The sequence below is a fragment of the Stenotrophomonas sp. YJH_SMC_48-3 genome (genome assembly GCF_059369375.1).
In genome coordinates this window covers 393,654-450,018 of record NZ_JCAFSQ010000001.1, presented here as the reverse complement: position 1 = coordinate 450,018, position 56,365 = coordinate 393,654, and the positions used below count along the sequence as shown (strand labels likewise).

52 protein-coding genes and 2 riboswitches (2 of these 54 only partly in view) are annotated in these 56,365 nt (G+C 67.7%); of the genes, 26 read left to right on the top strand and 26 right to left on the bottom strand.

Features of this window, described 5'->3' with window-relative positions; all coding sequences use genetic code 11:
* Positions 1-505, bottom strand: partial view of an RNA polymerase sigma factor RpoD gene (rpoD, locus tag AC5P65_RS02075; protein WP_019660768.1) — the start only. It extends 1,349 nt beyond the left edge of the window; only the first 505 of its 1,854 coding nucleotides appear in the window; its start codon is at positions 503-505; its stop codon lies beyond the left edge, outside the window.
* Positions 506-596: 91 nt separating this feature from the next.
* Positions 597-1,037, bottom strand: a complete 441-nt coding sequence (gene dtd / locus AC5P65_RS02070; RefSeq protein WP_019660769.1) for a D-aminoacyl-tRNA deacylase — start codon at positions 1,035-1,037, stop codon at positions 597-599.
* Positions 1,038-1,097: 60 nt separating this feature from the next.
* Here dtd and AC5P65_RS02065 point away from each other — a divergent pair, with 60 nt between their 5' ends.
* The 4 genes from AC5P65_RS02065 (at position 1,098) to AC5P65_RS02050 (ending at position 5,331) form a co-directional block, all read left to right on the top strand.
* On the top strand, positions 1,098-2,018 hold the full coding sequence (locus tag AC5P65_RS02065; protein ID WP_019660770.1) for a lauroyl acyltransferase: 921 nt from the start codon (positions 1,098-1,100) through the stop codon (positions 2,016-2,018).
* A gap of 65 nt (positions 2,019-2,083) precedes the next feature.
* Entirely contained in the window at positions 2,084-3,220 is a 1,137-nt protein-coding gene (gene ribA, locus AC5P65_RS02060) for a GTP cyclohydrolase II RibA (protein ID WP_019660771.1), read from the top strand.
* A 75-nt stretch (positions 3,221-3,295) separates the two neighbouring features.
* Positions 3,296-3,796, top strand: coding sequence for a PH domain-containing protein (locus AC5P65_RS02055; RefSeq protein WP_021203244.1), 501 nt, complete (start codon positions 3,296-3,298; stop codon positions 3,794-3,796).
* The gene (locus AC5P65_RS02050; protein WP_111098727.1) at positions 3,793-5,331 is read left to right on the top strand and encodes a PH domain-containing protein; all 1,539 of its coding nucleotides are present in this window, start codon (positions 3,793-3,795) and stop codon (positions 5,329-5,331) included. The genes AC5P65_RS02055 and AC5P65_RS02050 overlap by 4 nt, the downstream gene beginning before the upstream one ends.
* Before the next feature lie 130 nt (positions 5,332-5,461).
* On the opposite strand, the gene AC5P65_RS02045 is transcribed toward AC5P65_RS02050, so the two are convergent.
* Positions 5,462-6,520 carry a CDP-glycerol glycerophosphotransferase family protein gene (locus AC5P65_RS02045; protein WP_111098728.1) on the bottom strand — a complete coding sequence of 353 codons (1,059 nt, stop codon included), beginning with the start codon at positions 6,518-6,520 and terminating at the stop codon, positions 5,462-5,464.
* Between AC5P65_RS02045 and AC5P65_RS02040 the strand changes: the two genes are divergently transcribed.
* Entirely contained in the window at positions 6,519-7,325 is an 807-nt protein-coding gene (locus AC5P65_RS02040) for a glycosyltransferase family 2 protein (RefSeq protein WP_021203241.1), read from the top strand. The genes AC5P65_RS02045 and AC5P65_RS02040 overlap by 2 nt on opposite strands.
* Before the next feature lie 30 nt (positions 7,326-7,355).
* On the opposite strand, the gene AC5P65_RS02035 is transcribed toward AC5P65_RS02040, so the two are convergent.
* From AC5P65_RS02035 to def, 5 genes are all read right to left on the bottom strand, one after another.
* Positions 7,356-8,612, bottom strand: a complete 1,257-nt coding sequence (locus AC5P65_RS02035; RefSeq protein WP_021203240.1) for an O-antigen ligase family protein — start codon at positions 8,610-8,612, stop codon at positions 7,356-7,358.
* A 152-nt stretch (positions 8,613-8,764) separates the two neighbouring features.
* Complete coding sequence (locus tag AC5P65_RS02030) at positions 8,765-10,474, bottom strand: ArnT family glycosyltransferase (protein ID WP_111098729.1); 1,710 nt, start codon at positions 10,472-10,474, stop codon at positions 8,765-8,767.
* Positions 10,475-10,497: 23 nt separating this feature from the next.
* Positions 10,498-11,829 (bottom strand): 16S rRNA (cytosine(967)-C(5))-methyltransferase RsmB, encoded by a 1,332-nt coding sequence (gene rsmB, locus AC5P65_RS02025; protein ID WP_021203239.1) that lies wholly within the window; start codon positions 11,827-11,829, stop codon positions 10,498-10,500.
* A gap of 3 nt (positions 11,830-11,832) precedes the next feature.
* On the bottom strand, positions 11,833-12,756 hold the full coding sequence (fmt, locus tag AC5P65_RS02020) for a methionyl-tRNA formyltransferase (RefSeq protein ID WP_111113035.1): 924 nt from the start codon (positions 12,754-12,756) through the stop codon (positions 11,833-11,835).
* Positions 12,757-12,876: 120 nt separating this feature from the next.
* Positions 12,877-13,389, bottom strand: coding sequence for a peptide deformylase (gene def, locus AC5P65_RS02015; protein WP_111101735.1), 513 nt, complete (start codon positions 13,387-13,389; stop codon positions 12,877-12,879).
* A 126-nt stretch (positions 13,390-13,515) separates the two neighbouring features.
* Between def and AC5P65_RS02010 the strand changes: the two genes are divergently transcribed.
* The 9 genes from AC5P65_RS02010 (at position 13,516) to AC5P65_RS01970 (ending at position 23,101) form a co-directional block, all read left to right on the top strand.
* Positions 13,516-14,649: a LysM peptidoglycan-binding domain-containing protein gene (locus AC5P65_RS02010; protein ID WP_111101734.1), complete on the top strand. Its 1,134-nt coding sequence runs from the start codon at positions 13,516-13,518 to the stop codon at positions 14,647-14,649.
* Positions 14,650-14,815: 166 nt separating this feature from the next.
* Positions 14,816-15,943, top strand: coding sequence for a DNA-processing protein DprA (gene dprA, locus AC5P65_RS02005; RefSeq protein ID WP_134735064.1), 1,128 nt, complete (start codon positions 14,816-14,818; stop codon positions 15,941-15,943).
* A 43-nt stretch (positions 15,944-15,986) separates the two neighbouring features.
* Entirely contained in the window at positions 15,987-16,460 is a 474-nt protein-coding gene (locus AC5P65_RS02000) for a DUF494 family protein (protein WP_005411195.1), read from the top strand.
* 39 nt (positions 16,461-16,499) lie between these two features.
* The gene (locus AC5P65_RS01995) at positions 16,500-17,252 is read left to right on the top strand and encodes a pilin (RefSeq protein WP_021203235.1); all 753 of its coding nucleotides are present in this window, start codon (positions 16,500-16,502) and stop codon (positions 17,250-17,252) included.
* Positions 17,253-17,301: 49 nt separating this feature from the next.
* Positions 17,302-18,234: an RDD family protein gene (locus AC5P65_RS01990; protein WP_019660784.1), complete on the top strand. Its 933-nt coding sequence runs from the start codon at positions 17,302-17,304 to the stop codon at positions 18,232-18,234.
* A gap of 192 nt (positions 18,235-18,426) precedes the next feature.
* On the top strand, positions 18,427-20,910 hold the full coding sequence (locus tag AC5P65_RS01985; RefSeq protein ID WP_111097654.1) for a DNA topoisomerase I: 2,484 nt from the start codon (positions 18,427-18,429) through the stop codon (positions 20,908-20,910).
* Between the two features lie 97 nt (positions 20,911-21,007).
* Complete coding sequence (gene tsaC / locus AC5P65_RS01980) at positions 21,008-21,598, top strand: L-threonylcarbamoyladenylate synthase type 1 TsaC (RefSeq protein WP_019660786.1); 591 nt, start codon at positions 21,008-21,010, stop codon at positions 21,596-21,598.
* Positions 21,599-21,641: 43 nt separating this feature from the next.
* Positions 21,642-22,319: a DUF4124 domain-containing protein gene (locus AC5P65_RS01975; RefSeq protein ID WP_111097653.1), complete on the top strand. Its 678-nt coding sequence runs from the start codon at positions 21,642-21,644 to the stop codon at positions 22,317-22,319.
* A gap of 35 nt (positions 22,320-22,354) precedes the next feature.
* Complete coding sequence (locus AC5P65_RS01970) at positions 22,355-23,101, top strand: hypothetical protein (protein WP_111097652.1); 747 nt, start codon at positions 22,355-22,357, stop codon at positions 23,099-23,101.
* 94 nt (positions 23,102-23,195) lie between these two features.
* On the opposite strand, the gene AC5P65_RS01965 is transcribed toward AC5P65_RS01970, so the two are convergent.
* Positions 23,196-23,972, bottom strand: a complete 777-nt coding sequence (locus AC5P65_RS01965) for an SDR family oxidoreductase (RefSeq protein ID WP_021203230.1) — start codon at positions 23,970-23,972, stop codon at positions 23,196-23,198.
* Positions 23,973-24,083: 111 nt separating this feature from the next.
* On the opposite strand from AC5P65_RS01965, the gene AC5P65_RS01960 reads away from it, so the two are divergent.
* A complete protein-coding gene (locus AC5P65_RS01960; protein ID WP_111097651.1) occupies positions 24,084-24,296 on the top strand; it encodes a hypothetical protein in 213 nt (70 codons plus the stop codon).
* A gap of 112 nt (positions 24,297-24,408) precedes the next feature.
* Here AC5P65_RS01960 and sppA read toward each other — a convergent pair whose 3' ends face one another.
* The 4 genes from sppA to AC5P65_RS01940 form a co-directional block, all read right to left on the bottom strand.
* A complete protein-coding gene (sppA, locus tag AC5P65_RS01955; protein ID WP_021203228.1) occupies positions 24,409-26,331 on the bottom strand; it encodes a signal peptide peptidase SppA in 1,923 nt (640 codons plus the stop codon).
* A 114-nt stretch (positions 26,332-26,445) separates the two neighbouring features.
* Positions 26,446-27,810 carry an MATE family efflux transporter gene (locus AC5P65_RS01950; protein WP_021203227.1) on the bottom strand — a complete coding sequence of 455 codons (1,365 nt, stop codon included), beginning with the start codon at positions 27,808-27,810 and terminating at the stop codon, positions 26,446-26,448.
* Between the two features lie 207 nt (positions 27,811-28,017).
* Positions 28,018-28,593: a DUF3106 domain-containing protein gene (locus tag AC5P65_RS01945; protein ID WP_111097649.1), complete on the bottom strand. Its 576-nt coding sequence runs from the start codon at positions 28,591-28,593 to the stop codon at positions 28,018-28,020.
* Complete coding sequence (locus tag AC5P65_RS01940) at positions 28,586-29,590, bottom strand: hypothetical protein (protein WP_111097648.1); 1,005 nt, start codon at positions 29,588-29,590, stop codon at positions 28,586-28,588. The genes AC5P65_RS01945 and AC5P65_RS01940 overlap by 8 nt, the downstream gene beginning before the upstream one ends.
* Positions 29,591-30,002: 412 nt before the next feature.
* Between AC5P65_RS01940 and AC5P65_RS01935 the strand changes: the two genes are divergently transcribed.
* Positions 30,003-32,180 (top strand): primosomal protein N', encoded by a 2,178-nt coding sequence (locus AC5P65_RS01935; protein WP_111097647.1) that lies wholly within the window; start codon positions 30,003-30,005, stop codon positions 32,178-32,180.
* An 82-nt stretch (positions 32,181-32,262) separates the two neighbouring features.
* Here AC5P65_RS01935 and AC5P65_RS01930 read toward each other — a convergent pair whose 3' ends face one another.
* On the bottom strand, positions 32,263-32,883 hold the full coding sequence (locus tag AC5P65_RS01930) for a glutathione S-transferase family protein (protein ID WP_019660796.1): 621 nt from the start codon (positions 32,881-32,883) through the stop codon (positions 32,263-32,265).
* A gap of 79 nt (positions 32,884-32,962) precedes the next feature.
* Here AC5P65_RS01930 and AC5P65_RS01925 point away from each other — a divergent pair, with 79 nt between their 5' ends.
* Positions 32,963-33,154, top strand: a complete 192-nt coding sequence (locus tag AC5P65_RS01925) for a hypothetical protein (RefSeq protein WP_146256769.1) — start codon at positions 32,963-32,965, stop codon at positions 33,152-33,154.
* A gap of 34 nt (positions 33,155-33,188) precedes the next feature.
* On the opposite strand, the gene AC5P65_RS01920 is transcribed toward AC5P65_RS01925, so the two are convergent.
* Positions 33,189-33,968 (bottom strand): NYN domain-containing protein, encoded by a 780-nt coding sequence (locus AC5P65_RS01920; RefSeq protein ID WP_010481148.1) that lies wholly within the window; start codon positions 33,966-33,968, stop codon positions 33,189-33,191.
* A gap of 123 nt (positions 33,969-34,091) precedes the next feature.
* On the opposite strand from AC5P65_RS01920, the gene AC5P65_RS01915 reads away from it, so the two are divergent.
* Positions 34,092-35,372 (top strand): NAD(P)/FAD-dependent oxidoreductase, encoded by a 1,281-nt coding sequence (locus tag AC5P65_RS01915; RefSeq protein ID WP_180832207.1) that lies wholly within the window; start codon positions 34,092-34,094, stop codon positions 35,370-35,372.
* Positions 35,373-35,453: 81 nt separating this feature from the next.
* Here AC5P65_RS01915 and AC5P65_RS01910 read toward each other — a convergent pair whose 3' ends face one another.
* Positions 35,454-35,906, bottom strand: coding sequence for a hypothetical protein (locus AC5P65_RS01910; protein WP_180832206.1), 453 nt, complete (start codon positions 35,904-35,906; stop codon positions 35,454-35,456).
* A gap of 181 nt (positions 35,907-36,087) precedes the next feature.
* Positions 36,088-36,363, bottom strand: a complete 276-nt coding sequence (locus tag AC5P65_RS01905; RefSeq protein ID WP_021203220.1) for a GIY-YIG nuclease family protein — start codon at positions 36,361-36,363, stop codon at positions 36,088-36,090.
* A 40-nt stretch (positions 36,364-36,403) separates the two neighbouring features.
* Positions 36,404-36,493: riboswitch (glycine riboswitch) on the top strand.
* Between the two features lie 13 nt (positions 36,494-36,506).
* Positions 36,507-36,612, top strand: a riboswitch (glycine riboswitch).
* Between the two features lie 82 nt (positions 36,613-36,694).
* On the opposite strand from AC5P65_RS01905, the gene AC5P65_RS01900 reads away from it, so the two are divergent.
* Positions 36,695-37,312, top strand: a complete 618-nt coding sequence (locus tag AC5P65_RS01900) for a trimeric intracellular cation channel family protein (RefSeq protein WP_019338935.1) — start codon at positions 36,695-36,697, stop codon at positions 37,310-37,312.
* A gap of 85 nt (positions 37,313-37,397) precedes the next feature.
* Here AC5P65_RS01900 and AC5P65_RS01895 read toward each other — a convergent pair whose 3' ends face one another.
* From AC5P65_RS01895 to AC5P65_RS01870, 6 genes are all read right to left on the bottom strand, one after another.
* Positions 37,398-37,709, bottom strand: coding sequence for a DUF5076 domain-containing protein (locus tag AC5P65_RS01895; protein WP_010481144.1), 312 nt, complete (start codon positions 37,707-37,709; stop codon positions 37,398-37,400).
* A gap of 285 nt (positions 37,710-37,994) precedes the next feature.
* A complete protein-coding gene (locus tag AC5P65_RS01890; RefSeq protein ID WP_495215395.1) occupies positions 37,995-39,068 on the bottom strand; it encodes a 3-deoxy-7-phosphoheptulonate synthase in 1,074 nt (357 codons plus the stop codon).
* A 294-nt stretch (positions 39,069-39,362) separates the two neighbouring features.
* Positions 39,363-39,620, bottom strand: a complete 258-nt coding sequence (locus AC5P65_RS01885) for a hypothetical protein (RefSeq protein WP_111097643.1) — start codon at positions 39,618-39,620, stop codon at positions 39,363-39,365.
* Positions 39,621-39,732: 112 nt separating this feature from the next.
* Entirely contained in the window at positions 39,733-40,071 is a 339-nt protein-coding gene (locus tag AC5P65_RS01880; RefSeq protein WP_010481139.1) for a DUF6616 family protein, read from the bottom strand.
* A gap of 55 nt (positions 40,072-40,126) precedes the next feature.
* On the bottom strand, positions 40,127-40,867 hold the full coding sequence (locus tag AC5P65_RS01875) for a DNA alkylation repair protein (RefSeq protein WP_021203218.1): 741 nt from the start codon (positions 40,865-40,867) through the stop codon (positions 40,127-40,129).
* A complete protein-coding gene (locus tag AC5P65_RS01870) occupies positions 40,864-41,364 on the bottom strand; it encodes a MarR family winged helix-turn-helix transcriptional regulator (RefSeq protein WP_021203217.1) in 501 nt (166 codons plus the stop codon). The genes AC5P65_RS01875 and AC5P65_RS01870 overlap by 4 nt, the downstream gene beginning before the upstream one ends.
* A 165-nt stretch (positions 41,365-41,529) precedes the next feature.
* Here AC5P65_RS01870 and AC5P65_RS01865 point away from each other — a divergent pair, with 165 nt between their 5' ends.
* Both AC5P65_RS01865 and AC5P65_RS01860 read left to right on the top strand, forming a co-directional pair.
* The gene (locus tag AC5P65_RS01865) at positions 41,530-42,693 is read left to right on the top strand and encodes a serine hydrolase domain-containing protein (protein WP_111097642.1); all 1,164 of its coding nucleotides are present in this window, start codon (positions 41,530-41,532) and stop codon (positions 42,691-42,693) included.
* A gap of 73 nt (positions 42,694-42,766) precedes the next feature.
* Positions 42,767-43,033, top strand: a complete 267-nt coding sequence (locus AC5P65_RS01860) for a hypothetical protein (RefSeq protein WP_021203215.1) — start codon at positions 42,767-42,769, stop codon at positions 43,031-43,033.
* 114 nt (positions 43,034-43,147) lie between these two features.
* On the opposite strand, the gene groL is transcribed toward AC5P65_RS01860, so the two are convergent.
* The gene (gene groL, locus AC5P65_RS01855) at positions 43,148-44,797 is read right to left on the bottom strand and encodes a chaperonin GroEL (RefSeq protein ID WP_005411226.1); all 1,650 of its coding nucleotides are present in this window, start codon (positions 44,795-44,797) and stop codon (positions 43,148-43,150) included.
* 84 nt (positions 44,798-44,881) lie between these two features.
* On the bottom strand, positions 44,882-45,169 hold the full coding sequence (locus AC5P65_RS01850; RefSeq protein ID WP_005411227.1) for a co-chaperone GroES: 288 nt from the start codon (positions 45,167-45,169) through the stop codon (positions 44,882-44,884).
* A 312-nt stretch (positions 45,170-45,481) separates the two neighbouring features.
* Here AC5P65_RS01850 and AC5P65_RS01845 point away from each other — a divergent pair, with 312 nt between their 5' ends.
* The 5 genes from AC5P65_RS01845 to AC5P65_RS01825 all read left to right on the top strand — a co-directional run bounded on the left by AC5P65_RS01845 (position 45,482) and on the right by AC5P65_RS01825 (position 53,932).
* Positions 45,482-47,272, top strand: a complete 1,791-nt coding sequence (locus AC5P65_RS01845) for an endonuclease (RefSeq protein WP_111097641.1) — start codon at positions 45,482-45,484, stop codon at positions 47,270-47,272.
* 68 nt (positions 47,273-47,340) lie between these two features.
* Positions 47,341-47,679, top strand: coding sequence for a divalent-cation tolerance protein CutA (gene cutA, locus AC5P65_RS01840; RefSeq protein ID WP_010481118.1), 339 nt, complete (start codon positions 47,341-47,343; stop codon positions 47,677-47,679).
* Positions 47,676-50,060, top strand: a complete 2,385-nt coding sequence (locus AC5P65_RS01835; RefSeq protein ID WP_021203212.1) for a protein-disulfide reductase DsbD family protein — start codon at positions 47,676-47,678, stop codon at positions 50,058-50,060. Before cutA ends, AC5P65_RS01835 begins: the two co-directional genes overlap by 4 nt.
* Entirely contained in the window at positions 50,057-50,620 is a 564-nt protein-coding gene (locus tag AC5P65_RS01830; protein ID WP_111104312.1) for a TlpA family protein disulfide reductase, read from the top strand. The genes AC5P65_RS01835 and AC5P65_RS01830 overlap by 4 nt, the downstream gene beginning before the upstream one ends.
* A 789-nt stretch (positions 50,621-51,409) precedes the next feature.
* Positions 51,410-53,932, top strand: a complete 2,523-nt coding sequence (locus tag AC5P65_RS01825) for a PepSY domain-containing protein (protein WP_180832205.1) — start codon at positions 51,410-51,412, stop codon at positions 53,930-53,932.
* Positions 53,933-54,053: 121 nt separating this feature from the next.
* On the opposite strand, the gene AC5P65_RS01820 is transcribed toward AC5P65_RS01825, so the two are convergent.
* On the bottom strand, positions 54,054-56,365 hold the 3' portion of the coding sequence (locus AC5P65_RS01820) for a methyl-accepting chemotaxis protein (RefSeq protein WP_111097638.1). It continues 229 nt past the right edge of the window; 2,312 of the gene's 2,541 nt are visible here — the last part of the coding sequence; its start codon lies beyond the right edge, outside the window; its stop codon occupies positions 54,054-54,056.

The following is a 56,365-nucleotide window of genomic DNA, read 5'->3' as shown; positions in this document are numbered from 1 at the left end:
TCACTTCGGCCAGGCGCTTCTTGCCTTCCTTGTGGGCTTCGTAGTCGTTCAGCAGCGACTCGACCGACACCGGGAACTGGCCGAGCGCGGCCTGGACCTGGGAGAGGCCTTCCTCGATGCGCTTGGCAATGGCGATTTCGCCTTCGCGGGTCAGCAGCTCGACGGTGCCCATTTCGCGCATGTACATGCGCACCGGGTCGGTGGTACGGCCACCTTCGGTGTCGAGCGCGCTCAGCGCGGCGGCAGCTTCTTCGGCCGCGGTGTCATCGACTTCGCGGTTGCCGGTGTTGCCGTCGTTGAGAAGCAGGGTTTCCACATCCGGCGCAACTTCATGGACATCGATGCCCATGCCGTTGATCATGCCGATGATGTCTTCGATCTGTTCCGGGTCGACCATGTCGTCCGGCAGATGGTCATTGACTTCGGCGTAGGTCAGGTAGCCCTGTTCCAGGCCCTTGCTGATCAGTTGCTTGATTTCGGATTGGGCAGGACGTTCGTTGGCCATGTAGTGCTCGCGCCACCGGCTGGGTAGGAAATAGGGAACGTAGCATTATACCAGCCCGGGGCCCCGCCTGCCGGGCGGTGGTCCCGCAGGCTCAGGGCCGGAGAAGGAAGGTCACAGGACCGTCATTGACCAGGCTGACGACCATATGGGCACCAAACCGGCCTGTTTCCACCCCTGGCGCGTGATTTTCACGGCAGATCTCAACAAATTGATTGAACCCGCGTTCAGCCTCCTCCGGCGCTGCGGCGCTGGTGAAGCTCGGCCGCATGCCCGAACGGGTGTCAGCGGCCAGGGTGAACTGGCTGACCAGCAACAGGCCGCCGCCGGTGTCACGCAGCGACCGGTTCATTTTCCCGGCCTCGTCGGCGAACACCCGGTAGCCCAGCAGGCGCTCGGCCATCCGTCGCAGCTGGGCCTCGGTATCGCCCGGCTCCATGCCCACCAGCGCCAGCAGGCCTGGTCCGATCTGGCCCACGGTTTCATCATCTACATGGACAGCAGCCTGGCTGACACGCTGGATCAGGACGAGCATCTGGGCTTCCAATGAACAGGGCCGGCCACGATAGCAGCGCCCTTGGCTAAACTGGCGCCAATGAATCCGCAACGCAAAGCCCGGCTGGTCCACCGCGCCACCACCCTGTTCGCCCGCCTGCCCTGGCCGCTGCTGCGGGCGTTCGCGCGCACCCTGGCGTGGGCCTGGATCCGTCTCAATGCCCGTGAGAGCCGTGTCACCCGGCGCAACCTCGAACTGGCCTACCCCGACCTGGACAGTGCCGCGCGGGACCGCCTGCACCGCGATCTGCTGCGCTCGACCGCCCTGCAGGCCATCGAGACCCTGCGGCTGTGGAGCCAGAGGCCGGCCGACAACCTGCGCCTGCATCTGAAGCAGCGCCACGGCGAGGCCCTGTACGACGCAGCCCTGGCCAGCGGCAAGGGCGTGATCGTGGCCGCGCCGCACTTCGGCAACTGGGAGCTGCTGAACCAGTGGCTGGCCTCGCGCGGGCAGATCGCCATCGTCTACAAGCCGCCGGAGGACGAGGCCAGCGATGCCTTCCTGCAGCTGGTGCGCGGCGGCCAGAACGTGCAGCAGGTGCGCGCCGAGGGTCCGGCCGTGCGCCAGCTGTTCAAGGTGCTCAAGGACGGCGGTGCCACCGGCATCCTGCCCGACCAGCAGCCCAAGGCCGGCGACGGCGTGTTCGTGCCGTTCTTCGGCGTGCAGGCGCTGACCATGACCCTGGTCAACCGGCTGGCCGAGCGCACCGGCGCCACCGTGCTGTACGGCTGGTGCGAGCGCATCGGGCCGGACATGCAATTCGCCCTGCACATCGAACCGACCGACCCGGCCGTGGCCGACCCGGACCCGCAGGTGGCCGCCACCGCACTCAACGCCGGCATCGAGCGCATCGCCCGCCGCGACCCGGCGCAGTACCAGTGGACCTACAAGCGCTATACGTTGCGGCCGCCGGGCAGCGGCGAGGAAGACCCGTACGCAACTGAGGAACACCCCCACTGACGGCCGCCTGCGACCACTGGCCGCACCACGTTGAATACGACGCCGTCGCCCCCATAGAGACTGCGATGTCCGCCTCCCCCGGTCCTGCCATGCCTGCTGCTTCTTCCCTGTTCGGCGATCCGGCCGCGATCCGCTGTGAGCGCGCGGTGGCCGAACTGCGCGCCGGTCGCCCGGTGCTGCTCCACGATGGCCACGGCCAGCGCCTGGCGGTGATCGCGCTGGACAGCGCCACGGCCAGCAGCTTCGCTGCCTTCGCCAATGCCGCCCGCGAGCGGCATTACCTGTTCCTGACCGCCACCCGCGCCCGCGTGCTCGGCGTGGAGGCCCCGCAAGGCGCACGCCTGCCGCTGGCCGGCGTTGCCTTCGATGCCCTCCCCTCGCTGGGCTACCTGCGCGAGCCGGGCCCGATGCCCGACGGCTGGACGGCGGGCGATGCCTTCGATGCCGGCGCGGTGGAACTGGCCCGCCTGGGCCTGTTGCTGCCGGCGATGGTGGCGGTACGCCTGGACGTTGATGACCGCACCTTCGAGGGTGCCGCCGAGGTGGCCCTGTGCGACCTGGCCGAAGGCGCAGCACATGCAGCCCACGACTACGAACTGGTGGCGCGTTCGCCGGTGCCGCTGCGCGACGTCGGCATGACCACCTTCGCGGTGTTCCGCGGCGGCGTGGCCCAGCGCGACCAGGTCGCGATCATCGTCGGCGAACCGGACCTGTCGGCGGTGGTGCCGGTGCGCGTGCACTCCTCATGCCTGACCGGCGACCTGTTCGGTTCGCTCAAGTGCGACTGTGGTGACCAGCTGCGGCGCGGCCTGCGCAAGCTGAAGGAGCTGGGCGGCGGCGTGTTGCTGTACCTGGACCAGGAAGGCCGTGGCACCGGCATCGCAGCCAAGATGCGTGCCTACGGCTACCAGCACGACGGCCTGGACACCATCGACGCCGATGCGCAGCTCGGCTTCGGCGCCGACGAGCGCCGCTACGGCAGTGCGGTGGCCATGCTGCACGGCCTTGGCATTTCGCGCGTGGCGCTGCTCAGCAACAACCCGACCAAGGCACAGCGCCTGCGCAATGCCGGCATCGAGGTACTGGACTGCATTCCGGTCACCGGCGAGATCACCGCCGAGAACGAGCACTACCTGCGCACCAAGGCCGATCGCGCAGGACATCTGCTGGACGTGGATGCGCTGATCCAGGCTGCCCAGTAACGCAGCCGACCTGCTACCGTCTGCGCGGTGCGGCTACCGCCGCCACCGCTCGCCCTGCCACCTGACGGAGCCCGCGTGACCGACATCTCCCTGACCGCTCCGCCCGCCGACGCGTGGCAGTCGCTGCCGCGCCGCGCCGCGCGGCTGGCGGCATTGGAAGGCGCTTTCGGCGGCCTGTTTGTGCCAGGCCTGCCGCTGGCGGCTGCATGGTGGTTCTTCGATCTACCCGGCGGCGCGTGGGTCGCCGCCCTCGGGCTGCTGGCAGGGGCTGCATGTGGCGCATGGCTCAGCCACCGCCGCCTGGTCCGCACCCGTTGGCGGCTGGACGCACAGGGCCTGGGCCTGCGGCGAGACCTGATGTGGCAGCTGGAAACCCGTATTCCCATTTCGCGCGTACAACACCTGGACCTGCGCAGGGGCCCGCTGGAACGCCGTGCAGGACTTGCCACGCTGATCGTGCATACCGCCGGCACCCGCATGAGCGCGGTAACCGTGAGCGGCCTGGATGAAACCGACGCCGAGCGTCTGCGCGACACCCTTTCGCACCAGCTCGACCAGGACGCTGACGCCCTGTGAGCCTGCCACCGCCTCTGCCTGCAGCACTGCGCGCCGGTGGCGAGGACCACCGCCTGCACCCGTGGTCATGGCTGTTCGTGCTGCTGATGCAGCTGCGCCACTACTTCCTGCCGCTGGTCGCACTGCTGGTATTCGGTCAGCGCGGCGCCCACGATCCGATGTGGGCGCAGTTGATCCCACTGTCGGCGATCGCCGCGCTGGTCCTGGTCTCGGTGCTGCAGTACCTCAGCTACCGTTACCGCATCGGCAGCGATGCGATCACCGTGCGCAGCGGTCTGCTTGCGCGCAACCGGCGCGAGATTCCGTTCGCCCGCATCCACAACGTGGAAGTGCGGCAGAATCCGCTGCACCGGCTGTTCGGCGTGGCCGAGCTGCGCCTGGAGTCGGCCGGCGGCGTGCGCCCCGAAGCGGAAATGCGAGTGCTGAAGCTGGACCAGGCGCTGGCGCTGGAACGTCTCGTGCGCCAGCGCGGGCAGGCACCACAGGCCGCCGACGCTGTCCCCGCGCCTGCGGTCACCGTGGCCGACACCGAACACGTCCTGCTGCGCCTGTCCAGCTGGGACGTGATGCGCATGGGCCTGCTCTCCAATCGGGGCTGGGCACTGGCGGTTGCCGCCTTCGGCGTGCTGTTCCAGACCGTGCCGCGGCCGGTGATGGACGAAGCCATCCAACGTGGTGGCCGCGAGGCTTTCGGTTACGCCAGCCACCTGCACCCCGGCGTAGCAGGCGCTTTCCTGCTGCTGGCCGCCGCACTGCTGCTGGGCTGGCTGGCGCTGCGCGTGCTGTCGGTGGTACTGACCCTGCTGCGCTATCACGGCTTTACCCTCAGCGAGCAGGATCGCCGCCTGACCGTCTCCGCCGGTCTGCTCAGCCGCACCCGCAGCAGTGTCGCGCGTCGCCGCATCCAGGCCTGGACGCTGCGCGAAACCACCCTGCATCGCTGGTTCGGCCTGCGCCAGCTGCGCATCGACAGCGCTGCCGGTGGCCCTGCGCGCGATGAGGACCGCGCCCTGCGCGAGCTGGCACCACTGGCCCAGGCGACGCGCTGCGAGCAGCTGGTGCAGCACCTGTTGCCTCAGCTGCAGTGGCCGCCGACGCAATGGCACTCCATTCCGCAGCGTGGCTGGTGGCGGCTGTGCCTGGGAACGCTGCTGCTGGTACCCCTGCTGGCCGCAGCCGCGTACTGGCGCTGGGGGCCATGGGGCCTGCTGGTGCTGGCGTGGCTGCCGGTGGCGCTGCTGGTCGCTCATCGGCAGATGGCACGCATGGCCTGGCACCTGGACGAGCACTACGTGGCAGTGCGTGGCGGTTGGTGGAAGCGCTGGTGGCGCTGGGCCGAACTGGACAAGGTGCAGGGCCTGCGCCTGCTGCGTTCGCCGCTGGACAAGCTGTTGGGCACCAGCAGCCTGCAGCTGGATACTGCCGGCGCGCATGGCGATGTGGCATTGACCCTGCACCATCTGCCGCAGGCACAGGCGCAGCAGGTGATGGATCAGCTGGCTGCGGCGCTGGCGCGGCGCAAGCTGCGCTGGTAGGTAGTGCCGGCCGCTGGCCGGCAACCGCAGACATCCCCGAGCTTGCCGGCCAGCGGCCGGCATTACCGCGAGCGGGGGCGCGCATCCACGCACGGCATGGATCTACTCTAGAGCCGAGCCAATGCTCGGCTTACCGCTGCGACGGGCCCCAATAGCCCAGGTCCCTGCGGATCTGCAGATCACGCATCCAGCTGCCGAACGGCTTGCGCCGCAGCGCGCCCATTTCACCGGACAGGAAATCCTCGGTGGCCGCGATTACCCGCTCGCTGGACAGGCCGTCGCGGTACGGATGGATGGCATCGGCATAGCGCACGATCTCCGCCTGCAGCGCCGCGTCCGGGTGCAGCGCACGCGTCAGCATCGCCTCCAGCTGCGCAGGATCATTGAAGTCGATCATGTGTGGCTTGGGCACGCGGTTGCGGAAGGTCACCACCGGCTTGTGCTGCACGATGAACTCCGAAACGATCGACGAGGTATCCGACACCAGCACGTCAGCGGCGCGCTGCGCGGCCATCACCTGCTCCGGCTCGATGAAGCGGGCATTGGCACCGGCCAGCGCGCGGTAGCGTTCGAACAGGTCCTGCGGGCACTTCGGGTGCAGGGTGAGAAGCCAGTAATGGTCACCGGCGGCGATATCGGCGGCGATCTGCGGGTGCAGGTGCGGCGCTGCGCTCAGGCGCTCGGTGAAGGTCGAACCGAACAGGATCACCGGGCGTCCTCCAGCGGCGGCGCGCAGCGCGGCGCTCTCGCCACCATCGTCGCGGAACAGCGGATCCAGCTTCGGCCAGCCCGTCTCGGCCACCGCGAAGTGGCCCTGCAGGGCCGCGATCTCACGAAACGGCGCGGTGGTGGCCGGCCCCTGCGTGCAGTACAGGTCGAACATGCCGCGCACCCGGAAGTGGCCGCGCGCGCTGTCCCGCTTCTCCACGTTGAAGCCATGGAACAGCTGCACCTTGGCGCCCGAAAGGAACGTCGGCACCCAGTTGGCCGCGCTGAACACCGCCCGCGGACGCAGGGCCAGGGCCTGCTTCAGGCCCACGTTGGGCACCCCCGGCAGGCTGCTGCCGGCCGCGCCGTCCTCGAACCAGGCCGCTACCTCCTGCCCGGATGCGTGCAAGGCCTGCGCCAACGGGGCGAGAATAGGCAGCGCATAGCGCTCCGTCGCAAACAACAGGTACCCGGCCATCATGTCCTCCACGACCGCTCCCATCGAACGGCCTCGCATCTCGGCGTGCATTATCGCGTTCAACGAGGCCGGGCGCATCGGCGACTGCCTGGCCTCGCTGGCGTTCTGCGATGAGATCGTGGTGGTGGACTCGTACTCCACCGATGCCACCGTCGCCATCGCCGAAGCTGCCGGCGCCCGTGTTCTGCAGCGCCGGTTCGACGGTTTCCGCAGCCAGAAGGCATTCTGCGTCGAGCAGGCCCGCCACGACTGGGTACTGTGCCTGGATGCCGACGAACGGATCAGTCCGGAACTGCGCGCGGCCATCGAACAGGCCCGCGACAGTGGCTTCAGCGGCCATGCCGGCTACCGTTTCGCCCGCCTGTCGGAGTATTTCGGCAGGTTCCTGCGCCATGGCAACGCCTACCCGGACCGAGTGTTGCGCCTGTTCGACCGCCGCCAGGGCGGCTGGCGCGGCAAGCGCGAGATCCACGAGGCTGCCAGCGTCGACGGCAGCGTCGGTACCCTGCGTGGCGACCTGGTCCACTATCCGTACCGCTCATTGCAGCAGCAGCTGGCCAAGACCGAGAAATACGCGCGGATGATGGCCGAGCACGAGTTCGCACGCGGCAAGCGGGCCACGCTGGGCAAGCTGGTGCTGGCGCCGGCCTGGCGGTTCTGGCGCGGCTTCCTGTTCCGTGGCGGCTTCCGCGACGGCTGGCATGGACTGGTCTATGCCTACGTACGCGCCAACTACGTGCGGCAGAAAACCATCATGCTGTGGATGCTGGGCAACGGCCAGGCCGTGGCTGACCCGCCGAACCCCTGATCGCCCGGCCCTGTCCGGGGCGCCGCTGGATCACGCCCCGGTGATTGCCCGGTGGCGCGCGCCCTCGACGATCGACAGGCCGGTCAGCAGGCCGACCAGGGTCACGTAGAAACTGGCTGTCATCTGGTGCGCGAACATCGACTGGGTCAGGCCGCACAGTGCGTAGGTGATCACCAGCATGATGCCGGCTGCGGCCGGCCCCCGGAAGGTCGACCGTCCGCTGCGGCGATGCAGGCGCACGAACAACCAGAGCGGGATGCCATACACCGCCAGCAACAGCAGCAGGCCCGGTACGCCCTGGGTCGCTGCCCATTCGGCAACATCGTTGTGCGCATGCCCCAGGTGGCAACGCAACTCTTCCGGGTTCTCACGGCAGACCGGCACGCGCAGCATCGCGCTGTCGAAATGACCGATGCCAACACCCACCAGCGGGTGGTCGAGGAAGGTCTCCCAGGCCACCTGCAGGCGTTCCACGCGGGCACCGGCGGAAGAATCACTGTCGCCCAACTCCATCCGCTGCACGTCACTGTGCAGCTCGCTCAGGCGGACCTGGTGGCGCAGTTCCGGTACCGACAGCAGCAGGGTCGCACCGATCGCCAGCATGCCTGCCAGCACCGACAGGCGCGCCGCGCCAGTGCGCCAGCGCAGGCTCAACGTCAGCACCACCAGCAGCGCCAGCAAGGCGGCGAACACACCGCGGCTGCCGGTCAGCACGATGGTGCCGCAGCCGGCCGCCATGCCGAGGATCACCAGCGACCAGCGCCGCGACGGGCGACAGAACACCAGCAGCACCATCAAAACCATCACGATGTCGGCCAGCACGATGGCGTTGGTGAACAACTCTGCGCGCGGGGCGCCACCCAGCACCTGCCACAGTGACATCGCGAAGGCGGCGAGCAGGCCGGTCAATGATCCGTACCAGAGCCACCGCACGTCGGGACGCAGCGCGCAGACCCACAGCGCGATCCACGGGATCACCACGAACCGCGACCGGTTGTCGACGTCACGCAGGCCCTGCTCGAACAACACTACCGACATTAGGCCGAGCGCCAGCACCGCCAGCATCAGCCAGGCCAGCACTTTCACCGGCTGGCCGGCCATCCCGCGCGCGCGCCACAGCAGCTCCGGCGCCAGCAGCGTGCTCAGCAGCAGCAGCAGGCCATACGGCAACAGGTTGATGGGCACGGTCAGCACCAGTGCCGGCAGGCAGAACAGGCCCAGTTGGGCCAGCCCATGCGCCACCCGCTGACGTCCGCCGGCGGGAACGCCCAGCGGATCGCCGGCCATGAGGTTCAGGTTGTCCGGTGAAGCTGGCACGTCGGGAAGTATCGCTGCAATCGGCTGGAAAGAACGGGAAGGGGCGGTGCAGGCCATCCCGGCCTGCTGTTTTACTGCCTTTGACCCCGCTTGGGCAGACTGGACAAGCAGGAAGGGGGGGACTAGTCATGTTCCTGCAGACGCCGTTCACGTTCCCGCTCCTCTGCGGTGACCACGCAGGGCACCTTCACCGCCGTCGCCGGCACCAGCCACCAGCGCCGCCGGTTGGCTACGCCGGCCAGTTCAGAGCGGCTGCGGTCGACGCACGACAGCATTGCGTACTCGTGGACCAGCAACCAACGGCGTTCGGGCGCAAGCCGCTGCCAGCGCGTGGCCGCAATCAGCTGCTCGTCCCAGTCCGACTCGAAACCGAAGGTCGCTGCGGGGCGGTCGGCCAGCAGCAGATGCTGCTCCTTCCAGGCCACCAGCCCAAGCTCGGCATCCGGGCCCAGCCGTGTACCAACCGTGCGCATCAGGCCGCGGGCGGAACTGGAATCGTTCAGCAGCGGGTAGCCGACCAGGCTGTACAGCACCCAGACCATCGCCAGGGTCGACACCAGCGCCAGATGCCGGCGACGACCGCAGGCCAGCAGGCTCAATGCGCCCCACACGCCCATCGCCAGGATCGTCCAGGCCAGCGCGTCGACGGCGCCGGGCGCCAGTCCGCGGCTGTGGGTCAGGCGCAGCTCGAAGGCCGGGTCGCCCAGCACCGCCATCGCGCCAGCCAGGACCAGGCCCAGTGACAGCAGGCCGGTGAACACTCCCACCACGGCCTGCACATCGCGCCGCTTCAGCAGCCCCGGCAGCAACGGCGCCAGCGCCAGGCAGAACATCGGCAGCGCCGGCAGGATGTAGACATCGCGCTTGCCGTCGGGGATCGAGAAGAACAGCACCACCATCAACCACCAGGACAGCGGCAGCAGATAGCGCGGATCGCGCCGGCGCAGCCGCCGCAACCAAGCCGGAAGCGCCCACGGCAGCAGCAGGAACGCGGGGATCCACATCGACGGCATGATCGCCAGGAAGTACCACCAGGGCTGGTGGTGGTCCCACGAGTGCGTATAGCGACGCGCCGTCTGCTGGAACAGGATGTCGTCCATGTACGCGCGGTATTCGTCCGAACCGGTGGCAAAACCGGCCAGCAGCATCGGCGCCAGCCACAACGACACCGCCAGCAGGAAGGCCAGCGGCGCCAGCCAGAAGCGGGCATCGCGCGCGTGCAGTGCCACCCGTGGCCATTGCAGTACCGCAGCGGTCACCGCCGGCACGATCATCAGCAGCGCCAGCATGCCCACGCCCTTGGTGATCACGCCGATGCCAGCGAAGAACCAGCCCAGCCACCACCAGCGCCAGCCTGGTCCCAGCAACAGGTGGCGCAGCAGGCCGTAGTTGGCCAGGGTGATGAACAGCAGCAGCAGTGGATCGATCTGCGCCTTCTTCGCCTGGAACGTGAACTGCAGCGCGAACAGCAGCGCCCAGCCGGCGTAAAGCCCCACCCGCCGTGTCCACAGCCGCCGCCCGAGGTCGACCACGCACCACAGCGTACCCAGTGCCGCCAGCAGCGACGGCAGCAGGAAGGCCACGCGCCACTGCCCGACCAAGCCGTACAGCGTAGCCTGCCACCACATCAGCATCGGCGGCTTGTCCGAATACAACTCGGTACCGCGGTGCGGGAACAGCCAGTGGCCGCTGTCGACCATCTGCTTGGCCACCAGCGCAAAGCGCGGCTCGTCCGATGGCCACGGATCACGAAGGCCCAGCCCGGCCCCCAGCAGCAGCAGGGCCATCGCCACGAACAACCACGTCTCGCGCGACGCGCGGGAATTCAGCATGGGACTCGGAACGTCAGCGGGGGTCAGGCTGTTTTTAGCAGACGCGCGTAAAAGAATCCGTCAGCATCGCTGTCACCCGGCAGTCGCTGGCGCGCGATTCCCTCGCAGTCCAGGCCGAATCGGTCATCCAGCGGCTCTGCCACCGCGTCCGGGTGCCATTTCAGGAACGCCCGCACCTGGTCGATGTTCTCCGCACGCAGGATCGAGCAGGTGGCATACAGCAGCACGCCGCCCGGACGCAGCATCGACCAGCAGGCCTCCAGCAGGCGGGCCTGCACACCGACCAGCGCATCGATATCCTCGGCACGTCGGTGGAACATCACATCCGGCTGCCGCCGGATCACGCCGGTGGCCGAGCACGGGGCATCGAGCAGGATCGCGTCGAACGGCACGCCATCCCACCAGGCACCCGGATCACTGGCATCGGCAGCCAGGGTCTGCGCATGCTCGCCCACGCCAGTGCGAACGTAGGTGTCACGTGCACGGGCCAGGCGGCGCGCGTCGATATCCAGCGCCAGCAGGCGCAGGCCGGGGTCGCGCTCCAGCAGGTGCGCCGACTTGCCACCGGGGGCCGCACAGGCGTCCAGCACGCGGGCACCGGCCGCCGGGGCCAGCGCGTCGGCCGCACACTGCGCCGACAGGTCCTGCACCGAGATGGCGCCTTCGGCGAAGCCGGGCAGCTGATTCACGGCAACCGGCGAGGCCAGGCGCAACGCGTCGGCGCTGAGCGGACTGGCTTGCGCGGTAATGCCAGCTTCGGCCAGCGTCGCCAGTGCCTTGTCGCGGCCGCCCTGCTGGCGGTTGGCGCGCAACCACAACGGCGCCGGCTGCAGGCTGGCGGCAAAGATCGCCTCGGCCTGGGCCGGCCAGTCGCGCTCGACGGCATCGGCCAGCCACGCCGGGAAGGCATCGCGCGCAGGCTGTTCCGGGAAACCTTCGCGCTGCGCGCGGCGCAGGATCGCATTGACCAGGCCCGCCTGGCGCTCACGACCCAGGGCACGCGCGGCATCGACCGTGGCCGACAACGCCGCGTGCGCCGGCAACGCCAGCACGTCCAGTTGGGCGAACCCGACCATCAGCAGCGTGCGCAGGTCGGCATCACGCGCCGACAGCGGCTTCTGCATCCACGACTGCAGCGCCGCGTCATAGGTACTGCGGCGGCGCAGGACGGCGAAGCACAGCGCTTCCAGCAGCGCGCGGTCGCGGCTGTCGGCCAGCTTCGGCAGCGCCCAGGCCAGTTCGGCCTTCAGCGACCGGCCACGGGTGAACACCTGTGCCAGCACGCGTGCGGCCAGCATGCGCGTGGCCGCTCCCGGCGCCGCCTTGGCGACGGAGAAATCGTTCTGCTTCGACACCGCTTATGCTCCCACGCGCAGATCGCGGCGGGCGTTGAGGTAGTCGGCCGCAGTAATCGCCTTGCCACCTTCCCGCTGCAGTACACGCAGGCGCAGTGCGCCCTGGCCACAGGCGATGTCGATGCCATCACGGCCGGCGGCCAGCACCGTGCCCGGCGCCTGGCCGTGGTCTGCCTCCAGTGCCACCGCGCCATGGATGCGCACGCGTTCGCCGGCCAGCGTTGCCTCGGCGATCGGCCACGGATTGAACGCGCGCACGGTACGCGCCAGCGCGCCGGCGTCCTGCGCCCAGTCCAGCCTGGCTTCGGCCTTGTCCAGCTTGTGCGCATACGTCACGCCCTGTTCCGGCTGCGGCCGCGCGATCGGCTTGATGCCCGCGCGCAGCAGGCCCAGGCCATCGGACAACACCTGGGCACCAAGCTCGGCCAGCTTGTCATGCAGCTGGCCGCCGGTATCGGTGGCCGCGATCGGCAGTTCCTGGTGCAGCAGCACCGGGCCGGTGTCCAGGCCGGCCTCCATCTGCATGAGGCAGACGCCGGTCTTCGCATCGCCGGCCTGGATCGCACGCTGGATCGGCGCGGCACCGCGCCAGCGCGGCAGCAGCGAGGCATGCACGTTCCAGCAGCCATGGGTCGGAATGGCCAGCACCGCCTTGGGCAGGATCAGGCCATAGGCCACTACCACCATCAGATCCGGCTGCAGGTCGCGCAGCTGCTGCTGGGCGGCCGCGTCCTTCAGCGACTCCGGCTGGTAGACCGGAATGCCACGGGCCACGGCTTCCAGCTTGACCGGCGACGGCGCCAGGCCACGGCCACGGCCGGCCGGACGATCAGGCTGGGTGTAGACGGCCACGACCTCATGATGGCGCGCAGCCGCGCGCAGCGATGACACCGCGAATTCCGGCGTACCGGCAAAGACAATCCTCATGGCTACCCCACTTGCAGGATGGATTCGTGCAGGAAAGAAAACGGCGCCGTCGGCCGGCGCCGTACAGCCCGCGCTTGCCGCGCAGGCGCGGGCCACCCGAAGGGTGGCCCGGATTGGCGATCACGCCACGTGCTTGCGCTGCTTGGCCAGCTTCTTGCGCACCATCTCGCGCTTGAGCGGCGACAGATAGTCGATGAACAGCTTGCCGTCCAGGTGATCCATCTCATGCTGGATGCAGGTGGCCAGCACTTCGCCGGCTTCCATCTGCTGTTCCTGGCCGTTGCGGTCCAGGTATTTCACGGTGATGGTATCGGCACGGGTGACGTCAGCGAAGATGCCCGGAACCGACAGGCAGCCTTCCTGGTACACCCGGCCCCCGTCCTTGGCGACGATCTCCGGGTTGATGAACACCTGCGGTTCATTCTTTTCTTCGCTGACGTCGATGACCATGAAGCGCTTGTGCACGTCCACCTGGGTGGCAGCCAGGCCGATGCCCGGCGCGTCGTACATGGTCTGGAACATGTTGTCGATCAGTTCCTGGAAGGCCGGCGTGGTGACTTCAGCAGCGTCGATCAACGCGGCCTTGGTACGCAGGCGCGGATCGGGGAACTCGAGAATGGGGAGAAGGGCCATGGCTGTTTCCGGGTAATGGGCCGGCACGCCGGCATACGTCGCAGATTCTAGCTCCAACGCTTGCCTTGCGCCCCGGTTTCTGGACTATAGTGCGCGGACCTGTTGGGGAATCAGGGCTTCACACCTATGTTGCTTCGTTTTCGTACGGTCGTCGCCGCGGCGATGCTGACCGTGGCTGCCTATGCTACCGCCGTGGAAGTGAATGGCGGGCACCCGGACACCTATGTGGTCCGAAAAGGGGATACGTTGTGGGATATCGCCGCACGTTTCCTGCAGAAGCCCTGGCTGTGGCCGGAGATCTGGCAGGCCAATCCACAGATCGCCAATCCGCACCTGATCTATCCCGGTGACGTGCTCAGCCTGGCCTACCTGGACCGGGTGACCGTCGCTGCCAAGCCCGGCCCGCGCCAGGAAGCCCCGATCGATGCCATTCCGCTGGCCCAGGTCGAGCCGTTCCTGAAGCAGCTGAGCGTGGTCGACAGCATCGACCAGCTGCCCTACGTGGCCGGCCTGGAAGAAGAGCGCCTGCGCGTCACCAGCGGCAGCGCGGTGTACGTGCGCCTGGCCGACGCCCAGCTGGGCCAGCGCTGGGCCGTGGTCCGCCCGACCGTGCGCTACGCCCAGCCCAAGCCGACCGAGGACCTGACCGCCAACGGCGACGTCACCCCGGGCAGCGGCAACCTGTGGCGGGCCTACAACGCCCCCAACCACCGCCGCGGCGTGCTTGGCTATGAGCTGGCCCAGGTCGCCACCGGCACCATCACCCACGTCGCCGGCGGCAAGGTCGAGGTGTCCACCCTGGTGCTGGACAAGAACGAGGGCGGCCGCGAGGTACGTGCGGGCGACCGCCTGGTCCCGGTCGAGGCCAGGCCCTACGACCTGCAGTTCATCCCCCATGTCCCGGCCGCCGGTGTCGAGGGCGTCGACGTGCGCGTGCTGGCCGTTGCCGACATGTTCACCGCTGGTGGGCCGCGCGACGTGATCGCGATCTCCGCAGGCCGCGCGCAGGGCGTGGACAACGGCACCGTGTTCTCGCTGTGGCGCCCGGGCCGCCACGTGGCGCACCGCATGAAGTACCCGAACTCCTCGCGCATGGATGATTCGCTCAGCACCGGCGCCGGCCGCGTCTCGCTGCCGGACGAATACGCCGCACACGCCATGGTGTTCCGTACCTTCGACAACGTCAGCTACGCACTGGTGATGCAGGGCGTGAAGCCGGTGCGCGTGGGATACAACGCACTGCACCCGGATGCGCGGTAGAGTCGACTGTTAGTCGACTGCTCTTCACCGCCCCCCGAAAGCGCCCGCGCTGCGCGCGGTAGTCGACTGACAGTCGACTCTACAGGGGCGGTCTCCGGCAAAGTCTGACAGCCACATGCGAAGGCGCCCTAGGGCGCCTTTGTTGCATGCGCTCGATAGTGGGGGGATGACCAACCAAGCTGACGAGGCGCTGCTGCGCCTGTTGATGGCAGGCGGCGCGCTGGCACCACGGCGGGCCCTGCTGCAGGCCGCAGGCAGGGCGGAAATCGCGATCGCGCAGGGTGCCGCGAACTGGCGCGCGCACGGTTGCACGCCAGAGCAGTGCGCCGCACTGGACCGCCCCGACGCCCGGGCCTTGGCCGTGGCACGGCGCTGGCTGGAAGACGACAACCAGCACCTGCTGGCCTTCACCGATCCGACCTTCCCCCCGCCCCTGCTGGATGTCCCCAATCCCCCCCTTGCGCTGTTCATCGCCGGCGACCCCAGCCGGGCCTGGCGCCCATCGGTTGCGCTGGTCGGCAGCCGCTCGCCAACGCCGGGCGGACGCGCGCTGGCAGCCCGGTTTGCCGGCTGCTTCGTCGACGCCGGGCTGGCGGTGACCAGCGGCCTGGCGGCGGGCATCGATGCCGCCGCCCACCAGGCCACGCTGGACGCGGGGGGCTGCACCGTGGCGGTGATCGGCACCGGACCGGACCGCGCCTATCCGGACAGCCACGCCCGGCTGCAGGCGCGCATCGCCGCCGAAGGCGTGGTGCTCAGCGAGTACCTGCCCGGCACGCCCGCACGCCCCGGCCACTTTCCTGCCCGCAACCGGCTGGTAGCCGGGCTGGCCCTGGCCACGGTGGTGGTCGAGGCCGCCCAACGCTCGGGTGCCCTGATCACCGCACGCCTGGCCGCCGAGGCCGGCCGCGAGGTCTGCGCCCTGCCCGGCTCGGTGCTCAATCCGCGCGCTGCGGGCTGCCACAGGCTGATCCGCGAGGGTGCCGCACTGGTCGAGCGCCCGGAGGAGGTCCTCGAACTGCTGGCCCCCGCCCTCCGCCAGCAGCTGCCGGGCTTGCAATCACGGCTGGCCACCCCCACTGAACAGGCACCGCCTGCACGCCTGCCGGCGCACTGGGCCGACGACCCTGACTACCAGTGCTTGTGGCGGGCGCTGGAGCACAACCCAAGCAGTATGGATTCACTGATCACACGCTGTGGATTGACGGCGCCCCAGGTGTCCTCCATGCTGCTGGCCATGGAACTGGCGGGAATCGTGGTGTGCGTACACGGCCGCTACTGTCGAACTCCCTAGTTTCTTCACCTCCACAGCGTCGCGCGACGCAGGCCGAGGGGCAATGAAAGAGAGCATCCTGGATGTACTGCTGTACCTGTTTGAACACTATTTCAGCGAAGATGCGGACCTGATCCGTGACCGCGATTCGCTCCAGAACGGCCTGATCCAGGCCGGTTTCAGCCCAACCGAGATCAACAAGGCGTTCGACTGGCTCGATGCCCTGGCCGCGCAGCGGCCGAGCGTGGCCCAGGCTCGGGTCGATGGCCCCGTGCGCGTGTACCACGGCCCCGAGCTGGACAAGCTGGACGTGGAATGCCGCGGGTTCCTGCTGTACCTGGAACAGCACGGCATCCTCGATGCCGACCAGCGCGAGCTGGTGCTGGACCGGGCAATGGCCCTGGACCAGGACGAACTGGACCTGGACGACCTGAAGTGGGTCGTGCTGATGGTGCTGTTCAACCAGCCCGGCTCCGAGGCGGCGTATGCCTGGATGGAGACGCAGATGTTCATGGACGAGCCAGAACCCCTGCACTGACCGTACACTTGGGGGCATAGCGCATTCAGGAGCGTCCCCGTGAGCGAGTGGTTCCATGCAGAAGGCAACCGGCAGCAAGGCCCGCTGCCGGCGGAACAGTTGGTCGAGTTGTTCCGCAACAACCAGATCTCCCTGGACACCCTGGTCTGGCGCGACGGCCTGCCGCAATGGCAGCCGTTGCGCACCGTGGTCGACGAGCTCGGCCTGATCGTGCCGGCGCTGGACGCCGCTGCACCGCCCGTGGAACCCGAACCGGAGCCGGCAGCACCGCCTCCGCCGCAGCCACCGGTGCTGCCACCGTCCACGCCCTACGCCACCAGCGCAGCGGCCAGCGCCCTGCCGACGCCGAAGAAGAAGCTGTCCGGCTGCGCCCTGACCGCCATCATCGGCGGCGGCCTGCTGCTGGTGCTGGTACCGATCGTGGCCATCCTGGCCGCCATCGCGCTGCCCGCCTACAACGACTACACCCTTCGCGCCAAGGTCGCCGGCGCAGTGACCGCACTGCAGCCGCTGAAGGACCAGGTGCAGCATTTCGCCGATGACGAAGGCCGCTGCCCGGGTGGCAACGACGCCGGCTTCCCGGCCCCGGGTGATTTCGCCCATGCAGGGCTGTCAGCGGTGAACATCGGTCGCTTCAACAACGGCCACTGCGGCATCGAAGCCACCCTGGCGCTGCCCGGCAAGAGCCTCGATGGCGATCTGCTGTGGCTGGAATACGATCGCGACAGCGGCCGCTGGGAATGCAGCGGCGAGAGCAACGACAAGTACCTGCCGCCGTCGTGCCGCGGCTGAACCGCGCGCACGCCAGCACCTCCAAGGATGATTCAACAGGGAACATGCAATGACTGAGTGGTACTACGCCGAAGGACAGCAACGCCAGGGCCCGCTGCCGGTCCAGGAGATCCGCCAGCGCTTCCAGCGCGGCCAGCTCAACCTGGACACCCTGGTCTGGCGGGAGGGCATGGCCCAGTGGGCTGCGCTGCGGCAGATGGTCGACGAGCTCGGCCTGCAGACGCTGGCCGATGCCAGCACTGCCAGCAGCAGCGGCGGGTTCGACCTGCGCAGCGACTACGCCGCCATCGACAGCGGCACCGCACCGCTGCCCGGCACCGGCGCGCTCAGCAGCTCGCCTTACAGCGCTCCAGCGGCCACCAGCAGCGGTGGCCACGCGCAGCCGGTGGTTGGCGGTGAAGTGGTCTACGCAGGCTTCTGGAAGCGTGTGGCGGCCTACATGATCGATTACTTCGTGCTGGTCGTCCCCGGCAGCATCATCGGTGCCATTCTTGGTGCGATACTCGGCGCCAGCATGGGCGCGGTGGGCAGCGGCGAATCGGCCATCGAGATCGTTGCCCAGCTGGCCAGTGCCCTGATCAACCTCGGCATCGGCATGGCCTACTACACCTGGTTCCATGCCTCGCAGGGCGGCGCCACGCTGGGCAAGATGGCAGTCGGTATCAAGGTGGTGCGCGGCAACGGCGAACGCCTGACCAAGGCCCGCGCATTTGGTCGCTACTGGGCCATGCTGCTGAGCAGCTTCACGCTCGGCATCGGTTTCCTGATGGCCGCCTTCACCGAACGCAAGCAGGGCCTGCACGACATGGTCTGCGACACCCTCGTGGTCGACCGCTGGGCCTACACCGACCAGCCGCAGCTGCAGCGCCGGGAGCTGGGCACGGTAACCGTACTGGTGCTCGTGCTGACCGGCCTGCTGTCTCTGGTCGGCCTGGCCCTGCTGGTGTTCGCGGTAGGCTTCATCGCCAAGATGGCCTCGTGAACGGCCATCCTCACGCCTGGCTGCTTGACACGGGTCGGCCGGGCGTGATTCCTCTAATAAGGTGAAACCTGAACGCCCGGCACATTACCGGGCGTTCAGTTTATGGATTTGCCCGTGGCCGCTTCACTAATGCGGCCGTTTGCTCCACCCTAGCGGCCCCTTCTCCCGGTCCGCCCACAGACCTCTCCCGACATGCCCAAGCACCTGCTCATCGTCGAATCGCCAGCCAAGGCCAAGACGATCAACAAATACCTCGGCAAGGACTACACCGTCCTGGCCTCGTATGGGCATGTGCGTGACCTAATCCCGAAGGAAGGCGCGGTCGACCCGGACAACGGGTTCGCCATGCACTACGACGTGATCGACAAGAACGAAAAGCATGTCGATGCGATCGCCAAGGCCGCCAAGGGTGCCGACGACATCCTGCTGGCAACCGACCCGGATCGCGAAGGTGAAGCGATCAGCTGGCACATCGCCGAGATCCTGAAGGAACGCGGGCTGGTCAAGGACAAGCCGATGCAGCGCGTGGTGTTCACCGAGATCACCCCGCGCGCCATCAAGGAAGCGATCAGCCAGCCGCGCGCGATCGCCAGCGACCTGGTCGATGCCCAGCAGGCGCGCCGCGCGCTGGACTACCTGGTCGGCTTCAACCTGTCGCCGGTGCTGTGGCGCAAGGTCCAGCGCGGCCTGTCCGCAGGCCGCGTGCAGAGCCCGGCGCTGCGCATGATCGTCGAGCGCGAGGAAGAGATCGAAGCCTTCGTCGCCCGCGAATACTGGTCGATCGCGGCCGAATGCGCGCACCCGTCGCAGCACTTCAACGCCAAGCTGGTCAAGCTGGACGGGCAGAAGTTCGAGCAGTTCACCATCACCGACGGTGACACCGCCGAAGCCGCCCGCCTGCGTATCCAGCAGGCCGCGCAGGGCTCGTTGCATGTCACCGACGTGGCCAGCAAGGAGCGCAAGCGCCGTCCCGCGCCACCGTTCACCACCTCGACCCTGCAGCAGGAAGCCTCGCGCAAGCTCGGCTTCACCACCCGCAAGACCATGCAGGTTGCGCAGAAGCTGTATGAGGGCGTGGCCATCGGCGACGAAGGCACCGTCGGCCTGATTTCGTACATGCGTACCGACTCGGTGAACCTGTCGCAGGACGCGCTGGCGGAAATCCGCGACGTGATCGCCCGCGACTACGGCATCGCCTCGCTGCCGGACAAGCCCAACACCTACCAGACCAAGTCGAAGAACGCCCAGGAAGCGCACGAAGCGGTGCGCCCGACCTCGGCCCTGCGCACCCCGGCCCAGGTCGCACGCTTCCTCACCGACGACGAGCGCCGCCTGTACGAACTGATCTGGAAGCGCGCCGTCGCCTGCCAGATGATCCCGGCCACGCTCAATACCGTCAGCGTCGACCTGTCGGCCGGCAGCGAGCACGTGTTCCGTGCCAGCGGCACCACGGTGGTGGTGCCCGGCTTCCTGGCCGTATACGAGGAAGGCAAGGACAGCAAGAGCGCCGAGGACGAGGACGAAGGCCGCAAGCTGCCGGCGATGAAGCCGGGCGACCGCGTGCCGCTGGAACGCATCCAGGCCGAACAGCATTTCACCCAGCCGCCGCCGCGCTACACCGAAGCGGCGCTGGTGAAGGCGCTGGAAGAGTACGGCATCGGTCGTCCCTCGACCTACGCCTCGATCATCCAGACCCTGCTGTTCCGCAAGTACGTGGAAATGGAAGGCCGCAGCTTCCGCCCGTCCGACGTCGGCCGCGCGGTGTCCAAGTTCCTGTCCAGCCACTTCACCCAGTACGTGGACTACGACTTCACGGCCAAGCTCGAAGACGAGCTTGATGCCGTTTCGCGTGGCGAAGAAGAGTGGATTCCGCTGATGGCTCGCTTCTGGGAGCCGTTCAAGGAACTGGTGGAAGACAAGAAGGAATCGGTCGACCGCGCCGAGGCCAGTGGCGCGCGCGAGCTTGGCACCGATCCGAAGACAGGCAAGCCGGTCAGCGTGCGTCTGGGCCGCTTCGGGCCGTATGCCGCCATCGGCAGCACCGCCGAGGACGCCGAGGAGAAGCCGAAGTTCGCCTCGCTGCGCCCTGGCCAGTCGATGCACACCATCTCCCTGGAAGACGCGCTGGAGCTGTTCCTGATGCCGCGCGCGCTGGGTGAGGACAAGGGCGAGCCGGTCAGCGTCGGGATTGGCCGCTTCGGGCCGTTCGCCAAGCGTGGCAGCACCTACGCCTCGCTGAAGAAGGAAGACGACCCGTACACCATCGACCTGGCCCGTGCCGTGTTCCTGATCGAAGAGAAGGAAGAGATCGCGCGCAACCGGATCATCAAGGAATTCGAGGGCAGCGACATCCAGGTGCTGAACGGCCGCTTCGGCCCGTATATCAGCGACGGCAAGATGAACGGCAAGATCCCCAAGGACCGCGAGCCGGCATCGCTGACCTTGGCCGAAGTGCAGCAGCTGATGGAAGAAACCGGCAAGCCGGTGCGCAAGGGCTTCGGCGCCAAGAAGGCGGCAGCGAAAAAGGCACCGGCCAAGAAGGCGGCAGTGAAGAAGGAAGCGGCGCCGAAGAAGGCTGCTGCCAAGAAGGCGCCGGCAAAGAAGGCGGTGAAGAAGGCCGCCGCAAAGAAGGCCCCGGCGAAGAAAGCCGTCAAGAAGGCCGCTGCGAAGAAGTAGATCCACGCCATGCGTGGATGAGGGGCAAGGTGTGCGGACCAGCGGTCCGCACCTACCGTCCGCGCCGACCACCCCTTCTGCACGCAGCAGGGGGATAATGGAGGCCCACGCCGGGCCGGTCGCCGCCATGAAAGAACTCACCCTGGACTCTGCTGTCGCCACGCTCCGCGCCGGCGGCGTGATCGCCTACCCGACCGAAGCGGTCTGGGGCCTGGGCTGTGATCCCTCGCAGGAAGCGGCAGTGCACATGGTGCTGCGGCTGAAGCAGCGACCGATCGAGAAAGGCATGATCCTGGTCGCGGCCGAGCTGGCGCAGCTGGAAGGCTGGGTGCGCCTGCAGGCGCTGCCCGACGCCCGCCAGCGCGCGGTACTGGCCAGCTGGCCCGGCGCCAACACCTGGATCCTGCCCGCTGGCCCGCGCGCGCAGCCCTGGGTCACCGGCGAACACAGCGGCATTGCGGTGCGCATCAGCGCGCACCCGCTGGTGGCCGAACTCTGCCGCGCCTGGGGCGGCCCGCTGGTCTCCACCAGCGCCAATCTGGCCGGCGAACCACCGGCGCGCAGCCGCGAAGAGCTGGATCCGCGCCTGCTGCGCCTGCTCGACGGCATCCTTGACGGACAGACCGGTGGCCTGGCCCAACCCACCCCCATACGCGACGCGCTCAGCGGCAACGTGCTGCGCTCCTGAGCCGCCGATTGCACTGCCGCGGACAATCACGCACGCTGCCGCCATGAGCCTGCTGCGCGCCACCTTCAGCCTGTGCCTGCTGCTGCCGTGGACGGCGTCCGCAGCCGAAGACGTGCGGGTGTACCGCTGCGTTTCCAGCAACGGGGCCGTGGCCCTGCAGGACACGCCCTGCAACAGCGGCCGCCAGCAGGTTCGCGACCTGCAGCGCCCGCGCGATCCCGCTCCACGGGTGGTGCGCAGTGATGCCCCGCCTGCGCCGCCCGGCGAAACCCCGGTCATCCGCGAGCGCGAAGTCCGCCACGTCTACATCCAGCCGCCGCAGCCGATGTACGAATGCGTGAGCGATGATGGCCGACGCTATACCAGCGACAACAACGAAGGCAATCCGCGCTGGGTGCCGTTGTGGACCAGTGTCTGGCTGCCACACGCCCATCACGGCCCGGCCTACCCCGGACCGCGCCCGGCCACCGGCACGCCGATCGGCGAAGGCGCGGGTTATCGTCCCCCCTCGATCGGCATGGGCGTGCAGGTTCCGGCCGGCAGCGTGCTGGTCCGCGACAGCTGCCATGCGTTGCCGCCGCAGGAAGTCTGTGCGCGACTGCGTGATCGCCGCTGGGAACTGGATCGCCGGTACAACAGTGCGCTGCAGAGTGAACGCACCGCCTTCAGCAACGAACAGCGCGGCATCGATGCGCGCCTGTCGCGCGATTGCGAACGCTGACCGCAGCAAGCCGCCGCAGCCTGTACGCTGTACGCATGAACCGAGTGATCTGGCTGCTCCTGGTGCTGCTGCCTGGAAGCGCATTGGCCGAAGAGGGCGTGATCTACCGCTGTACCTCCAGCAGCAGTGACATCCCTACCCTGCAGCGCACGCCGTGCCCCACTGGCAGCAAGCAGCAGGTGCTGCGCATACCCGGCAAGGGCAACGCGCAGCCGGCCGCCGCTGCCCCTGTGGCCGCTGAACCTGCCCCCACCCCGGTGGAAACACCCGCGCCGCTGCCGGCCAACCCGGGTGTTGCGCCTGCGGCCCCAGCGAAGGCACGACGCGCGGACGAAGGACGCACGATCATGGAAGCAGGCATGGTCGAACACGAAGGAGACGACCAGATCCTTGACAGCGCGACGCTGCGTCGCGATGCCGAGGCCCGTGCTGCTGGAAGTGACGGTTCACCGAAGCCGCCGCTTCCTCCTATCTTCCAGTGCACCGACAGCCAGGGCGGCGGCTACCTGTACGAGTACGAGGCTGCGCCAGGTCGCTGCGAGCTGATGACAGTACAGGGCCTTGGCGGAGTGACGCCGGTGAATGCCGCCAGCTGTGAAGTGGTGCGCGATCAGTGCGAAGCGCTTCCCGAAGCGCAGCGCTGCGGTGCCTGGCAGCAGCGCTTCCGCGATGCCCGCGGCCGGGAGCGCTTCGCCGCGCCCGAGAACCGCGACAGCGCGCGCAAGGACCGCGAGCGGTTGCAGGGTGTGCTGGAGGCCAGCAACTGCCCGGTGCCGGGGTGACCGCCATCCGGTAGTGCCGGCCGCTGGCCGGCAACTGCAATCAACTGAATATCCTGTGGTTGCCGGCCAGCGGCCGGCACTACCCTTCCGAAGATCAGAACCCGTAGCGCAGGAAGCCGCCGTCCACCGCGATGCACTCGCCGGTAACGTAGCTGGCTGCCGGCAGGCACAGGAAGCCCACGGCCGCAGCCACTTCCTCCGGCTCGCCGATACGACGCATCGGCGTGCGATCGATCACTTCCTCGTAGTAGTCCGGGTCCGACAACGGGCCGGACGTGCGCCGGGTACGGATGTACCACGGTGCCACTGCGTTGACGCGGATGCCATCTTCGGCCCACTCGACGGCCAGGTTGCGGGTCATCTGGTGCATCGCCGCCTTGGTCATGCCGTAGACCACGCCACTGCGCACATGGGTCAGGCCGGACACGCTGCCGACGTTGACGATGGACGACGACGCGTGGCGTGCCAGCAGCGGATGTGCGTAGCGCGACAGCTCGAACGCCGAGAACAGGTTGGTCTCGAAGATCTTGCGCCACTCGTCTTCGGAGTACTCGGTGGCCGCCTTGGTGACGTTGCCGCCGGCGTTGTTTACCAGGATATGCAGGCCATCGCTGTGGTCCTCCACCCAGTCCAGGATCTGGCGGCGGTCCTCGTCGTCGGAAACATCGGCGGCCAGCGCATGCACCTGCATCTGCGGATACACATCCAGCAACTCGTCGCGCGCGGTCTCCAGCATGTCGATATCGCGGCCGACGATCATCAGGTCGGCACCGAACCCGGCCAGTTCATGCGCGATGGCCAGGCCGATGCCGGCACTGGCGCCGGTGATCAGGGCAGTCTGGCCGTCCAGCCGCCACCGTTGCTGGGTCATGAGTCCTCCGGGGCCGCGCCCGCTGTGTTTCGATGCAACAAGGATACGCGCTCACGGCCGCCCCCTGCCGAGGATGCGACACTGCCCGCACGCCCATCACGGAGTGCCGCCATGCGCATCCTGGTCCTGTCCACGTCCCTGCTGGCCACCGTGCTGCTGTCCGCCTGCCAGCGCCCGCCAACGCCGAACCCGGAGAAGCCACCGGTGCCCAAGGCGATGGCGCGCGCGATGCAGGGGCCGCTGGACCGCGCCAAGGGCGCGCAGAAATCCGTCGATGACGCCGCTGCGGGCGAGCGCAAGGCCGAGGCCGACGCGACGCAGTGACCTGTGGGGTCAGAACCCTTTGCGGGCAAAGGGATCCGACCCCACCAACGAGAACGCCCGGCCGAAGCCGGGCGTTTACAGTAGATCCACGCCATGCGTGGATGTGCTCCGGTCAGAACCCGCAGAAGCAGTACGCCAGCGCCTTCACCGGTGCGCCATTGCCCTTTTCGCGGGCCGCGTTCTCGACAAAGCGCAGCTGCGTATCCACTTCCGGCATCGTGCGCGCCAGCAGCATCCGCGCCATGCCCGAATCGGACAGCATCCAGGCACCAGCGCGGCTGCCGGCGAAACCGCTGACGAACTGCGCGAACGGCGTGGCCGCCTTCTCGATGTAGCGCACGCGATAAGCGTCGGCCTTGCCCAGCTTGGCACGGCTGGCGGCGTCGGCCACGGCATCCTTCAGCCCACCGAAGGCATCGACCAGGCCACGTTCCTTGGCCTGCGCACCGCTCCACACGCGGCCACGGGCCACTTCGTCGACGGCCTCGACAGGCTTCTTGCGGGCGTCGGCGACGCGACCGGTGAAGTCGGCGTAGCCCTTGTTGATCACCGACTGGATGACCTGGCCCACGGCCGGATCCATCGGCCGGGTGACATCGAACGCACCGGCGAAGCGGGTGGTGCCGACGCCATCGGTGTGCACGCCGATCTTGTCCAGCGCGCGGCTGAAGTTCGGCACCATGCCGAAGATGCCGATCGAACCGGTGATCGTCGACGGATCGGCGTAGATGCGATCGGCGTTCATGCTGATCCAGTAGCCACCGGAGGCGGCCAGGTCGCCCATCGATACGACCACCGGCTTGCCGGCGGCCTGCAGGGCGACCACTTCACGGCGGATCTGCTCGGAAGCGAACACTTCTCCGCCCGGCGAATCCACGCGCAGCACGACCGCCTTGACATCGTCGTCGTCGCGCGCGGCACGCAGCAGCGCCGACGTCGATTCGCCACCGATGCGGCCGGCCGGCAGGTCACCGCCGCTGATCTCGCCGGACGCCACCACCACTGCCACCTGCGGACGGTTGTCGACCGGTTTGCGGCGCGCATCAAGCTGGCCCAGGTAGGTGCCGAAGTCGACGTTGCGGAAGCCACCGTCGGCATCTTCGTCGGCCACGCCGCGCTCGATCATCAGGTCCTCGAACTCTTCGCGGGTCTTCAGCGCGGTCACCAGCTTCTGCTGCAGGGCGAACTTGGCCAGATCACCACCAGCAGCAGCGATGCCTTCCGGCAGCGTGTCGATGCCGGCGGCCAGCTGTGCCGGATCCAGGCGGCGGGCCTTGGCGATGTCGCCCAGGTAACGCTGCCAGACGTCGTTCATCCAGAACAGGTCGGCTTCCTTGGAGGCCGGTGACGCCGCGTCGAGCACGTACGGCTCGGCCGCGGACTTGTACTCGCCCACCTTGAACAGGTGCACGTCCACGCCCAGCTTGTCCTGCAGGCCGGTGCGGAAATACTGGCGGTAGCGGCCGAGGCCCTCGAGCACGACCGAGCCCATCGGGTCCAGGTAGACCTCGTCGGCCTGCGCGGCCAGCAGGTACTGCGACTGGCCCATGCTCTCGCTGTAGGCCACCAGCTGCTTGCCGGACGCACGCAGGTCCTGCAGCGCGGCGGCCACTTCACGCAGCGAGGCGAAGCCGGACGGCTGCAGCTTGTCCAGTTCCAGCACCACGCGCTCGATCTTCTTGTCTTCCTTGGCCGACTCGATCACCCGCAGCAGGTCGCGCAGCTGGATCTCTTCGGCACCGTTGTCACCCACCGCCTTGGCCAGCGCGCGGCTGACCGGATCGGCGCTGAACTGCTCGACCAGGCGGCCTTCCGGCGCGATCACCAGGGTGGTGCGGTCCTGCAGCGACTTGCTGGCACCGGCGCCCATGCCGGCGGCGATGACGAACATCACCAGCAGCAGGAACAGCAGGCCGAAGAACACCAGGTTGAGGATCAACCGGCGGGTGAAGTTCATGACGTCCCACAGCCCGATGAAGAAACTGGCGACGGGATTGCGACGCGCCGGGGGCAGCGGGGGCACGGGGTGATTCATGGAACGCTCCGGATGGCTTCTTGCCGTGGTACCAGCATAGCCGTTGCCGCGTGATGCGGCATCGGACACAAGTCAGGGGATCGCCCGCCATGGGTGGGCAGGCGGGCGGGACGATCAGGACAGCATCGACTGGCCGATGCGCAGGCTGCTGCGGCGCAGGCGCCAGCCCATCAGGATGGCAGCGGCAGTCAGGCCGACGATCAGGCCGATCCACATGCCCTGCGGGCCCATGCCCAGCCCCAGGCCGAGCCCGGCGCCGAGCGGCATGCCCAGGCCCCAGTACGCGAACATGGCGATGAACATCGGCACGCGGGTGTCCTTCAGGCCGCGCAGCGCACCGGCCGACAGTACCTGGATGCCGTCCGGGAACTGGAAGGTGGCCGCGTACAGCAGCAGGGTCGAGGCCAGCCCGGCCACCGCCAGGTCGTTGGTGTACACGCCGACGATGGCGTCGTGGCCGAACAGCAGCACCGCCGCCGACAGCGTCTGCGTGCCCATGATGATCGCGTAACCGGCCCAGGCCGCGCGTCGCACGCCGAAGCCATCGCCACGGCCGACCGCATGGCCGACGCGCACGGTGGTGGCCTCGGCCACGCCCATCGGAATCATGAAGCACAGCTGCGCGACGTTGATCGCGATCTGGTGCGCCGCCGCTTCATTGGCACCCAGGCGACCGATCAGCAACGCGGTGACGATGAACAAGCCACCTTCCATCAGCACGGTGATGCCGATCGGCAGGCCGGTGCGCAGCAGCTCCCAGATCGCCTTCCAGCGCGGCCCTTCGAAATGCGAGAACAGCTGCAGGTGGGCAAAGCGCTTGGTGCGCCACAGATAGAGGGCAAACGCCGTGGCCTGCAGCCACATCATCACCGCCGAAGCGATGCCCAGGCCTTCCGCACCCAGTTCCGGGAAACCGAGCTTGCCATTGGCCAGCACATAGCCCAGCGGCGCCAGCACCAGCAGGCCACCGAAGCCAAGCAGCATGGTGGGCAGTGTCCAGTGCATGCCTTCGCTGAGGTAGCGCATGCAGAAGTACAGGGTCAGCGCCGGGCCGCCCCAGCGCACCGCATGCAGGAACGCAGTCGCCCCCGGCACGATGTCCGGTGCGATGCCGAAGGCCGGCAGCAGCGGCGGCACCACCGTAAGGAAGGTGAACATGATCAGGCCCAAGCCCAACGCCAGCCACAGCGCCTGGCGGAACAGCGGGCCGATCTCGCGCTCGCGGCCAGCGCCGTGCAGCTGCGACACCGAGGCGGTGAGCGAGATCAGGGTGCCGATCGGAATCAGCATCGGCAGCCACAGCAGGGCGGTACCGATGGTGACTGCGGCAAGGGTGGCCGTGGCGTGGTGGCCGGCAATCACGTTGTCGACGAAGGAGATCAGACCGGTGGACACATGGCCCAGCACGAGCGGCAGGGCGAGCAGACCGGTGGCGCCGACTTCCTTGCTGAAGCGCGGCGTGGAGGTTGCAGTAGACATAAGGTGCTTGACGCGAACTGCGGTTGCGCGCGAAGGGCACAGGCACCGGGTTGCGGGCGCCCATCTTACGCGGGCAGCGCGTGCATTCCCATGACATGGCGTGAATGCCGGGTTGCGGCTGCCCCAAGCAAAAAGGGGACGGAGGGGATTAAGTCGTATCAGGCCAGTCAGTGCCGAATGCGACTTAATCCCCTCCGTCCCCTTTTTCTACTGCCCGGCCTGGCGCTTGAGCCAGCTGTCGCGTTCGGCGGCGGGTACCGCGAGGAAGGCGCTGCGTACCGCATCGCGTTCCTGCGGCGGCGTGCGCTGCGCGACCAGGGTCAGCTGGGCCAGCTGCGCCGGGCTGAGTTGGCGCAGCACGGCCAGCGCCGACTCGCGTTGCTCCGGCGGCACGAATCCGAACAGTCCGTGCAGCTTGGGGAACTCCAGGCCCAGCTGCGGGCCCAGCCGCCATCCGTCGCGGAACGCCTGGTCCTGTGCCTGGAACTGCTGCCGCATGCGCTGCTGTTGATCGGCCGGCAGCGCATTGAAGCGCGCGGCGGCCTGGCGGATGCGCTCGCGCTCGGCTTCCGGCAATGCGCGCCAGGCGGCGTAGTCGGCGCGGCGCTGGCGCTGCTGCTGCGGATCGAGCTGGGCAAAGCCAGCCGGTGCCGCGGTCGAAGCCGGCGGCACGGCCGGGGTGGCCGGCGATGGCGGCGGCAATGGCACGTTCAACGATTGCGGCGCCGCAGACAGGGACAGCGGCAAGGCCAGCAACAGGCTGGCGAACACGGACTTATTCATCGGCGGCGGCGGTTTCCAGCGTGGCACTGGCCGGCTCCGGTCGGCTCGGCTTGGCTTGCGATTCGTCCACCGGCAGCGGACCGCCCGCGGCGGTCCATGCGTACAGGTCAGCATCGGCAACCAGCGGGTAGTCGCGATCGGCCAGCATCGCTGCGTCGTCATTGGCTTGGGCATGCGTTGCATCCGGCGTGGCGTCGACCTTGCTCGGTGGCAGGGCTTCCACCGTCACCGGACCGGCCTCGCCCACGACGCCTTCCGGCAGCGGCGCATCGTTGCCGAAGGAACGTCCCTGCAGGTAGCGCCAACCCAGCGCAGCGGCCAGCAGCACCGCCACGGTTACCAGCAGGATCAGCGGACCACGCCAGCGCGGCTTGGCGTCCGTACGACGGCGCTTGCCATGGGCTGCCGCGCGCTCGTCCCGCTGCGGTGCTCGCCAGCTGGAGGTCGGCGCTTCATTGTGGGCGGCGGGTGCCGCCGGCTGCTGAAGCTGCTGCAGGCGCGTGGCCGGCAGTTCACGGATGCGCGCCTGTACCTGTTCGGCCAACTGTCGCCAGGCCGCGGCATCGGGCTGGCCCTGGGCATCGCGCGGGCAGGCATCGGCCAGCAGGTGCTGGTAGCCGGCCTCGTCCTGGTCGAGCACGCGCGTGGCGATGCTCTCGTCCAGGCTGCCGCCTACCCGCAGCAGCAGCGCCAGGCGCGGCAGCGGCGACATCGCAGCCAGCGCGGCCAACGGTGGCGCCCATTGGCCACCCATCGGCTCGCGCAGGGCCTGGCGCTGGCCCAGCAGGGTCCAGAAGCGGGTCGGCCACTGCGCCATCGGCAGGTCGCTGGCAACGGCCGCGAACGCGCGCATCACTGCCACCAGGGTCTGTTCGGCGCGCGCGGCATCGCCGCACTGCAGCTCAGCCACCACCAGGGCGCGGCGCTCGACGCCACGCAGGAACGCCGACAGCGCGCCGGCCGCGGTCGAGGAAACAGGGGCGGGCACAGCCGTCATCGGTCACTCCAAAGGTCTGGGGGAATGATAGCGGCAGGCAATCGACGCCCGTAGGACTTGCGCCCACGGATACTTCGTGCTGCAGGTTGTGCACAGCACCACGCTCCCGGCGCGGGAAACTGCGGCAAGCAGCTGAATTCACTCTGTTTCAGCAATGTTTCACACTTAAGCTGTTGATTTTGAATAGTTTTTAAGTGTGGCTATTTTTTGACCAACCCAAGCGTGAGCTCGTCGCCATCGGCCTCCTGCGTTCCCGTCGACCGGTAACGCACAACGTTATCCACAGAACATGTGGATAAGCCTGAATCTCCAATGGACACCGATATTTAGGTGACATTTATGATTCAACGGGCGCCGCTCCGCCGTCTCCCACCCCGCCATTCGCGCGCGCATGGCCCGGTACACTGGCCCGATGCTTTCACCGTTTCCGACCCTGCAGGTCGCCCTGCCCGTCCCCCTGCCCCGTCTGTTCGACTACCTGTCGCCGGAGGGCGATGGCCCCACGGTTGCGGTCGGCTGCCGCCTGAAGGTGCCGTTCGGCAACCGCGAGCTGGTCGGGGTGGTGGTGGGGCACGGCCAGACCGACGACGGCCGGGGACTGCGCCAGGCGTTGGCCTGGTGCGACCCGCAGCCGCTGCTGCAGGGGGAGCTGTGGCAGAGCCTGCAATGGCTGGCGCGTTACACCCACGCACCGCTGGGCGAGGTACTGAGCACCGCCCTGCCAGGACCGCTGCGTCATGGCGAAGCCCTGCCCGACACCCACCACTGGGGCTGGCAGTTGACCCCCGAAGGCCATGCCCAGCGCGGGAAGCTGCGCGCCGGCAGCCGCCCGCGGCAGTTGGCCGAACTGCTGGCCGGGGCCGTGGTGGATGAGGATGTACTGGGCGAACGCATGGAGGACTGGCGCACCGCCGCGCGCAGCCTGGCCAAGCGTGCGCTGGCCGAGCGCGTGGCGATGACGGTGGCACCGCAGCATGCGCAGCCGCTGCCCGGCCCCACCCTCAACCCGGACCAGGCCGAAGCGGTGGCCGCCATCAATGCCGCCGAAGGCTTCCAGCCCTTCCTGCTGGATGGCGTGACCGGCAGCGGCAAGACCGAGGTGTACCTGCAGGCCATCATCCACTGCCTGGCGCAGGGCAGGCAGGCGCTGGTGCTGGTGCCGGAAATCGGTCTGACCCCGCAGACCCTGGCACGCTTCCGCGGCCGCCTTGGCATCGCCGTGCACGCATTGCATTCGGGGTTGAACGACAACGAGCGCGCGCGCGTCTGGGCTGCGGCTTCGCGCGGCGAGGCACGGGTCATCGTCGGCACCCGCTCGGCGGTGTTCACGCCATTGCCGCAGGCCGGGCTGCTGATCATCGACGAGGAACACGACGGCAGCTACAAGCAGCAGGACGGCATCCGCTATCACGCGCGCGATTTCGCTCTGGTCCGGGCCAAGGCGCTCGGCATTCCGGTGCTGCTCGGCAGTGCCACCCCTTCGCTGGAAACGCTGCATAACGCCTACGCCGGGCGCTACACCCACCTGCGCCTGAAGCAGCGTGCCGGTGATGCGCGGCCACCGCGTGTGCGCATCCTCGATGTGCGCAAGCGGCCGCTGCACGATGGCCTCTCGGCTGATGTGCTGGCCGGCATCGACGAGCACCTGCAGCGCGGCCAACAGGTGCTGGTGTTCAAGAACCGGCGTGGCTACGCGCCGGTACTGCTGTGCCACGACTGCGGCTGGACCGCACCGTGCAACCGCTGCGATGCACCGATGACCGTGCATGGCGGCGGCCGCCGCCTGCAGTGCCATCATTGCGGCGCGCGACAACCGGCACCGCTGGCATGCCCGGCCTGCGGCAGCCTGGCGCTGCAACCGCAGGGCATCGGCACCGAACGCCTGGAAGAGCATCTCACCGCGGCCTTCGCCGACGTCCCTGTGGTGCGCATCGACCGCGGCACCACGTCACGTCGCGATGCACTGGAACAGCAGCTGGCGAGACTGGGCGACCAGCCCGGCATCCTGGTCGGCACGCAGATACTGGCCAAGGGCCACGACCTGCCGAAGCTGACCCTGGTGGTGGTGGTGGGCATCGACGAAGGCCTGTTCTCCGCTGACTTCCGCGCCAGCGAGAAGCTGGCGCAGCAGCTGATCCAGGTGGCGGGCCGTGCGGGTCGTGCACGTGATCCCGGCGAGGTCTGGCTGCAGACCCATCACCCCGGGCATCCACTGCTGGAAACGCTGGTCAGCGGTGGCTACCACCCGTTCGCACAGGCGGAGTTGAATCAGCGGCAAGCCGCAGGATTCCCGCCATTCGCGCACCTGGCGCTGATGCGCGCCGAAGCGCAGCAGGTGGAGCATGCCAATGCGTTCCTGCTGGCCGCACGACAGTTGCTGGGCGAGCAGGACGTGGTCGAGGCCTACGGGCCGATGCCAGCACCGATGCCACGCCGCGCTGGCTACCAGCGTACGCAGCTGCTGCTGTCTGCCATGCAGCGGCCGCCACTGCATGGCGTGCTTTCGCAGCTGGTGCCACAGCTGTACGCGCTGCCGGAAGCACGCAAGGTGCGCTGGTCGCTGGATGTGGATCCAACGGACCTGTATTGATCCCGTAGAGCACTGCCGAGCATGGCTCGGCACTACCGTAGAGCCGAGCCATGCTCGGCTGCGTTTCAGCACCGGGCAGTGCTTACGTCAGCGGCGACATCACGCCGCGCTGGTAGGCCGGCCGCTCGCGCAGGCGGGCGTACCACTCGGCCAGGTGCGGCAGTTCCGGCCGCTGGATCGGCAGCTCGTACCAGGCGTAGATCAGCGAGCCCAGCGGAATATCACCCATCGCGAACTTGTCGCCCGACAGCCACGGCTGTTTGGCCAGCGTGGCATCGGCCATCGCCAGGTAATCGCCGGCGCGCACGATCGCGGCATTGATCCGCGATTCGTCCCGGTCGGCCGGGGCGGTGCGCATGATGCCCCAGATCAGGTCGCTGTACAGCGGCGCCATCCGCGAGGTGCTCCAGTCCATCCACTTCTCGGCCTGGGCACGCTCCATCGGGTCTTCGGCGTACAGCGTGCCCAATGCGTAGCGTGCGCTCAGATAGCGCACGATGGCGTTCGATTCCCACAGCGGCAGGCCATGGTCTTCGATCACCGGCACCAGGCTATTGGGATTCATCGCCTGGTACTCCGGCGTCTGCGTGCCGCCGTGGCTGCCACCGACTTCGATGGATTCATACGGCAGGCCGATCTCCTCGGCGCACCACAGCACCTTGCGGACGTTACTGGAATTGCGGCGGCCCCAGATCTTCAACATTGCGGATTTCCTTGCCTGCAGCAGTGCGCCACGGTGGCGCGGAAACGCTACGATACGCCCATCCACAGGGAGAGACGACGTGACTGCATGGGATGCTTTGAACTACGTTCTGCTGGCAGCAGGGCTGGGGATGCTGGTGTTGGGCTACCGCCGCTCCAATCGCAATCTGCTGCTGTGTGCGGGCCTGTTGCTGCTGGCCTTCAACGGCATTGAGGATTTCGCCACCGGGTTCGCCGACGGCTATGCGAATTCGGAAGCACGGGTGATCTGATTGGTTTGGGTGATGTGCCGGCCAGCGGCCAGCACTACCGGTTTTTCTTCGGCAGCGCGCGCACGTAGGACGACTTGCCGTCCTTCTTCAGTTCGAACAGGCCGATCGCCGCCAACAGGTCACTCAACTTCCCGTAACCATAGTTGCGCGGATCGAACGAGGCCTGGTTGCCGATCTGGCTGCCAACCGGCCCCAGATGCGACCAGCCATCCTCGCCCTCGGCCGAGGACACCGCGCGGCGCAGCATCTTCACCAGCCGGGTGTCGCTGCGCATTTCCGCACCGCTCTTGCGCGGCCGCGCATCGTCGTTGGCCACCGGCTCGTTCGAGGCCTGTTCGCTGGAGGCCTGTTCGGTATCCGGCACGCTGGCGTGGGTCTGGCCCAGCGCTTCCAGGTAGGTGAACTTCGAGCACGCGTTGACGAATGGCTCGGGCGTCTTCTTCTCGCCGAAGCCGTACACCTTCACGCCATCGGTGAGCAGGCGCATCACCATCGGGGTGAAATCGGCATCGCTGGACACGATGGCGAAGCCATCCAGATTGCGTGCGTACAGCAGATCCATGGCGTCGATCACCATCGCCATGTCCGAGGCATTCTTGCCCTTGCTGTAGGCAAACTGCTGGATCGGGCGGATCGCATATTCGTGCAGCACCGCTTCCCAGCCCTTCAACCGCGGGCTCTTCCAGTTGCCGTAGGCACGGCGCACGTTGGCCACGCCGTAGCGGGCGACTTCGGCCAGGACCTCGTCGATCTTCGAGGCCGGCGCATTGTCGGCGTCGATCAACAGGGCGATGCGCTTTTCCGGTTCGCTCATGGGCTCCTCACGGGCGGTTGCCTGAACCCGAGTATCGCCGATCCGGGCAGGCGCTGACGTGACAGGTGGCCATCATGCGAAGATGCCAGGCGCTTCCCCCAATGCCCCCACTGGAGTGAGTCGATGAGTCGCGAGCGCGTTCCCCACCTGGTTGTTGTCGGCGGCGGTTTTGCCGGTCTCTGGGCCACCCGTGCCCTGGCCCGCGAGCGCATACGCATCACCCTGGTCGACCGCCGCAACCATCACCTCTTCCAGCCGCTGCTGTACCAGGTGGCCACCGCCGGCCTGTCCGCGCCAGATATCGCCGCACCGCTGCGCCACATCCTCGGCAACCAGCGCAATGTGGAAGTCCGCCTCGGCGAAGTGGTGGCCATCGACAAGCAGGCCCGGCAGATCCGCATGGCCGATGGCAGCGCGCTGGACTACGACAGCCTGCTGCTGGCCACCGGCGCCACCCACGCCTACTTCGGCAATGACCAGTGGGCCGATGATGCGCCCGGCCTGAAGACGCTGGACGATGCCATCGCGCTGCGCCGCAAGCTGCTGCTGGCGTTCGAGCGTGCCGAGGCCGAACCGGACCCGGCAAAGAAGGCGGCGTGGCTGAGTTTCGCCGTCGTCGGTGGTGGTCCCACTGGCGTCGAACTGGCCGGCACGCTGGCCGAGATCGCGCGCCACACGCTGCGCAACGAGTTCCGCCACATTGATCCGGCAAGTGCGAAAGTGCGGCTGATCGAGGCCGGGCCGCGCGTGCTGTCCTCGTTCCCGGAAGTGCTTTCGCTGAAGGCGCGTCGGCAGCTGGAGAAGCTGGGCGTGGAAGTGCTGACCGGTACCCCGGTGAGCGACATCGGCAGCCAGGGCTTCACGCTCGGTGACCAGTTCGTGCCGGCACGCACCGTGGTCTGGGCCGCCGGCGTGGCCGCTTCACCGCTGGCGCGCACGCTGGACGTGCCGCTGGACCGCGCGGGCCGCGTGCCGGTGCAACCGGACCTGACCCTGCCCGATCACCCAGAGCTGTTCGTGGCCGGCGACCTGGCCGCACTGAGCCAGGCCGACGGCAAGCCGGTACCCGGTGTGGCGCCCGCGGCCAAGCAGATGGGCAAGTACGTGGCCGAGGTCATCCGCGCGCGCCTGCACGGCAAGCCCGAACCCGGTCCGTTCAAGTACGCGGACTACGGCAACCTCGCCACCATCGGCCGCATGGCCGCGATCGTGCACCTGGGCCGACTGCAGCTGTCGGGCGTGCTGGCGTGGTGGTTCTGGCTGGCCGCGCACGTGTTCTTCCTGATCGGCTTCCGCAACCGCATCGTGGTGCTGCTGAACTGGGCGGTCGCGTATTGGAGCTACCAGCGCAGTGCGCGAATCATCTTCGGTGATGACCGCGACGACCGGCAGCCGAAGCGGTAGGGCTGCACGCAGCGGGGTCGGATCCCTTTCCGCAGGAAAGGATTCTGACCCCGTCAACACCCTCCACGCATGGCGTCGGATCTACCGGTTCATCGGGCCACCGGACACCCACCGTTTCGACCCGGTCCGACAGAGGTCCTCCTTCCTCGCGGTGTCGGCAATCTGCGCGGTACTCCAATGCCGGGTGATCCAGATCGTCAATGCGGTACTACTGAGATGCCAGCGCGGCATGCCGCGCTGCGGTTGCCGCCACGGGTGGCGCCGGGCAATCCAGAAGGCCTCACGCTCAACTTCAGGCACCTTCTTCATCACGTCCTTGTCGAAGAACTGGGCGGTGAAGCGCCAGGGGTTCATCGCGTGGTATCCCGCCCGTGGCTCACTGCTGCACGCAGCCACACCACTGGGCACACGGCCGGCCGGCTTCGGCCGACCGCCTGCCAATGCCAGCCCGAGCAGGTACAGCAGGCCAGGCAACAGCGCGATGCCGGCGACCAGCACGACGATGGAGATCCATGCTTTGCCGGCGGCGCGCATCGTTCACGGCGCCTTCGGTTTCGGGTACCACAGCGACGACAATGACCGACAGTCGTGCTGAAAAGCAAAGGTGGACATCCGGGTCTCCAGCGCTTGGCGCGGAGCGATCATCGCATGGCCCGGCAGCCCATCCACGCATGGCGTGAATCTACAGAACCCGGAGCCGAGCGTGGGCTCGGCTCTACAGAAGCGCAGGATCCGGGGCCTGCAGCCAGGCCAGCTTGCGTTCGCGCGGCTGCTGCTTGAGCTGCCATTCGGCCCGTGACGCGGCGGCCCGGTCCGGGTACTCGCGCACGGCCAGCACGCGCAGCGGTGGCCGCGCCCGGGTGTAGCGCGCGCCCTTGCCGGCCTGGTGGGCGGCGAAACGCGCGTCCACGTCGGTGCTGATGCCAGCGTAATAGCTGCCGTCGCGGCATTCGAGCAGGTACAGGAACCAGGGGCGGAGGGACGGAGTCATGCCCGGATTATGCCGTGCTGCACTGCAGCGGATATACTGGCGCCCGAATGCAGGAGAGAGGCGCCGCGCTGGCGCCCGCCGAAGGCGCAGGCTCCCATGATCGCTCAGGCCGGTGGGCTGGAATCCCACCAACCATGCATTCGACTCGCCGAGCTGGAGAGAGGTCACCGGGCACGCCTGGGACGATCCGCCGAAGGGGCACGCGGCCCATGCCGCTGAACTCTCAGGCAAAAGGACAGCGGGAGCGGCACCGGTCATCGTCATCCCGTCATTGCGCAGGCAGTGGCGGTAGTCGCGCATGGCCGGCCCCACCGCGCCCGGAGCCTGTCCCATGCTGCTGTCCGTCATCTACCTGATCGCCATTTCCGCCGAAGCCATGACCGGCGCACTGTCCGCCGGCCGCCGCCGCATGGACCTGTTCGGCGTGGTCATGATCGCCTGCGTCACTGCCCTCGGTGGTGGTTCACTGCGCGACATCCTTCTTGGCCACTATCCGCTGGGCTGGGTCAAACATCCCGAGTACCTCGGCTTCACCGTGTGCGCGGCACTGATCGCCACCTGGGTCGCACGCTGGATGCACCACTTCCGCCGCACCTTCCTGGTGCTCGACGGCCTGGGCCTGATCGCCTTCACCCTGATCGGCTGCTCTATCGCGCGCGAGGCCGGCCATGCCATGCCCATCGTGCTGATCGCCGGCATGCTGACCGGCGCGTTCGGCGGCGTGCTGCGCGACATCCTCTGCAACGAGGTACCACTCATCTTCCAGAAGGAGCTGTACGCGATCATCGCGCTGCTGACCGGCGCGGCCTACCTGTTGCTGCTGCACTGGGGCGTGGCCGATGCCACCGCAATCCTGTGCTGCCTCGGCGGCGGCTTCGCGCTGCGCCTGCTGGCGATCCACTACCGCTGGGAAATGCCGAAGTTCGTGTACCACGACGAAGTGCATTGAAGTTCGCGTTCTCCACGTCGCCCAGCGCTTGTTGCCGTGTTGCGTTGGGACGCTGTCTCCAGCGCCGCGGCGCCCATCTGGTCCCTCAGTGGCGGACCACGAATCCCCCCGAGCGCCCACTGGACGGCGCCCGCAGCTCTTCATCGAATGCATCCTTGATCGCGTTGATCGCCGCGCCGCGGTCCATCCCGCCACTCACGACCAGAGCATCTGCGACATGCTGGGCGACGTCTGCCAGGATGCGTCCCCACGCATGCTCCTCTCGAATGCCAGGACGATCGCCATACAGGCCAACGTTCAGCGAAGCATGCAATCCCCGTTCGGCAATCCACACGCGGATCATCTCGATGGAATCCTCATCGCGCTGTGCGGCTTCTGGAATGATCAGTTCTTTCATGGCTGCGGCCACCAAACAGGAAGTGGCATTGTGACGTGACCTGGAGCGTACGTGGAGCGGATCTTCTACAAAGCCCCGCGCTTCGCGGGCTCGACGCTACATGAAGGCCCCATCCATCGTTCTCACCACCCCGGCGATGTACCTGGCGCTGTCGCTCATGCGCAGCGCCAGGCGCATCGCCGGTGCAGATGGGCCGGTCTCCAACTCCGACCGGCCCTGATCGCGGCCGCACCCCCGCAGGCGCTGGCCGCCATCCACACACGTGCCGCACTCAGGCGGCTTCCATCAGGCGGCTTCGGACACCTTCACTTCACGGCGGGCGCGCACGGCCGCGGCCAGCCGCTCCAGCACCGTCACGGTGGTGTCCCAGTCGATGCAGCCATCGGTGATGCTCTGCCCATAGACCAGCGGTTGGCCTTCCACCAGTTCCTGGCGGCCACCGACCAGATGGCTCTCGATCATCACGCCCACGATGCGCTGTTCGCCGTCTTCCAGCTGAACAGCGATGTCGTCGATCACCTTTGGCTGGTTTTCCGGGTTCTTCAGGCTGTTGGCATGGCTGGCGTCGATCATCAGGCGCGCTGGCAGCTTGGCCTTGGCCAGCACCTGGCAGGCCTCGGCAACACTGCCTGCGTCGTAGTTCGGCTGCTTGCCGCCGCGCAGGATCACATGGCAGTCGGGGTTGCCGGTGGTCGACACGATGGCGGTGCCGCCCTGCTTGGTGACCGACAGGAAGTGATGCGGATTGGACGCAGCACCCACCGCGTCAGCGGCGATCTTCACGTTGCCATCGGTGCCATTCTTGAAGCCGACCGGGCACGACAACCCCGACGCCAGCTCACGATGTACCTGGCTTTCGGTGGTGCGTGCGCCGATCGCGCCCCATGCCACCAGGTCGGCGATGTACTGCGGCGAGATCACATCGAGGAACTCGACACCGGCCGCCAGGCCCAGCTTGTTGATGTCGCGCAGCAGGCCGCGCGCGATGCGCAGGCCCTTGTCGATCCTGAAGCTGCCGTCCAGGTCCGGATCGTTGATCAGGCCCTTCCAGCCCAACGTGGTGCGCGGCTTCTCGAAGTACACGCGCATGACGATTTCCAGTTCACCGGCCAGCGCGTCGCGCAGCGGCTTCAGGCGCTGGGCGTACTCGATGGCGGCCTTCGGGTCGTGGATCGAGCACGGGCCTACCACCACTGCCAGGCGGTCGTCGCGGCCATGCAGGATCTGGTGCAGGGCCGCGCGCGAGGCGCTGACGGTGCCGGAGGCTTCATCGTCACACGGCAGCATCGCCAGCAGCTGGGCAGGCGGTGTCAGCGGTTCGATGGTGCGGATACGCAGGTCGTCGGTGTGCGGGGGCATTGCAGGAGATCTCCGGAACGTTGGGGGTCCCCAGCGCGGCGGCATGAAAAAAGCCGCCAGGTTCGCTGGCGGCTTTCGGGAATGCGTCTGAAGCTTTCTTCAGGGTGAGCGCAGTCCTTCCTCCGCCAGTGGCTTCGGAAAGTAATACCAGTAAAAACGGGTAGCGGCTGCGTTCATGGGATCTATTGATAGCACAGCTTTTGCGCAGTGCAAAATGTTTCATCCGCAACTGGGGCGCGGTTCAACGATGCGCCCGCCCGCGCAGCCCACGCGGTGGTCGCCGTGCAACGTCGCTCATCTGCCATGCACTTCCACGTCCAGCAGCAGGCCTTCGTGGATATCGGCCCAGCGCTCCAGCACCCGATCCAGCTCCTGCCGGGCCTCGTCCAGCTGCTCGGGGTTGAGCAGGGAGCGTGCGGTGTAGAGGTCGGAGACCAATCGACGCAGGGCCGATTCCGGGATGGCCACCGACGGGTTCTCCTGCCCCGGCAACTGCAATGCCGGGCACTCGCCAAGCGGACCGAACAGCGTGACCTCGAGCTTGCTCTGCATGATCAACGTCCCTGCGGATGGACATGGGCAACGCACTGTTTACCGTGTATCGGTGACAGGCGCATGTGCCGCCCATGCCGAGGACCGGGATCTGCCGGCGTCTGCCGCCCCGCTACAAGGCGGCCAGGTCGGCCAAGTGCTGGGCCATGCTGTCCATCGCGCCCACCGCATGGGTGGTGGTGAAGTACTCATGCCAGCCGGTAGCGGCAATGCCAGCCACCAGCGCATCGACCTCCTCGCGGCTCGCGCAGCGCCAGACCGCATAGAACTGTTCATCGCTGCTATGCGGTACGTCCCTGGCAATGCGGCCCATCGCCAGCGGCGTGATGCGGGCTGGATCGAACTGCTGCATGCCGGCGCCAATACGGGCGAAGAAGGCATTCCGCTGCTCGGGCGGCAGTGTGGTCCAGGCCGGCGTGGCGGTATAGAGCTCGATGAAGGTGTGCGACATGGTGGTTCTTCCTTGAGGTTGACGGGGTTGCGGGGTTGTCGGCCAGCATCCGGCACTACCGGAGCGAGCGCAGTGCGCGTTTGCGGATGTAGGCGTTGGCGTCGCTGTGGCGCTCGTGCTGCCAACGCGTGCACAGCACGCGCAGCCACTTCGGCTGAGTCTTGCCGGCATCATTGAGCCAGTTGCCGACCGAATCCTGCACGTAGCGTTCCGGGTCGTCAGCCAGTGCTTCCAGCATCGGCAATGCATGTTCAGGGTGCTGCTTGAACAGCGCGATATGTGTGGCCCAGACACCGCGCGGACGCAGTGCTTCGCAGGCGAAGCGGCGCAGGTACGGCGAAGTTTCCTGTGTCCACGGTTGCAGGTACTCAAGCGCCTGCATCGGCGCGGCAACGATGTCCGTGCGTAGCGCCAGCCACGCCCATTCGCGCACACCGAAGTGTGGATCGTCGGCCAGCGTGCGCATCTGCTGCAGCTTCTCTGCCAACGTCGCGCGGGCATCGCTGCCGATCAGGTAGCAGGCCCAGCCGCGCACGGTGTCGGACGCATGGTCCTGCCATTGCACGGGATCGCCCTGCCCCGCCTCACGCAGCAGTTGCGCAGCCAAGGCCATGCGCAGTGTGATGCCCTTGCCTGAAGCATCCTGCATGCGTTGCAGCGCTTCCGGTGCAAGCGCAGGCGCTACCACCTGCAGCAGCGCGGCGAAATCCACTGCCAGGCATTCGGCCAGATGGGTGGCGGCGACGCTGCCAGTGTTGAGGGCATGCAGCCGTTCCGCCGCAATCGCCGGGCTCATGCTGCAGGCTCTCGTCCGGCATCGGTGTGCTGCCAGACCTTATGCAGCAATCGCGACAGGTGCTGCTGTTCATCGGAGTCCAGACCATTGAACAGGCCACCGATCCACTGCGTGTGCTGGTCGAACAGCGTCTCGGCCAAGCGCTTACCCGGTCCCGTCAGTACGATCTGCAGGCGGCGGCCATCCTCGGCATCGCAGCGACGCTGCAGCAGTCCTTCGCGCTGCAGGCCATCCAACAGGCCACTGATGGTGGCACGGGTCACGCCTGCGCGCTCGGCCAGCACGTGGGGCGGCAACGTGCCGCCGGCCCCATGCAACAGGAACAGCACGATGAAGCGACCCTCACTGAGCCCGTGTGGTGCCAGCCGGGCGGCGCAGTCGCGATCGATTGTCGAGGACAGCGACAGCAACTGGAAGCACAGATGCAGCTGGGCGACATTGGCGTGGCCGCGCCGCCGGGCCTCGTCCAGAAGGGCGCCATGCTTTGCCTCGAGCATCATGATTTCCGTTCTGTTTAGGCGCCTAATCATATTCACGCCACAACAGAGTGCAAGACTGGCCGGGCCAGCCGCCGATCCACGCAGGGCGCGCTCCTGGCACAAGGGGTGGAAGCAGCCGAAGCTGCGGTAGCATCGCGCCACGCCCCACCAGGAGTTCCACGCATGTGCCGTGCCACCCTGATGTTGCTGACGCTGCTCCCGCTGGCGGTACTGGCCGCGCCGCCACCCGTGCCCTCGCCCACTCGCATCGATGCCGAAGCACAGCGGCTGATGCAGGCGGCCCACGCGCGCGGCATGGCGCTGGCGGTGATCGATGGCGGCAAGGTGGTGCATGTGGCCGCCTACGGTGAACGCAACGCCGCAGGCGAGCCGCTGCGCACCGACACCGTGATGTACGCTGCGTCACTGACCAAGATGGCTTTCGGCCATCTGGTCGCACAGCTGGCGCAGGACGCGCGGATCGATCTGGATGCCAGCATCGCTACCGCCCTGGACAAACTGCTGCCGGACTATCCACCGGAACCGAAGAAGTACGCCGACTACAGTGTGCTGGCCGGAGATGCCCGCTGGCGCCAGCTCACCCCACGCCTGCTGCTCAACCATTCCAGTGGCTTTGCCAACTTCGGCTTTCTGGAGCCCGATGGGCGCCTGAAGTTCCACTTCGATCCGGGTAGTCGATATGGGTATTCCGGAGAAGGACTGATCCTGTTGCAGTTCGTGATCGAACGCGGGCGGCTGGGCGAGGATGTGGGTGCGTTGATGCAGCAGCGCGTGTTCGATCGCTTCGGCATGGCGCGCACCAGCATGCTGTGGCGCGCGGATTTCGCCGGCAACCTGGCCGCTGGCTGGACCGCCGAAGGCAATACAGAGCCGCACGATGAACGCAGCCGCGTGCGTGCGGCTGGTTCGATGGATACCACCATCGCCGATATGGCCCGTTTCGCCGCTGGCTACGTGCGCGGCGATGGATTGTCAGCGGCGATGCGCAGGGAGCTGGTGCGGCCGCAGCTGCAGATCACCACCGCCAGCCAGTTCCCCACCCTGCAGCCGGAGCTGCCGAAGGCGCAGCAGCGCAAGGACCTGGCGGCTGGCCTGGGCGTGGTGACGTTTCTCGGCCCGCAGGGCGCAGGCTTCTACAAGGGCGGCCACGACGATACGGTGGGCAATACGCTGGTATGCATGGAGCAGCACCAGCGCTGCGTGGTGATCCTGGGCAACGATGTGCGGGCAGAGGCGGCCTTCCCGGCCTTGGTGGCGTTCGTGCTGGGCGACACCGGCGTGCCGTGGCAGTGGGAGTACGGCGCGGCGAAGGCGTTTGTCAGATGATCGAAGCGTTACCGTTGCACACAGGTCCCGCAGTCGTGCAGCATGCAGACACGGATGCAATGCAGGAGACAGGATGAATCGCCCAGAGATCGATGCCATTGCCGAAGCGGTGTTGAAGCCGGGTGCACGACGTCTGTGCATCGCTGCACGCCATCGCCAGGCGGCACATCGGCAGCGACGTCAGCGGGTGGGAGCTGGCGCCAGTCTGATCGGCATGGCGGCGGGCCTGCTGCTTGCGCCGATCACGGAGCTGCCGTGGGTGCAGGGCATGATCGCGGGAGGCGCGCTGGCCCTGCTGGTGGCCCACCTGTGGCTGCAGCGGCGCGAGGGCCGCGCGTAGATCCCCGCCTGGGAGCGGCATCCACGCATGGCGTGGATCTACTTTGATTCCGACCGGCCACAAAAAAACCCCGCCTTCCGGCGGGGTTTTTCATTGCAGGGTGACAGCGGGGACTTAGAAGTCCATGCCGCCCATGCCACCCATGCCGCCCATGCCACCGGCGCCGCCCATGGCCGGCTCGTCCTTCTTCGGAGCTTCGGCCACCATGGCTTCGGTGGTGATCATCAGGCCGGCGATCGAGGCCGCGTTCTGCAGCGCCGAACGGGTCACCTTGGTCGGGTCCAGGATGCCGAACTGCAGCATGTCGCCGAACTCGCCGGTGGCCGCGTTGTAGCCGAAGCTGCCGGTGCCCTCCTTGACCTTGTTGATGATGACCGACGGCTCGTCGCCAGCGTTGGCCACGATCTCGCGCAGCGGGGCTTCCATCGCACGCAGGGCGATCTGGATGCCGTGGTTCTGGTCTTCGTTGGCACCCTTCAGGCCGGCCAGCGCGGTGATCGCGCGGACCAGGGCAACGCCGCCGCCCGGGACCACGCCTTCTTCAACGGCTGCACGGGTGGCGTGCAGGGCGTCGTCGACGCGGTCCTTCTTTTCCTTCATCTCGATTTCGGTCGAGGCGCCGACCTTGATCACGGCAACACCGCCGGCCAGCTTGGCCACGCGTTCCTGCAGCTTCTCGCGGTCGTAATCGGAGGAGGTGTCCTGGATCTGGGTCTTGATCTGCGCCACGCGTGCATCAACGTTGGCCTTGTCGCCGACGCCGTCGATGATGGTGGTGTTCTCCTTGGAGACCTGCACCTTCTTGGCGCGGCCCAGGTCCTTGATGGTGGCCTTTTCCAGCGACAGGCCGACTTCTTCGGAGATCACGGTGCCGCCGGTCAGCACGGCCATGTCTTCCAGCATCGCCTTGCGACGGTCGCCGAAGCCCGGGGCCTTGACGGCCACGACCTTGACGATGCCACGGATGGTGTTGACCACCAGGGTCGCCAGCGCTTCGCCTTCGACTTCTTCAGCGACGATCAGCAGCGGCTTGCCGGCCTTGGCGACGCCTTCCAGCACCGGCAGCAGGTCACGGACGTTGGAGATCTTCTTGTCGTGCAGCAGGATGAACGGATCATCCAGGTCAGCGGTCTGCGACTGCTGGTTGTTGATGAAGTACGGCGACAGGTAGCCGCGGTCGAACTGCATGCCCTTGACCACGTCCAGCTCGTTGTCCAGGCCCGAGCCTTCTTCAACGGTGATGACGCCTTCCTTGCCGACTTCCTTCATCGCGTCAGCGATGATCTGGCCGATCGACTCGTCCGAGTTGGCCGAGATGGTACCGACCTGGGCAATCGCCTTGTCGTCGGCGGTCGGCTTGGAGATGTTCTTCAGCTCGGCGACGGCAGCCGAAACGGCCTTGTCGATACCGCGCTTGAGGTCCATCGGGTTCATGCCGGCGGCCACGGCCTTGGCGCCTTCGCGGATCAGGGCCTGGGCCAGCACGGTGGCGGTGGTGGTGCCGTCGCCGGCATCGTCGTTGGTGCGCGAAGCAACTTCCTTCACCATCTGCGCGCCCATGTTCTCGAACTTGTCAGCCAGTTCGATTTCCTTGGCGACGGAGACGCCGTCCTTGGTGATGGTCGGGGCGCCGAAGCTCTTTTCCAGCACGACGTTGCGGCCCTTCGGGCCCAGGGTGGCCTTGACGGCATTGGCGAGAACGTTCACGCCGCGCACCATGCGCGAACGGGCATCTTCACCGAAACGGATATCCTTGGCAGCCATGTGCAGTTACCTCATCTGGTAGCGCCGGGCCATGCCCGGCGGCTGGGTGTTGGAATCAGGGGATGGAACAGGTCGCGCCGGGGCTCAGCCGATGACGGCGAGCACGTCGTCTTCGCGCAGGACCTTGTACTCGACGCCTTCGCTCTTGTACGAGCTGCCGGCGTACTGGCCGTAGATGACCTTGTCGCCGACCTTCAGCGACGGCGCGCGCACGTTGCCGTTGTCCAGCGGCTTGCCCGGGCCGACGGCCACGACCTCACCCTTGGTGGACTTTTCCTTGGCCGAGTCGGGGATGACGATGCCACCGGCGGAGATTTCGTCGGCTTCGATCGGCTTGACCACAACGCGGTCGTGCAGCGGCTTGATGCTCATAGGAGACCTCTTAAGTGATTGATTGGTCTAAAAAAGTCCGGCGATGTTAGCACTCGCCCCAGGCGAGTGCCAGAACCGCACGTGAAGAAACCCGACAACGTCGGGAGCAGGGCAGAGATGGAGCCCCGCCGCCCCCTTTCAAGGGCGGAATGAAAAAAATTTTTCCACCCGCGCGCCTCGGCCAGGGCTTCGGTCCAGATCAATTTCGGTGACAAGCGTCGCACTGTCAGACATCTGACGTTCATTTACGACAAAGTGTCACTGGATCGGCCTTAGGCTCGGTCCGGCATTCCCAATCACAAGGAGGAGTCGATGCGATTGCTGTCCCCGCTTGCCGCTGCCTGCCTGCTGGCGCTGGCCGCTGCGCCGGCCCAGGCCGAGGTCTTCATCAACGAACTGCACTACGACGACAGCACCGCCGCCGGTGACGTCGGCGAAGCGATCGAGGTCGTAGCCACTGCCGGTGAGGACCTGTCCGGCTACCGCCTGTACCTCTACAACGGCAGCAATCCGTCCGCCGCCACCGTCTATGCCAACAACCCGGTCCCGGCCGGCACCGCCGCCGGCTGCGGCAGCGCCACCATCGCCGTGGTCAGTTACCCGACCAACGGGATCCAGAACGGCCCGACCGACGGCATCGCCCTGGTCGATGCCAGTGGCAAAGTGGTCCAGTTCCTCAGCTATGAGGGCGCCATCACCGCCTCCGGTGGCCCTGCCGCCGGCATGACCAGCCAGAACATCCCGGTAGCCGAGACCAACAGCACCGCGCCGGGCACCTCGTTGCAGCTGACCGGCAGCGGCAGCCAGTACACCCACTTCACCTGGGCCGAATCGGCCGGCCAGACCTTCGGCAGCTGCAACAACGGCCAGACTTTCAGCGGCGGTGGCACGCCAGGCCCGAACACGCCGCCGTCGGTGTCCACCACCACCCCGGCGCAGGGCAGCAGCACCTTCCCGGCTGCGGCCGATCTGGAAGTGGTGTTCAGCGAAACCGTGAACCTGGCCAGCGGCGCGTTCGCGCTGAGCTGCGGCACCTCCGGCAGCGTGCCGCTGACCTTCCCGGCCAGCGGCCGCAGCGTGAAGCTGTCCACCAACACCGCGCTGGTGGCCGGTGAAGCCTGCCGCTTCGACATCCGCGCCGCGCGCATCACCGACCTGCAGGGCGCACACCCGGCCGCCGACAGCCGCATCGCCTTCACCGTGGCCAGCACCGGCGGCAATCCGGACCCGGGCAACCCGGGCGTGCCGGCCGGCTACTACTCCAGGGTCAACACCAGCAGCCCCAGCCAGCTGCGCTGCTCGCTGCACGCCACCATCAAGGGCCATACCGCCTACCCGTACAGCGGCTCGGGCACCAATACCTGGACCATCCTGGAAATCGCCGACGAGGATCCGAACAACCCGAACCGCATCCTCGATGCCTACCGCAACCGCAGCTACGCCAAGGTCAGTGATCGTGCGGGCACCGGCAGCGGCCTGACCTACAACCGCGAGCACACCTGGCCGAACTCGCTGGGCTTTGCCACCACCACCGGCGACAAGGGCCTGCCGTACGCCCCGTATACCGACACCCACATGCTGTACCTGACCGACGCGCAGTGGAACGCCGATCGTGGCAACAAGCCGTTCGGCAAGTGCGACGCCAGCTGCGGCGAGCGCGCCACCGAGGCCAACAACGGCCAGGGTGGCGGCAGCGGTGGCTATCCGGGCAACTCCAACTGGGTGCGCACGCCGGACGGCAACACCGGCACCTTCGAGGTGTGGGGCAAGCGCAAGGGCGACATGGCGCGTGCGGTGATGTACATGGCGATCCGCTACGAGGGCGGCAAGGATGCGGCGACCGGCCAGTCCGAGCCGGACCTGGAGCTGACCGACGACCGCAGCAAGATCGTCAAGACCAGCAGCTCACCGGCCTACATGGGCCTGCTGTCGACCCTGATCGACTGGCACCTGTCCGACCCGCCGGATGATGCCGAGCGTGCGCGCAATGACGTGGTCTACAGCTTCCAGGGCAACCGCAACCCGTTCATCGACCACCCCGAGTGGGCCACCCCGGCCCTGTTCACCTCGGCCAAGCCGGCCACCTGCCAGCTGGCCAACTGACCGCGCAACGCAGCGGTCCACGGCCGCCGCCGGGCCCTGGCCCGGTGGCGGCCCTATACTCGATGGTCATGTCGACCGTCGATCCCGTCCTGCTGCTGTTGACCACCTGCCCGGACCGGGCCAGTGCCGAGCGCATCGCGCACGCGCTGGTCGGCGAGCGCCTGGCCGCGTGCGTGACCCGCCTCGATGGCGCGCAGTCGACCTACCGCTGGCAGGGCGAGGTGACCACCGACGCCGAGCTGCAGCTGCTGGTGAAAACCACCGCGAGCCGCGTCGATGACGCAATCGCCCGGATCGTCGAACTGCATCCGTATGAACTCCCGGAGTGCATCGCGGTCGAAACCCGGGCCGGCCTGCCGGCGTATCTGGATTGGATCCGGGCACAGACCCGGGAGGACACTGATTGAAGACTCTGTTTGCGCGTGGCGCTGCCTTGTGCGCCCTGTTGTGCCTTTCGCTGCCCGCCTTCGCCCTGGATGAGAAAGACCTGCTGCCGGTGGACCAGGCGTTCGCATTGACCGCCACTGCCCCCGAACGTGGCCAGGTGCAGCTGCAGTTCAAGATCGCGCCAGGCTATTACCTGTATCGCCACCGCACCAGCGTCAAGGCTGATCCGGCGTTCAATGCCGGCGCGCTGCAGATGCCCAAGGGCGACAAGCACCACGACGATTTCTTCGGCGAGGTCGAGACCTATCGCGAGCGCCTGCTGGCCACCCTGCCCGGCACGCCGACCGACGCTGCCGGCACCATCAGCCTGGAAGTGCGTTATCAGGGCTGCGCCGATGCCGGTGTCTGCTACCCGCCGCAGAAGCGCGTGGTGCAGGTCACCCTGCCGGGCGCCGGTGCGGCGGCGGCGGTGCCTGCCGCGCGTGCCGGTGCGGCCAGCCCGTTCAATAACCCGCTGGCCGGTGCCGGCAACAGCGGTGGCCTGCGCCTGCCGGGCGCGGCCAACAACAGCCAGGCCCTGCCGCTGCCGTCGGAACAGGCGTTCGGCTTCGATGCCATCGCCAGCGACGGCAACACGCTGCTGCTGCGCTTCAGCCCAGCGCCCGGCTATTACCTGTATCGCGACCGCACCTCGCTGAAGCTGGAAGGCAGCGCCGGCGTGCTGGCCGGCAAGCCGCGCTGGCCAGCCGCGCAATCGCATCGCGACGAGCACTTCGGCGATGTCTCGGTCTACTTCAACCAGGTGGAAGTACCGCTGCCGCTGCGCCGCGCTGTCACTGATGCCGTCGACAGCACCCTGGTGGTGACCTTCCAGGGCTGCCAGACCGATGGCATCTGCTACCCGCCGATGACCCGCCGGGTGAAGCTGTCGATTCCGGCCGGCAAGGTCAGCGCCAGCGCCGACCAGGCGCCAGCGCGCAATGACGTGATCAACCCGCTGCCTGCTGCCAACGGTGCACCGCGCGAAGCCGCCAACGGCGCCCCGCTGCGCCTGCTGCCAACCGTGCCCAACACGGATGCAGCGGCACCGGCCGCCGCAGGTGGCGCCACCGCCAGCAGTGAATTCGCCACCGATGCACAGGGCGACAATGCGCTGCGCACGCGTCCGCCGGTGACGACGCCGAATCCTGATCGTTCGTTCGTCTGGGTCCTGCTGCTGGCGCTGGCCGGTGGCCTGGTACTGAACCTGATGCCCTGCGTGCTGCCGATCCTCTCGCTGAAGGTGCTGAGCCTGGCGCAGAGCGGCGAAAGCGCGCAGCGCGCGCGCAGCCACGCGCTCTGGTACACGCTGGGCGTGCTGGTCGCGTTCGCCGTGATCGGCGCGTTGATGGTCGGCCTGCGCGCGATCGGCAATGCCGTCGGCATCGGCTTCCAGCTGCAGCACCCGGGTGTGGTGGCGGCGCTGGCCTACATCATGTTCGCGGTAGGCCTGAGCCTGTCCGGCGTGTTCACCCTGGGCGGCGGCATCGGCAATCTGGGCCAGTCGCTGGCCAGCCGCAGCGGCCCGGCCGGTGACTTCTTCACCGGTGCGCTGGCCTGCGTGGTCGGCAGTGCCTGCGTCGGCCCGTTCATGGGTGGCGCGATCGCCTACGCGTTCATTGCCCCGCCGCTGAAGGCGATGACCGTGTTCCTGTTCCTCGGCCTGGGCCTGGCGCTGCCGTTCCTGCTGATCGGGTTCGTGCCGGCGCTCGCACGCCGCCTGCCCAAGCCGGGCCCGTGGATGGAAACGCTCAAGCACGTGCTGGCCTTCCCGATGTATGCCACCGCGCTGTGGCTGCTGTGGGTGCTGGGCAAGCAGCGTGGCGTGGATGGCATGGCGCTGGTGCTGGGTGGCCTGCTGCTGCTGGCGTTCGGCCTGTGGCTGTTCGAGCGCAACCGCTGGACCGGCTCGCGTGCGGTGACACTGCTGGGCGTACTGCTGGCGATCGGCGCGCTGGTGCCGGCCTGGGGTGTGACCCAGCTCGCACCGCCGGCGCGGGCCGCACAGGCCGCCAGCGACAACGTGGTCGAGTATTCACCGCAGTTGCTGGACCGCCTGCGCGCCGACAACCGGGTGGTGTTCGTCAACATGACCGCCGACTGGTGCGTAAGCTGCAAGGCCAACGAGCGCGCCGTGCTGTCGCGGCCGGAATTCAAGGAACTGCTCAAGCGCACCAACGCGGTGTACATGCGCGGCGACTACACCAATGTCGACCCGCAGATCACCACGTTCCTGGAAGAGCACAAGGCCGTCGGCGTGCCACTGTACGTGGTGTACGGCCCCGGCGCGCCGCCGACCGTGCTGCCGACCCTGCTGACCCAGGCGGTGGTGGAGGAAGCGCTGCTGCGCACCGCACGATGAAGTGGCAACGGCCAGCGCTGCTGTGGACAGCGGTGCTGGCCGCCGGCCTTGGCCTGTGGGCCGGCCATCGATTGACACCGGCGCCGGTGGCGCCTGAGGCCGTGCCGGGAGCGCCTGCTGTGGCGGCTGCCGCACCCACCCTGCAGGTCGGCGAAAGCCTGCCCGCACTGTCGCTGCCGGATCTTGAAGGCCGGCCGCTGGACCTGCGCCAGCACGCTGGCGGTCGCCCGCTGTTGATCAATGTCTGGGCCAGCTGGTGCGCGCCCTGCGTTGAAGAAATGCCCGAACTGGCGCGTTTCGCACATGTCCAGGGCGAGCACGGTGTGCAGGTGCTGGGACTGGCGCTGGATACGCCGGAGGACGTGCGCCGTTTCCTGCAGCGGGTACCGGTGGATTACCCGATCGTGATCGAGACCCCGGGGCCGCGCGATGCCAGCGTGCAGCTTGGCAATACACAGGGCCTGCTGCCCTACAGCGTGCTGTTCGATGCACAGGGGCGGCTGGTGAAGGCGAAGCTGGGACCGTTCGCCCACGGCGAGATCGACAGCTGGGTGAAGTGAGGGGGGGTTTTTGCAGGGCTTGCAGCCCTGCACCCTGCTCAATGCAACGGCAACGGCCAGAGCCAAAGCCAAAGCGGGCTTTCCGTGGGATGGCGGGGCGCTGTGGCTGTGCAGGACACGCCGTAAACCCCCCTCCGGGGTCCGGCCCAGCCGCTGGCGGCTGTGCGTTCGGGCGCTTGCGAAGCAGTGCTTCGCAAGCAAAGCGCCCTCACCCATGGGGGCTCGATGGCGCCATCCATGGCGCCAACGGTCCTGCACAGCCACACCGCCCCACCTTCGACAGATTCCGCCGGCTGTTGGTAGGTGTCGACCTTGGTCGACACATCTGTCAGATATCGAATGAAATTCCGGGGTCAGATCCGTTTTCCTACGGAAAACGGATCTGACCCCAAGAGTATTTCCGACAGATCGCGGAAATCTGTCGAAGGCGGGGTGGGTCCGGTTGAGGGGGCGTGAGCCGCATGGGCCCGAGGCATGCCTCGGGCGGGTTGGGCAGGACGCCCAACCCTGGTCTTGCCGTGTGCGCAGGACAGCGCACACGAGCAAGCGGCGACCGAGCTTACATGGACGTACTTGCAGCGTCCCCCTCAACCGGACCCACCCCGCCAACCCACGGAAAGCCGGCTTTTGACGTTGACGTTGCTCCGGCTTGTAGCGGGTGCAGGGCTGCAAAGCCCTGCAACAAGACCCTCCTTGACCGTAGCCCGTCCGCCACGGAGAATTCCGCGATTAATTCTCATTTGCTGTTGCGCAGGATGCGGGCGGCAGCCTTCGGGGCCCCCTCCTTCGATGTTCAAGAACGTCCTGTTCCAACTGCACTGGCTGCTGGGCATCACCGCCGGCGCCGTACTGGCCGTGATGGGCCTCAGCGGCGCCGTGCTGTCCTTCGAGGATGAGCTGCTGCGAGCGGCCAACCCCGGCTTCGCCGAGATCGCTGAACACCATGCTGATGGCCAGCTTCCGCTCGAACTCAGCGAACTGGCAACGCTGCTGCAGGCCGGCGGTGATCGCCCCCTACAGCGCCTGCGCGTGGATGCCACCGGCCAGCGACCGTCGGTGGCGCGCTTTGCTGGCGGCAAGGAACACTGGGTGTACTTCGACCCCTACAGCGGTGAGCGCTTCAGCGCCCTGCGCGGGCAGGCGCTCTTTGACTTCGTCGAGGACCTGCATCGGCATCTTGCCGCCGGTGAGCGCGGCAAATGGATCACCGGCAGCTGCGCCATCGCCCTGGTGTTCTTCACCTTGTCCGGGCTCTACCTGCGCTGGCCACGACGCTGGTGGCACTGGCGCAGCTGGCTGGCAGTGGAGTGGAAGCGCAGTGGACGCGGCTTCCTGTGGAGCCTGCACTCCGTGGCCGGCACCTGGGTGCTGTTGATCTACCTGATGAGTGCGCTGACCGGCCTGTGGTGGTCCTTCGACTGGTACCGCAGCGCCGCCAACACCCTGCTGGGCGTCGCACCGGCCGCCAAACACAAGGTCGCCGCCGACGCCGCCCTGGACCTGGAGCGCATCGAAGCCACGCTGTATGCGCTGCCCGGCGTGCGCACCGGCTACATCGACCTGCGTCTGCCGGAGAAACCGGGGCAGGTACTGAATGTGCGCGTGATGGCCGGTGACCCGTCGCAGCGCGGTGGGCGGCATGACCGCGCGCACGATCTGCTGCAGCTGGATCCGGCCAGCGGGGCCATCCTCGATTCACGCCCCTACGCGCGCCAGGGCACCGGAGGACAGCTGGCCACCAGCGTGTTCGCATTGCACTCGGGCAGTTACTTCGGCATGCCCGGGCGGGTGGTGGTGATGCTCAGCAGCCTGGGCATGAGCCTGTTCTTCATCACTGGCTGGCTGCTGTACCTGGACCGGCGCCGCAGCCAGTGCGCTGCGCGCGGGCTGCGCAAGTCGCTGCCAGCAACACCTGCAGATGGCAATGGCACGCCGTGGCTGGTGGTGCATGCCAGCCAGAGCGGACTGGGCGAACAACTCGCATGGCGCGCTGCCGCGCAGCTGCAAGCATCCGGCCATGCAGTGCAGGTTCTGCCGCTGGCCCGCGTCGATGCCGCGCGGCTGGCACGCACCGCACAGGCATTGTTCGTGCTGAGCACCTTTGGTGATGGCGAACCTCCGGATGCGGCGCGGGGCGCTGCGCGACGGCTGCTGGCACAAGCGCCGGATCTGTCGGGCCTGCAGTTCGGCCTGCTCGCCCTGGGTGACCGCCAGTACCCGCATTACTGCGGCTTTGGCCGCCAATTCGATGGCTGGCTGCTGGGCAACGGGGCACGTGCGCTGTTCGAGCGCATCGATGTCGATGCCGCTGCGATACCGGCGCTGCGCCAGTGGCAGCAACATCTCGGCGCGCTGACCGGCATCGCCACCGATGACAGCGTGTTGCCGACCGCGACGCAGATGCACGAGTGGCGCCTGCTCGGCCGTGACCGCCTCAATCCAGGCAGCGTGGGCGGCGCCATCTGGCACATCCGTCTTGTGCCACCGGCCGATGTGCAGTGGCAGGCGGGCGACATCCTGCACATCGCGCCCCGCCACAACGCGCGGCACGCCGTTGCGGTGCTGAAGGCACATGGGCTGGATCCCCAGCAGCCGCTGCTGATTGACGGCCAGCCGCGCACGCTGTTGGCGCTGGCCAGCGAGCGCGAGCTGCCCGATGCCGATGCTGCGCTGGCGGTGCAGGATGCCTGCCTCTGGCTGGCAGGGCTGCCACTGCTGCCGGGGCGCGAGTACTCCATCGCATCCTGTACGGATGACGGTGCGGTCGAACTGGTGGTACGGCTGGTCCATGACGAAACCGGACGCACCGGCCTGGGTTCGGGCTGGCTGTCGCTGCATGCGCCTGTCGGTGCCAGCATCGTGGCCCGTGTGCACCGCAACCCCGGTTTCCATCGCGTTGGAGGTGCGCCAATGGTGCTGATCGGCAATGGCACCGGCATCGCGGGCCTGCGCAGCCTGCTGCGCGAAGCCGCGCATGCAGGTGAGCACGGGCACTGGCTGCTGTTCGGCGAACGCCAGCGCGCGCACGACTTCCTGTTCGCCGATGAGATCGAAGCGTGGCAGGGCGATGGCCATCTCGCGCGGGTGGACCTGGCGTTCTCGCGCGATGGTAAGGGCGGCTATGTGCAGGATCGCCTGCGTGCAGCAGCCGATGCCCTGCGCGACTGGATGCAGCGCGGTGCGGTCATCCACGTCTGCGGTTCGCTGCTGGGCATGGCCGAAGGTGTGGACCAGGTGCTGCGCGAAGCACTGGGTGATGAAGCAGTGGAAACGCTGCTGGAGACCGGGCGCTACCGCCGCGACGTGTATTGATTCCTGCCAGCGCGCATTGGCCCGAGCCGAGCATGGGCTCGGCTCTACAGTGTGCCTGCAGCCGATGTAGAGCCGAGCCGACGCTCGGCTGATTCCCGGCCAGCCGACAAGGAACCGCAGGCTAGGCCGCCGCAGCGCGCGCCTGTGGCATCGACTGCAGACGGAACGCGCCCACCGCTTCGGCCAGCGCGTGTACCTGCGCCTGCATCTGCGCGGTGGAGGCACCAGCCTCTTCCACCAGGCTGGCGTTGCGCTGGGTGCTGGCTTCCATCTGCACGATGGTCTGCTTCACCTGCGCGATGCCGGAATGCTGGTCCTGCGATGCACTGCGGATACCGGCCAGCAGCTCGGCCAGCTGCTGCACGCTGCCAACGATCTCGCCCATCGTGATGCCCGCCTGCTCGGCCTGCTGGTTGCCCTGGCCAACACGCGCCACCGAATCCTCGATCAGTCCTTTGATCTGCTTGGCCGCTTCGGCACTGCGCTGGGCCAGCAGGCGCACTTCCGCAGCCACCACGGCGAAGCTGCGGCCCTGCTCACCTGCGCGCGCGGCTTCCACCGCGGCATTCAGCGCGAGGATGTTGGTCTGGAAAGCGATGCCATCGATCAGCTGGGTGATGTCGCCGATCCGCCGCGAGGCCTCGCTGATGCCATGCATGGTTGCGACCACCTGGCCGACGGCCTCGCCACCACGCTGGGCCACCGCGGCCGCCCCCTGCACCAAGGCATCGGCGCGGCCCGCGGCATCGGCATTGCGGCCAACGGTGTCGGTCAACTCGTGCATCGACGCTGCCGTCTCTTCCAGGTTGGCCGCCTGCTGTTCGGTACGCTGCGACAGATCATGGTGACCGGCAACGATCTCACCCACACCGGTGTCGAGGCTGGACGTCGCCTGCTGGATGCGGGTGACGATGCGGCCCAGTTGCGCGACCGTGGCGTTGGCATCGTCGCGCATGCGTGCGAACACGCCCTGCAGCTCACCTTCCATGCGCACGCTGAGGTCACCACGGGCCAGCGCCGCCAGAAGCGCCTGCAGATCGCCGAGGTTGGTCTCGAAGGTCGCCAGCAGGCGGTTGATGCTGGTCGACAACGTGCGCACGAAGCCCTGTTTTCCCTCCAGCGCGATGCGGCCGTGCAGGTCGCCATGTGCGGCGGCGTCGACCAGTGCTGCCACTTCGGTTTCCAGCAGCGTTTCCAGCGCGCGGCTGCGCCACTCCACTGCCACGCCGAGGAAATGCCCTTCGTCGGTGATGGCATTGGCGATCAGCTGGTAGCGCACGCCGGCATGGCCGATCTCGCGCTCCTCGCGCTGGCGTACGCCGGCCAGGCTGGCCAACGCCGGATGCAGGCGTACCGCGTCGCTGCCCACCAGCGCTTCGTTCGGCAGTTCAAGCAGCTGCAGCAATGCCGGGTTGGCGTAGGCGACCTGCCCTTCCGCATCGATCACCATCAGGCCGGTCTGCGCGCTGTCCAATGCCTGGCGCACGCGGGTGTTGCCGCGTGCCACCGCGCGCTCGGTCTCGATGCGTGCGCGCAGGCGCTGCTGCATGTCGACCAGGCGCTGGGCCAGTTGGCCGATCTCGTCGTTGGCGTTGTAGACGCGCAGGGTGGTGTCGAGGCGGTCGTCGGCGATGTCGCTGGCGAAGCGCAGGGTGTCCTGGATCGGCCGGCGCACCGCACGCAGCACCAGCACCAGGCTGGTGATCAGCACGCCGGCCACCAGCAGCAGGGTCAGTGCGAACAGCACGCTCATGGTGCGCGCGCCGGCCTGCTGGCGTGCCTGCGCCCTGGCCAGCGCCGCCACCTGCGCCCGCTGGAATGCGGCCAGTGCAGGCGCTACGTCCGCAGCGGCACCCAGCAGCGACTGCGCTTCCACATCCAGGCCGACACGGGCAGCGGCATACCCCAGCAATGCGGCCTGATACGCCTCCATCCCGGTGCGCAGGGTGTCCTGCACATCCGCAGGCAGGCCCGCCAGCGCGAGGTCGAACGGCAGCTTCTCCTCGCTGGCGCGGTCGGCGTGGGTGGAATCACCGTCGAGCAGCAGCAGTGCCTCCTGCCTTCGCATCTTCTGCAGGGACAGCGCCAGCGCGGGCCGTTGCTGCACATCCACCTGCGCCTGCAGAGTGTCGGCGGCCTGCTGCAGCTGCGCAGCGAGGCCGGCATCACCACGGCCCATCTCGTCGCCCCGTTCGAACAGGGCGGCCACACCCTGCGAGAACGCGTCGGCGGCTTCGGTCAGCGCCTGCAGAGCCTTGCGCCGGCCAGCATCCATCGGCATCGCGCGCAGCGCCTGCAGATCGGTCTGCAACGCCTTCTGCGTGGCCAACAGCTGCGCGCGGTCGGCATCATCGAAACTGCGTGCGTACTGGGCCTGCAGGCGACGCGCTTCGGCCACCCGCGTGGACAGACTGGCAGCCAGATCGCTGCCGC

Coding starts and splice junctions, on each gene's coding strand:
- dtd (WP_019660769.1), bottom strand. CDS start 1,037: ATGCTCGTCCTGATCCAGCGTGTCAGCCAGGCTGCTGTCCATGTAGAT.
- AC5P65_RS02065 (WP_019660770.1), top strand. CDS start 1,098: ATGAATCCGCAACGCAAAGCCCGGCTGGTCCACCGCGCCACCACCCTG.
- ribA (WP_019660771.1), top strand. CDS start 2,084: ATGTCCGCCTCCCCCGGTCCTGCCATGCCTGCTGCTTCTTCCCTGTTC.
- AC5P65_RS02040 (WP_021203241.1), top strand. CDS start 6,519: ATGTCCTCCACGACCGCTCCCATCGAACGGCCTCGCATCTCGGCGTGC.
- AC5P65_RS02045 (WP_111098728.1), bottom strand. CDS start 6,520: ATGATGGCCGGGTACCTGTTGTTTGCGACGGAGCGCTATGCGCTGCCT.
- AC5P65_RS02035 (WP_021203240.1), bottom strand. CDS start 8,612: ATGGCCGGCGATCCGCTGGGCGTTCCCGCCGGCGGACGTCAGCGGGTG.
- AC5P65_RS02030 (WP_111098729.1), bottom strand. CDS start 10,474: ATGCTGAATTCCCGCGCGTCGCGCGAGACGTGGTTGTTCGTGGCGATG.
- fmt (WP_111113035.1), bottom strand. CDS start 12,756: ATGAGGATTGTCTTTGCCGGTACGCCGGAATTCGCGGTGTCATCGCTG.
- def (WP_111101735.1), bottom strand. CDS start 13,389: ATGGCCCTTCTCCCCATTCTCGAGTTCCCCGATCCGCGCCTGCGTACC.
- AC5P65_RS02010 (WP_111101734.1), top strand. CDS start 13,516: ATGTTGCTTCGTTTTCGTACGGTCGTCGCCGCGGCGATGCTGACCGTG.
- dprA (WP_134735064.1), top strand. CDS start 14,816: ATGACCAACCAAGCTGACGAGGCGCTGCTGCGCCTGTTGATGGCAGGC.
- AC5P65_RS02000 (WP_005411195.1), top strand. CDS start 15,987: ATGAAAGAGAGCATCCTGGATGTACTGCTGTACCTGTTTGAACACTAT.
- AC5P65_RS01990 (WP_019660784.1), top strand. CDS start 17,302: ATGACTGAGTGGTACTACGCCGAAGGACAGCAACGCCAGGGCCCGCTG.
- AC5P65_RS01985 (WP_111097654.1), top strand. CDS start 18,427: ATGCCCAAGCACCTGCTCATCGTCGAATCGCCAGCCAAGGCCAAGACG.
- tsaC (WP_019660786.1), top strand. CDS start 21,008: ATGGAGGCCCACGCCGGGCCGGTCGCCGCCATGAAAGAACTCACCCTG.
- AC5P65_RS01975 (WP_111097653.1), top strand. CDS start 21,642: ATGAGCCTGCTGCGCGCCACCTTCAGCCTGTGCCTGCTGCTGCCGTGG.
- AC5P65_RS01970 (WP_111097652.1), top strand. CDS start 22,355: ATGAACCGAGTGATCTGGCTGCTCCTGGTGCTGCTGCCTGGAAGCGCA.
- AC5P65_RS01965 (WP_021203230.1), bottom strand. CDS start 23,972: ATGACCCAGCAACGGTGGCGGCTGGACGGCCAGACTGCCCTGATCACC.
- AC5P65_RS01960 (WP_111097651.1), top strand. CDS start 24,084: ATGCGCATCCTGGTCCTGTCCACGTCCCTGCTGGCCACCGTGCTGCTG.
- sppA (WP_021203228.1), bottom strand. CDS start 26,331: ATGAATCACCCCGTGCCCCCGCTGCCCCCGGCGCGTCGCAATCCCGTC.
- AC5P65_RS01950 (WP_021203227.1), bottom strand. CDS start 27,810: ATGTCTACTGCAACCTCCACGCCGCGCTTCAGCAAGGAAGTCGGCGCC.
- AC5P65_RS01945 (WP_111097649.1), bottom strand. CDS start 28,593: ATGAATAAGTCCGTGTTCGCCAGCCTGTTGCTGGCCTTGCCGCTGTCC.
- AC5P65_RS01940 (WP_111097648.1), bottom strand. CDS start 29,590: ATGACGGCTGTGCCCGCCCCTGTTTCCTCGACCGCGGCCGGCGCGCTG.
- AC5P65_RS01935 (WP_111097647.1), top strand. CDS start 30,003: ATGCTTTCACCGTTTCCGACCCTGCAGGTCGCCCTGCCCGTCCCCCTG.
- AC5P65_RS01930 (WP_019660796.1), bottom strand. CDS start 32,883: ATGTTGAAGATCTGGGGCCGCCGCAATTCCAGTAACGTCCGCAAGGTG.
- AC5P65_RS01920 (WP_010481148.1), bottom strand. CDS start 33,968: ATGAGCGAACCGGAAAAGCGCATCGCCCTGTTGATCGACGCCGACAAT.
- AC5P65_RS01915 (WP_180832207.1), top strand. CDS start 34,092: ATGAGTCGCGAGCGCGTTCCCCACCTGGTTGTTGTCGGCGGCGGTTTT.
- AC5P65_RS01910 (WP_180832206.1), bottom strand. CDS start 35,906: ATGCGCGCCGCCGGCAAAGCATGGATCTCCATCGTCGTGCTGGTCGCC.
- AC5P65_RS01905 (WP_021203220.1), bottom strand. CDS start 36,363: ATGACTCCGTCCCTCCGCCCCTGGTTCCTGTACCTGCTCGAATGCCGC.
- AC5P65_RS01900 (WP_019338935.1), top strand. CDS start 36,695: ATGCTGCTGTCCGTCATCTACCTGATCGCCATTTCCGCCGAAGCCATG.
- AC5P65_RS01895 (WP_010481144.1), bottom strand. CDS start 37,709: ATGAAAGAACTGATCATTCCAGAAGCCGCACAGCGCGATGAGGATTCC.
- AC5P65_RS01890 (WP_495215395.1), bottom strand. CDS start 39,068: ATGCCCCCGCACACCGACGACCTGCGTATCCGCACCATCGAACCGCTG.
- AC5P65_RS01885 (WP_111097643.1), bottom strand. CDS start 39,620: ATGCAGAGCAAGCTCGAGGTCACGCTGTTCGGTCCGCTTGGCGAGTGC.
- AC5P65_RS01880 (WP_010481139.1), bottom strand. CDS start 40,071: ATGTCGCACACCTTCATCGAGCTCTATACCGCCACGCCGGCCTGGACC.
- AC5P65_RS01875 (WP_021203218.1), bottom strand. CDS start 40,867: ATGAGCCCGGCGATTGCGGCGGAACGGCTGCATGCCCTCAACACTGGC.
- AC5P65_RS01870 (WP_021203217.1), bottom strand. CDS start 41,364: ATGCTCGAGGCAAAGCATGGCGCCCTTCTGGACGAGGCCCGGCGGCGC.
- AC5P65_RS01865 (WP_111097642.1), top strand. CDS start 41,530: ATGTGCCGTGCCACCCTGATGTTGCTGACGCTGCTCCCGCTGGCGGTA.
- AC5P65_RS01860 (WP_021203215.1), top strand. CDS start 42,767: ATGAATCGCCCAGAGATCGATGCCATTGCCGAAGCGGTGTTGAAGCCG.
- groL (WP_005411226.1), bottom strand. CDS start 44,797: ATGGCTGCCAAGGATATCCGTTTCGGTGAAGATGCCCGTTCGCGCATG.
- AC5P65_RS01850 (WP_005411227.1), bottom strand. CDS start 45,169: ATGAGCATCAAGCCGCTGCACGACCGCGTTGTGGTCAAGCCGATCGAA.
- AC5P65_RS01845 (WP_111097641.1), top strand. CDS start 45,482: ATGCGATTGCTGTCCCCGCTTGCCGCTGCCTGCCTGCTGGCGCTGGCC.
- cutA (WP_010481118.1), top strand. CDS start 47,341: ATGTCGACCGTCGATCCCGTCCTGCTGCTGTTGACCACCTGCCCGGAC.
- AC5P65_RS01830 (WP_111104312.1), top strand. CDS start 50,057: ATGAAGTGGCAACGGCCAGCGCTGCTGTGGACAGCGGTGCTGGCCGCC.
- AC5P65_RS01825 (WP_180832205.1), top strand. CDS start 51,410: ATGTTCAAGAACGTCCTGTTCCAACTGCACTGGCTGCTGGGCATCACC.